Annotated in this window: 51 protein-coding genes, 1 tRNA gene and 1 pseudogene (2 of these 53 only partly in view); 30 read left to right on the plus strand and 23 right to left on the minus strand. The window is 71.0% G+C overall.

From position 1 onward, the window contains the following. From ACZ6YG_RS05925 to ACZ6YG_RS05935, 3 genes are all read right to left on the minus strand, one after another. On the minus strand, window positions 1-2 hold a 2-nt sliver of the coding sequence (locus ACZ6YG_RS05925) for a glutamine synthetase family protein (RefSeq protein ID WP_466017332.1). It extends 1,360 nt beyond the left edge of the window; just 2 of its 1,362 coding nucleotides fall inside the window; the start codon is cut by the window's left edge — 2 of its three bases fall inside, at window positions 1-2; its stop codon lies beyond the left edge, outside the window. 61 nt (window positions 3-63) lie between these two features. Next, a complete protein-coding gene (locus tag ACZ6YG_RS05930; protein WP_187281247.1) occupies window positions 64-225 on the minus strand; it encodes a hypothetical protein in 162 nt (53 codons plus the stop codon). 215 nt (window positions 226-440) lie between these two features. Then, window positions 441-1,082 carry a TIGR03085 family metal-binding protein gene (locus ACZ6YG_RS05935; protein WP_219543440.1) on the minus strand — a complete coding sequence of 214 codons (642 nt, stop codon included), beginning with the start codon at window positions 1,080-1,082 and terminating at the stop codon, window positions 441-443. Window positions 1,083-1,197: 115 nt separating this feature from the next. Between ACZ6YG_RS05935 and ACZ6YG_RS05940 the strand changes: the two genes are divergently transcribed. Together ACZ6YG_RS05940 and ACZ6YG_RS05945 are read left to right on the plus strand one after the other, a co-directional pair. Continuing rightward, window positions 1,198-3,012 carry an ABC transporter ATP-binding protein gene (locus ACZ6YG_RS05940; RefSeq protein WP_364228031.1) on the plus strand — a complete coding sequence of 605 codons (1,815 nt, stop codon included), beginning with the start codon at window positions 1,198-1,200 and terminating at the stop codon, window positions 3,010-3,012. Beyond that, the gene (locus ACZ6YG_RS05945; protein WP_148032636.1) at window positions 3,009-4,796 is read left to right on the plus strand and encodes an ABC transporter ATP-binding protein; all 1,788 of its coding nucleotides are present in this window, start codon (window positions 3,009-3,011) and stop codon (window positions 4,794-4,796) included. The genes ACZ6YG_RS05940 and ACZ6YG_RS05945 overlap by 4 nt, the downstream gene beginning before the upstream one ends. 5 nt (window positions 4,797-4,801) lie before the next feature. On the opposite strand, the gene ACZ6YG_RS05950 is transcribed toward ACZ6YG_RS05945, so the two are convergent. Both ACZ6YG_RS05950 and ACZ6YG_RS05955 read right to left on the minus strand, forming a co-directional pair. Next, complete coding sequence (locus ACZ6YG_RS05950) at window positions 4,802-5,185, minus strand: ATP-binding protein (RefSeq protein WP_148032635.1); 384 nt, start codon at window positions 5,183-5,185, stop codon at window positions 4,802-4,804. Next, a complete protein-coding gene (locus ACZ6YG_RS05955) occupies window positions 5,178-6,005 on the minus strand; it encodes an MEDS domain-containing protein (RefSeq protein ID WP_148032634.1) in 828 nt (275 codons plus the stop codon). The genes ACZ6YG_RS05950 and ACZ6YG_RS05955 overlap by 8 nt, the downstream gene beginning before the upstream one ends. Before the next feature lie 140 nt (window positions 6,006-6,145). On the opposite strand from ACZ6YG_RS05955, the gene ACZ6YG_RS05960 reads away from it, so the two are divergent. From ACZ6YG_RS05960 to ACZ6YG_RS06025, 14 genes are all read left to right on the plus strand, one after another. Continuing rightward, complete coding sequence (locus tag ACZ6YG_RS05960; protein WP_148032633.1) at window positions 6,146-6,487, plus strand: STAS domain-containing protein; 342 nt, start codon at window positions 6,146-6,148, stop codon at window positions 6,485-6,487. 86 nt (window positions 6,488-6,573) lie between these two features. Beyond that, window positions 6,574-6,945: a phosphoribosyl-AMP cyclohydrolase gene (hisI, locus tag ACZ6YG_RS05965; RefSeq protein WP_219543443.1), complete on the plus strand. Its 372-nt coding sequence runs from the start codon at window positions 6,574-6,576 to the stop codon at window positions 6,943-6,945. After that, complete coding sequence (locus ACZ6YG_RS05970; protein WP_466017333.1) at window positions 6,946-7,524, plus strand: Trp biosynthesis-associated membrane protein; 579 nt, start codon at window positions 6,946-6,948, stop codon at window positions 7,522-7,524. Window positions 7,525-7,751: 227 nt separating this feature from the next. Then, complete coding sequence (locus ACZ6YG_RS05975) at window positions 7,752-8,321, plus strand: CD225/dispanin family protein (RefSeq protein WP_148032630.1); 570 nt, start codon at window positions 7,752-7,754, stop codon at window positions 8,319-8,321. 6 nt (window positions 8,322-8,327) lie between these two features. Then, window positions 8,328-8,759: a DUF2752 domain-containing protein gene (locus ACZ6YG_RS05980; protein ID WP_466017334.1), complete on the plus strand. Its 432-nt coding sequence runs from the start codon at window positions 8,328-8,330 to the stop codon at window positions 8,757-8,759. Window positions 8,760-8,884: 125 nt separating this feature from the next. Beyond that, window positions 8,885-9,724 (plus strand): indole-3-glycerol phosphate synthase TrpC, encoded by an 840-nt coding sequence (trpC, locus tag ACZ6YG_RS05985; RefSeq protein ID WP_148032628.1) that lies wholly within the window; start codon window positions 8,885-8,887, stop codon window positions 9,722-9,724. A 20-nt stretch (window positions 9,725-9,744) separates the two neighbouring features. Beyond that, a complete protein-coding gene (gene trpB / locus ACZ6YG_RS05990; protein ID WP_148034733.1) occupies window positions 9,745-10,968 on the plus strand; it encodes a tryptophan synthase subunit beta in 1,224 nt (407 codons plus the stop codon). 15 nt (window positions 10,969-10,983) lie between these two features. Then, window positions 10,984-11,784, plus strand: a complete 801-nt coding sequence (gene trpA / locus ACZ6YG_RS05995; protein ID WP_148032627.1) for a tryptophan synthase subunit alpha — start codon at window positions 10,984-10,986, stop codon at window positions 11,782-11,784. 181 nt (window positions 11,785-11,965) lie between these two features. Continuing rightward, window positions 11,966-12,526: a DoxX family protein gene (locus ACZ6YG_RS06000; protein ID WP_466017335.1), complete on the plus strand. Its 561-nt coding sequence runs from the start codon at window positions 11,966-11,968 to the stop codon at window positions 12,524-12,526. Further along, the gene (locus tag ACZ6YG_RS06005; protein ID WP_148032626.1) at window positions 12,492-13,244 is read left to right on the plus strand and encodes a thioredoxin domain-containing protein; all 753 of its coding nucleotides are present in this window, start codon (window positions 12,492-12,494) and stop codon (window positions 13,242-13,244) included. Before ACZ6YG_RS06000 ends, ACZ6YG_RS06005 begins: the two co-directional genes overlap by 35 nt. Window positions 13,245-13,270: 26 nt before the next feature. Then, window positions 13,271-14,290: a prolipoprotein diacylglyceryl transferase gene (gene lgt / locus ACZ6YG_RS06010; RefSeq protein ID WP_466017336.1), complete on the plus strand. Its 1,020-nt coding sequence runs from the start codon at window positions 13,271-13,273 to the stop codon at window positions 14,288-14,290. Next, on the plus strand, window positions 14,287-14,991 hold the full coding sequence (locus ACZ6YG_RS06015) for a VIT1/CCC1 transporter family protein (RefSeq protein WP_148032624.1): 705 nt from the start codon (window positions 14,287-14,289) through the stop codon (window positions 14,989-14,991). The genes lgt and ACZ6YG_RS06015 overlap by 4 nt, the downstream gene beginning before the upstream one ends. Then, window positions 14,988-15,809 (plus strand): hypothetical protein, encoded by an 822-nt coding sequence (locus tag ACZ6YG_RS06020; RefSeq protein WP_466017337.1) that lies wholly within the window; start codon window positions 14,988-14,990, stop codon window positions 15,807-15,809. Before ACZ6YG_RS06015 ends, ACZ6YG_RS06020 begins: the two co-directional genes overlap by 4 nt. An 85-nt stretch (window positions 15,810-15,894) precedes the next feature. Then, on the plus strand, window positions 15,895-16,488 hold the full coding sequence (locus tag ACZ6YG_RS06025; protein ID WP_466017338.1) for a hypothetical protein: 594 nt from the start codon (window positions 15,895-15,897) through the stop codon (window positions 16,486-16,488). A 98-nt stretch (window positions 16,489-16,586) separates the two neighbouring features. Here the strand turns inward: ACZ6YG_RS06025 and ACZ6YG_RS06030 are convergent, their stop codons facing one another. Then, a complete protein-coding gene (locus ACZ6YG_RS06030) occupies window positions 16,587-18,215 on the minus strand; it encodes a bis-aminopropyl spermidine synthase family protein (RefSeq protein ID WP_466017339.1) in 1,629 nt (542 codons plus the stop codon). A gap of 195 nt (window positions 18,216-18,410) precedes the next feature. On the opposite strand from ACZ6YG_RS06030, the gene gltB reads away from it, so the two are divergent. From gltB to pyk, 4 genes are all read left to right on the plus strand, one after another. Continuing rightward, window positions 18,411-22,943 carry a glutamate synthase large subunit gene (gene gltB / locus ACZ6YG_RS06035; protein ID WP_466017340.1) on the plus strand — a complete coding sequence of 1,511 codons (4,533 nt, stop codon included), beginning with the start codon at window positions 18,411-18,413 and terminating at the stop codon, window positions 22,941-22,943. A gap of 74 nt (window positions 22,944-23,017) precedes the next feature. Beyond that, window positions 23,018-24,496, plus strand: a complete 1,479-nt coding sequence (locus ACZ6YG_RS06040; RefSeq protein WP_466017341.1) for a glutamate synthase subunit beta — start codon at window positions 23,018-23,020, stop codon at window positions 24,494-24,496. Window positions 24,497-24,640: 144 nt separating this feature from the next. After that, window positions 24,641-26,263, plus strand: a complete 1,623-nt coding sequence (locus ACZ6YG_RS06045) for a S8 family peptidase (protein ID WP_466017342.1) — start codon at window positions 24,641-24,643, stop codon at window positions 26,261-26,263. A gap of 119 nt (window positions 26,264-26,382) precedes the next feature. Then, window positions 26,383-27,813: a pyruvate kinase gene (gene pyk / locus ACZ6YG_RS06050; protein ID WP_148032618.1), complete on the plus strand. Its 1,431-nt coding sequence runs from the start codon at window positions 26,383-26,385 to the stop codon at window positions 27,811-27,813. Window positions 27,814-27,861: 48 nt separating this feature from the next. On the opposite strand, the gene dapD is transcribed toward pyk, so the two are convergent. The 3 genes from dapD to ACZ6YG_RS06065 all read right to left on the minus strand — a co-directional run bounded on the left by dapD (window position 27,862) and on the right by ACZ6YG_RS06065 (window position 29,570). Next, window positions 27,862-28,803, minus strand: a complete 942-nt coding sequence (gene dapD / locus ACZ6YG_RS06055) for a 2,3,4,5-tetrahydropyridine-2,6-dicarboxylate N-succinyltransferase (protein WP_466017343.1) — start codon at window positions 28,801-28,803, stop codon at window positions 27,862-27,864. 49 nt (window positions 28,804-28,852) lie between these two features. Then, window positions 28,853-29,272, minus strand: a complete 420-nt coding sequence (locus ACZ6YG_RS06060) for a pyridoxamine 5'-phosphate oxidase family protein (RefSeq protein ID WP_148032616.1) — start codon at window positions 29,270-29,272, stop codon at window positions 28,853-28,855. Window positions 29,273-29,487: 215 nt separating this feature from the next. Beyond that, a tRNA-Leu gene (locus ACZ6YG_RS06065) sits at window positions 29,488-29,570 on the minus strand. 106 nt (window positions 29,571-29,676) lie between these two features. Between ACZ6YG_RS06065 and ACZ6YG_RS06070 the strand changes: the two genes are divergently transcribed. After that, a complete protein-coding gene (locus ACZ6YG_RS06070) occupies window positions 29,677-30,261 on the plus strand; it encodes an ANTAR domain-containing response regulator (RefSeq protein WP_261808661.1) in 585 nt (194 codons plus the stop codon). A gap of 16 nt (window positions 30,262-30,277) precedes the next feature. Here ACZ6YG_RS06070 and ACZ6YG_RS06075 read toward each other — a convergent pair whose 3' ends face one another. Continuing rightward, complete coding sequence (locus tag ACZ6YG_RS06075) at window positions 30,278-30,889, minus strand: hypothetical protein (RefSeq protein ID WP_148032615.1); 612 nt, start codon at window positions 30,887-30,889, stop codon at window positions 30,278-30,280. Window positions 30,890-31,316: 427 nt separating this feature from the next. Here ACZ6YG_RS06075 and ACZ6YG_RS06080 point away from each other — a divergent pair, with 427 nt between their 5' ends. Further along, entirely contained in the window at window positions 31,317-32,612 is a 1,296-nt protein-coding gene (locus ACZ6YG_RS06080; protein ID WP_148032614.1) for an ABC transporter substrate-binding protein, read from the plus strand. Between the two features lie 66 nt (window positions 32,613-32,678). On the opposite strand, the gene ACZ6YG_RS06085 is transcribed toward ACZ6YG_RS06080, so the two are convergent. The 6 genes from ACZ6YG_RS06085 to ACZ6YG_RS06110 form a co-directional block, all read right to left on the minus strand. Further along, entirely contained in the window at window positions 32,679-33,074 is a 396-nt protein-coding gene (locus ACZ6YG_RS06085; protein ID WP_466017344.1) for a hypothetical protein, read from the minus strand. A gap of 62 nt (window positions 33,075-33,136) precedes the next feature. Continuing rightward, window positions 33,137-33,922 carry an ABC transporter ATP-binding protein gene (locus ACZ6YG_RS06090; protein ID WP_148032612.1) on the minus strand — a complete coding sequence of 262 codons (786 nt, stop codon included), beginning with the start codon at window positions 33,920-33,922 and terminating at the stop codon, window positions 33,137-33,139. Then, window positions 33,919-34,851 (minus strand): ABC transporter ATP-binding protein, encoded by a 933-nt coding sequence (locus ACZ6YG_RS06095; RefSeq protein WP_148032611.1) that lies wholly within the window; start codon window positions 34,849-34,851, stop codon window positions 33,919-33,921. Before ACZ6YG_RS06095 ends, ACZ6YG_RS06090 begins: the two co-directional genes overlap by 4 nt. Further along, the gene (locus ACZ6YG_RS06100; RefSeq protein WP_148032610.1) at window positions 34,841-35,827 is read right to left on the minus strand and encodes a branched-chain amino acid ABC transporter permease; all 987 of its coding nucleotides are present in this window, start codon (window positions 35,825-35,827) and stop codon (window positions 34,841-34,843) included. The genes ACZ6YG_RS06095 and ACZ6YG_RS06100 overlap by 11 nt, the downstream gene beginning before the upstream one ends. 10 nt (window positions 35,828-35,837) lie before the next feature. After that, window positions 35,838-36,989 carry a branched-chain amino acid ABC transporter permease gene (locus ACZ6YG_RS06105; RefSeq protein WP_261808660.1) on the minus strand — a complete coding sequence of 384 codons (1,152 nt, stop codon included), beginning with the start codon at window positions 36,987-36,989 and terminating at the stop codon, window positions 35,838-35,840. A gap of 536 nt (window positions 36,990-37,525) precedes the next feature. After that, window positions 37,526-37,939 (minus strand): PaaI family thioesterase, encoded by a 414-nt coding sequence (locus ACZ6YG_RS06110; RefSeq protein ID WP_372452401.1) that lies wholly within the window; start codon window positions 37,937-37,939, stop codon window positions 37,526-37,528. 62 nt (window positions 37,940-38,001) lie between these two features. On the opposite strand from ACZ6YG_RS06110, the gene polA reads away from it, so the two are divergent. The 5 genes from polA (at window position 38,002) to coaE (ending at window position 44,842) form a co-directional block, all read left to right on the plus strand. Then, entirely contained in the window at window positions 38,002-40,692 is a 2,691-nt protein-coding gene (gene polA, locus ACZ6YG_RS06115) for a DNA polymerase I (RefSeq protein ID WP_466017345.1), read from the plus strand. 110 nt (window positions 40,693-40,802) lie between these two features. Continuing rightward, window positions 40,803-41,900, plus strand: a complete 1,098-nt coding sequence (locus tag ACZ6YG_RS06120) for a polysaccharide deacetylase family protein (RefSeq protein WP_466017346.1) — start codon at window positions 40,803-40,805, stop codon at window positions 41,898-41,900. A 203-nt stretch (window positions 41,901-42,103) separates the two neighbouring features. Next, complete coding sequence (rpsA, locus tag ACZ6YG_RS06125; RefSeq protein ID WP_148032607.1) at window positions 42,104-43,582, plus strand: 30S ribosomal protein S1; 1,479 nt, start codon at window positions 42,104-42,106, stop codon at window positions 43,580-43,582. Window positions 43,583-43,772: 190 nt separating this feature from the next. Then, the gene (locus ACZ6YG_RS06130) at window positions 43,773-44,219 is read left to right on the plus strand and encodes a GNAT family N-acetyltransferase (RefSeq protein WP_261808659.1); all 447 of its coding nucleotides are present in this window, start codon (window positions 43,773-43,775) and stop codon (window positions 44,217-44,219) included. Between the two features lie 20 nt (window positions 44,220-44,239). Then, window positions 44,240-44,842, plus strand: coding sequence for a dephospho-CoA kinase (coaE, locus tag ACZ6YG_RS06135; RefSeq protein WP_148032605.1), 603 nt, complete (start codon window positions 44,240-44,242; stop codon window positions 44,840-44,842). Here the strand turns inward: coaE and ACZ6YG_RS06140 are convergent. Further along, on the minus strand, window positions 44,839-50,424 hold the full coding sequence (locus ACZ6YG_RS06140; protein ID WP_466017347.1) for a WD40 domain-containing protein: 5,586 nt from the start codon (window positions 50,422-50,424) through the stop codon (window positions 44,839-44,841). The two genes, coaE and ACZ6YG_RS06140, sit on opposite strands and share 4 nt — an antisense overlap. Before the next feature lie 58 nt (window positions 50,425-50,482). Between ACZ6YG_RS06140 and ACZ6YG_RS06145 the strand changes: the two genes are divergently transcribed. Both ACZ6YG_RS06145 and ACZ6YG_RS06150 read left to right on the plus strand, forming a co-directional pair. Beyond that, window positions 50,483-51,655, plus strand: coding sequence for an ArsB/NhaD family transporter (locus tag ACZ6YG_RS06145; RefSeq protein ID WP_261808658.1), 1,173 nt, complete (start codon window positions 50,483-50,485; stop codon window positions 51,653-51,655). A 39-nt stretch (window positions 51,656-51,694) separates the two neighbouring features. Continuing rightward, complete coding sequence (locus tag ACZ6YG_RS06150; RefSeq protein ID WP_466017348.1) at window positions 51,695-52,138, plus strand: MmpS family transport accessory protein; 444 nt, start codon at window positions 51,695-51,697, stop codon at window positions 52,136-52,138. Here ACZ6YG_RS06150 and ACZ6YG_RS06155 read toward each other — a convergent pair. The 5 genes from ACZ6YG_RS06155 to ACZ6YG_RS06175 form a co-directional block, all read right to left on the minus strand. Next, a complete protein-coding gene (locus ACZ6YG_RS06155) occupies window positions 52,131-52,277 on the minus strand; it encodes a hypothetical protein (protein WP_187281245.1) in 147 nt (48 codons plus the stop codon). The two genes, ACZ6YG_RS06150 and ACZ6YG_RS06155, sit on opposite strands and share 8 nt — an antisense overlap. After that, entirely contained in the window at window positions 52,274-52,411 is a 138-nt protein-coding gene (locus ACZ6YG_RS06160; RefSeq protein ID WP_187281244.1) for a hypothetical protein, read from the minus strand. Before ACZ6YG_RS06160 ends, ACZ6YG_RS06155 begins: the two co-directional genes overlap by 4 nt. Window positions 52,412-52,509: 98 nt before the next feature. Beyond that, window positions 52,510-53,310, minus strand: a complete 801-nt coding sequence (locus tag ACZ6YG_RS06165) for an inositol monophosphatase family protein (protein ID WP_466017349.1) — start codon at window positions 53,308-53,310, stop codon at window positions 52,510-52,512. A gap of 10 nt (window positions 53,311-53,320) precedes the next feature. Beyond that, window positions 53,321-53,938: a hypothetical protein gene (locus ACZ6YG_RS06170; protein ID WP_148032601.1), complete on the minus strand. Its 618-nt coding sequence runs from the start codon at window positions 53,936-53,938 to the stop codon at window positions 53,321-53,323. Then, window positions 53,935-54,996 carry a hypothetical protein gene (locus ACZ6YG_RS06175; protein WP_246639253.1) on the minus strand — a complete coding sequence of 354 codons (1,062 nt, stop codon included), beginning with the start codon at window positions 54,994-54,996 and terminating at the stop codon, window positions 53,935-53,937. The genes ACZ6YG_RS06170 and ACZ6YG_RS06175 overlap by 4 nt, the downstream gene beginning before the upstream one ends. A 251-nt stretch (window positions 54,997-55,247) precedes the next feature. On the opposite strand from ACZ6YG_RS06175, the pseudogene ACZ6YG_RS06180 reads away from it, so the two are divergent. After that, window positions 55,248-55,916, plus strand: a pseudogene (locus ACZ6YG_RS06180) (class I SAM-dependent methyltransferase); the annotation flags it as partial. Here ACZ6YG_RS06180 and ACZ6YG_RS06185 read toward each other — a convergent pair. After that, on the minus strand, window positions 55,913-56,410 hold the 3' portion of the coding sequence (locus ACZ6YG_RS06185; protein ID WP_466017350.1) for a sporulation protein. It continues 276 nt past the right edge of the window; the window shows 498 of its 774 coding nt (coding positions 277-774); its start codon lies off the right edge, out of view; it ends in the stop codon at window positions 55,913-55,915. The pseudogene ACZ6YG_RS06180 and the gene ACZ6YG_RS06185 sit on opposite strands and share 4 nt — an antisense overlap.

The raw sequence follows: 56,410 nt of genomic DNA on the forward strand, positions 1-56,410 counted from the left end.
ATCCTGCCTGCGTAACACGTCTGGGCGGCGCGGGGAAGCATCTCCCGCAGACAGGACCGACTATCAGGTCAAGACATTGGTAAAGAAGACAGCCAACTGGTTGGCTCCGTTGATGATTCCGTCAAATACTCCGTTGACCGCGGCGGCGGCTTCGGCCGGCCGGGTGAACAGGTAGAAGACCACGAACGCCACCAACACGTACGTGAGCACCTTCTTGACCTGCATGGGGGGCCTCCTGCAGTCCGTTCCCAGCCGTATATACCCGGATCTGGGCGATCACCTTGCATCTTCTGTGAAGATGTTCATGATCCTAACCGGGGGGCTTGTCTCTGGCCCATGGTACGGCCTGCCGGCGTGGCTGGAGCGGCTTCCGCGCAAGGGTTTTCCGGCGTCGCAGGTGAGGGTGTGGCGTGACCCTCGTCACCATGCCCCGCCCCTGGTCAGACGCCCAGCCGGGCGCTCCTCAGCCGCTCGATCGCGTCGGCGTCGCCGCTCAGCTCGGCCCGGGAATGCGCCTGGCGGCCGAAGCAGAACAGCAACAGTTCGCTCGCCGTTCCGCTCACCTCGACCTTGGGACCCTGCTGGGCGCCGCCCAGGACCACGGACCTGGCCCCGCCGCCGCCCCGGCGGTGGAGCACCACGCCGACGGGGGCGCGGCGCAGCATCATCTTCGCCATGGCCGACAGCCGCTTCCAGATCAGGTCCTCGAAGTCGGCGGGCAGCTCGCGCGGCTCCCAGCCCGGCTGGGCGCGCCGCACGTCCTCGTGGTGGACGAAGAACTCCATGGTGTTGACCGCCGTGTCGAGGAACGGCAGCAGCCCGTACACGCCGCCGGGCTTGCGCACCAGGGCGACCAGCGCGGGGAACGGGTGCTTGGCCTTCAGCCCGCGCTGCACCGAAGCCGTGTGGCCGGCCAGCGCGCGCACCGCGATGCCCGGCATCGCGTCGGGCCGGCGCTCGCGCAGCGCCAGGTGCGCGGCCAGGTCGTAGGTGTCCCAGCCCTCGCAGAGGGTCGGCTCTCCGGGGCCGAGCTGGTCGAGCAGGTCGCAGAGTGCGGCGCGTTCGCTACGGGCGTGAGTCACATCGTCAACCCTACCTGTGGGAATAACGGGGCGATCAGACGTGATAGTGACTTACGTAGAAACGTCGGGTGTGAAAGGAATTTTCCGAGTGGCGAACAAGGTCACCTCGGCCGTCATGCGTCAAGGGCTTCGCGTCCTTGGGGTGGCCATTCGCACCGAGAAGGTGGTGTTCACCTTCGCCGTGCTGGCGAGCGCCGTCTACGGCGGGATGACCGTCGCCTCGGCCTGGGCGCTCGGCTGGGCGACCCAGAACGTCGTGCTCGCCGCGTTCGACCGGGGGGAGGTCACCACCGGCGCGCTCTGGACCGGCGTGCTGCTCATCATGGGGACCGCCCTGCTCAAGGCCCTGGGCGTGGCCGGGCGGCGCATCCTGGCCGGGCTGATGCAGTATCGCATGCAGGCCCGCTCCCGCCGCGACGTCACCAAGCAGTATCTGCGCCTGCCGTTGTCCTGGCACCACCGCCACCCCACCGGCCAGCTGCTGTCGAACGCCAGCTCCGACGCCGAGGCCGCGTGGGCGCCGCTGGCGCCGCTGCCGATGGCCGTCGGCGTGGTCGTCATGCTGTTCACCGCGGCGATCGGCATCCTGTTCACCGACCTCATGCTCGCCCTGGTCGGCTTCTTCATCTTCCCGGCCATCGCGCTGCTGAACCTCGTCTACCAGCGCCGGCTCAGCCCTCTCGTGACCCGCGCCCAGCAGCTCCGGGCCGAGGTGAGCGAGATCGCCCACGAGAGCTTCGACGGCGCGCTCGTCGTCAAGACGCTCGGCAGGGAGGAGCTGGAGACCGACCGGTTCCGCCGTCGCGCCCACGAGCTGCGCGACGCCAACATCGCCGTCGGCAAGGTGCGCGGCCTGTTCGACCCCCTGCTGGAGGCGCTGCCGACGCTCGGCGTGCTCGCCGTCCTGGCCGTCGGCGCGCTGCGGTTGTCCACCGGCTCGATCGACTCCGGGCAGCTCGTCCAGGTCGCCTACCTGTTCACGCTGCTGTCGTTCCCGATCAGGGCGCTCGGCTGGGTGCTGGCCGAGCTGCCGCGCAGCGTCGTCGGCTGGGGCCGGGTGCAGGCCGTGCTGGACGCCGAGGGCTCCATGACCTACGGCGAGACCGCGTCCCGGCCCGACGGCCCCGCGTCCCTGGAGGTCAAGGACGTCTCCTACGCCTACGGCGACACCGAGGTGCTGCACGAGGTCAGCTTCGACGTGCCCGCCGGGCGCACCGTCGCCCTGGTCGGGCCCACCGGCTCCGGCAAGTCCACGCTGGTGCAGCTCCTTGTCAGGCTCGTGGACCCCGCCTCGGGCCAGGTCCGGCTCGACGGCGTGGACCTGCGCGACCTGCCCTACGGCGGCATCGCCGAGTCGGTGGCGCTGGTGCCGCAGCAGACGTTCCTCTTCGACGACACCGTACGCGGCAACATCGCGCTCGGCCTGCCCGTCGACGACGAGCGGGTGTGGCGGGCGCTGCGCCTGGCGCAGGCCGACGGCTTCGTCGCCGGGCTCGGCGACGGCCTCGGCACCCACGTCGGCGAGCGCGGCACCACCCTGTCCGGCGGCCAGCGCCAGCGCCTCGCGCTGGCCAGGGCGGTCGTCCGCGAGCCCCGCCTGCTCATACTCGACGACGCCACGTCCAGCGTCGACCCGCAGGTCGAAGCGAGGATCCTGTACGGGCTGCGAGACCGGTCGCAGGCGTCGACCGTCGTGGTCGTCGCCTACCGGATGGCCACGATCGCGCTCGCCGACGAGGTCGTCTTCCTCGACCGGGGCCGGGTCGCCGACCGCGGCACCCACGCGGAACTGCTGGACCGCTGCCCCGGCTACCGCGACCTGGTGACCGCCTACGAGCGCGAGGAGCTGGAACGGGCCACGCTCGACACGGACACAGACACGGACACCGACCGGCGGCCCGGTCTCGAAGAGGAAGAGATCAGCGCATGACCGTCGAAAGCGGGCGCATCGGCGCCGGTGCCGAGAGATCCGCCTGGGGCGTGGTCCGGCAAGGACTGTCGCTGACCCCCGAGTTCCGCAAGGGCCTGGGGGTCACGCTGGTGCTGGCCGTGATCGCGACCAGCGGCAAGATCATCGTTCCGCTGGCCGTGCAGCAGACCATCGACACCGGGATCGCCACCGGCCATCCGGATCTGCCGTACATCACCCGGATGGTCGCGGTGTGCGCGATGGCGGTGCTGCTGACCGCGGCGGCCGCGTACCTGATGAACGTCCGCCTCTACAAGGCGACCGAGTCGTCGCTGGCCACGCTGCGGGTGCGCGGCTTCCGGCACGTGCACGACCTGTCCGTGCTCACCCAGAACACCGAGCGGCGCGGTGCCCTGGTCTCGCGCGTCACCAACGACATCGACCAGATCAGCACGTTCATGCAGTGGGGCGGGCTGATGATCATCATGGCCTTCGGGCAGCTGATCATCGCCTCCGTGCTGATGTTCGTCTACTCCTGGCAGCTCACGCTGCTGGTGTGGGCCTGCTTCGTGCCGTTGATGATCGCGTTGCCGCGCTTCCAGCGCTGGCTGTCGGCCGCCTACACCCGGGTACGCGAGCGCACCGGCGACATGCTGGCCGCGGTCAGCGAGTCCGTCGTGGGCGCCGCCGTGATCCGCGCCTACGCCACCGAGCGGCGCACCGCCGAGCGCATCGACCAGGCCGTGGACGCCAACAAGGCCGCCCAGGTCAAGGCGCAGACCATCGTCGGGTTCGTGTTCCCGCTGACGGAGATCGTGGCGGCCCTGGCCATCGCCGGGATCGTGCTGCTCGGCGTGCGGCTCGGCCTGTCGGGTGACATCACCGCCGGCCAGCTGGTCGCCTTCCTGTTCCTCATCACCCTGTTCGTGGCGCCGATGCAGACCGCCACCGAAGTGCTCAACGAGGCGCAGAACGCCATCGCGGGCTGGCGGCGGGTGCTCGGCGTCATCGACACGCCCGCCGACGTGGCCGACCCCGGCGACGACGGCACCGCGCCGCCGCGCGGTCCCATCTCCGTCGCCTTCGAGGACGTCACCTTCGCCTATCCCGGCGGCCCGCCCGTGCTGCGCGAGGTCACCGTGGACATCCCGCCCCGCTCACGCCTCGCCGTCGTCGGTGAGACCGGTTCGGGCAAGACCACCTTCGCCAAGCTGCTCACCCGCCTCATGGACCCGGTCTCGGGCCGCGTCCTCGTCGACGGGCACGACCTGCGCGGCGTCCGCTTCTCCTCGCTGCGCGAGCGCATCGTCATGGTGCCGCAGGACGGCTTCCTGTTCGACGGCACGCTCCAGGAGAACATCCTGTACGGCAAGCCGTCGGCCACCCGTGAGGAGATCACGCTCGCCCTCACCGAGCTGGGCCTGGCCGACTGGCTGGAAGGCCTGCCCGCCGGCCTCGACACCCCGGTCGGCCAGCGCGGCGAGTCGCTGTCGGCGGGCGAGCGCCAGCTCGTCGCGCTGGCCCGCGCCTACCTGGCCGACCCCGACCTGCTGCTGCTCGACGAGGCGACCTCGGCCGTCGACCCGGCCACCGAGGTGCGGCTGGCCCGGGCCCTGGAAGGCGTCACCCGCGGACGCACCGCCGTCACCATCGCGCACCGCCTGTCCACCGCCGAGAACGCCGACGAGGTCCTCGTCTTCGACGGCGGCCGGCTCGTCCAGCGCGGCCCGCACGCGGAGCTGGTCGGCGAGCCGGGCGTGTACGCCGACCTGCACGCCTCCTGGATCTCCGCCGCCCGCTCCTGACCGGCTCACGACGCCGCGAAGGTCACCGTCGTCCCGCCGGGACCCGAGACGATCGTGAGCTGCTCGCACAGGAGCCGCGTGAGCCACAGGCCGCGCCCGCCCGCCTCGAACGCGGCGGGCGGGGGCGAGGCGGTGGACCAGCCCGGCGGCAGGCCGGGGCCGTCGTCGGCGACCTCGCACCACAGCCGCCCGTGCTGCCACCACAGGCGCAGCCGCCCGCCGCCCCCGCCGTGCAGGACCGCGTTCGTGGTCACCTCGTTGACCGCCACCACGAAGTCCTCCAGCCGCCGGCCCGCCAGCCCCTCCTGGGCGGCGCGGGCCGTGACCATCTTGCGCAGCAGCGTGATCCGGCCGCGCGCGAAAGTCTGCGAGAGTATCTGCCTACACATCACCGGCCGGGCGCACGCCGAGGGCGTCGCCCGCCTTCAGCAGGCGCAACAGCCGCGCCAGCGGGCTGCCGCACGCCACCACCGTCCGCCCCGGCCTCCTGGCCAGGGCCATCGCCACCAGCAGCTGCGCCGAGCCCGCGTCGATGAAGTCCAGCTCCGTGGCGTCGATCACGACCTCGTCCCGCTCCGCCCGCAGCGGCGCCAGGATCGAGGCGAACGCCTGGCGGTTCGTCAGGTCGACGTCGCCCCGCAGCCGCAGCCCCGGCGGCGACGACGTGGCGGCGTACCGCAGCAGCGCCTGCTCCGGCGAGATCGGGTGCACGCCCGTCACCCTGTCGAGCGCCTCACACGGGAACAGCGCCCGGTCGTACTGGCAGACGGCCGCCAGCCCGCACCGCCCGAACAGCGCGTTCACCGCCGACTCGGACGCCACCTGCCCCGGCGGGTCGTGCACTCCCCACGAGGCGTCGACCAGCGCGTACAGCCCTCGGTAGCCCTGGGCGAGAGCCCGCTCCCCGGCGGCCTCCAGCCGGTCGAGCGCCCGGCAGGGATCCGGCCGGCCGCCGGTCAGACGCGTGCCGGCGATCTCGATCCGCCCGGCCGACTCCGCCTCGCGGAACCCCGGCACCAGCGGCGTCAGCCACGCCCGCGTGCGGTCGGGGGAGTCGGCGTGCGTGATGATCAGCACCTTGGTGCGGCGGCGCAGCCCGTTGAGCGTGAACAGCCGGGTCGCGGCCCGCCGCTCCCGGTCGCCGAGGAACGGCAGGCATACGTGGTCGCCCAGGTCGGGGTCGAGGGCGGAGCCGGTGACACGGACCACGATGCGCTCCCTATCGGCGTGGTCTCGAAGATACCGGTCGGAGCGATATCACGCAGTGCGTTCTCCGTAAAACAGTCAGTGACGGACCAAGGAAAGGTGTAGCTTCGACGCGGGCCGCCTTGTCACAGGGCGTGAGGAGCATGGCGTTGGAACTGCTGCAGATGACTCGCCGGAAACACGGCGAGCGGACCGTGGTCAGCCTGGCCGGCGAGGTCGACGCGGACAACGTGTCGGAGGTGCGCACGTGCCTCGCCGAGGCGGTGCGGGCGCACGGCCCGCGCCTGGTCGTCGACCTCAGCAGGCTGACCTTCATCGACACCACGGGCCTGGGCGTGCTGGTACGCCAGCTCGCCGCCCTGCGCGAACGCGACGGCACCATGGCGCTGGTCGCACCGGACGGCCAGGTCCTGCGCCGGCTCCGCCGCACCAACCTGGCCCCGCTCTTCCCCATCTACGACACCCTCTCCCAGGCCCTCGACTGACCTTCGCGCGCGTCCTGGAGATCACGGGGAGGGCGCACGGCACGGGGGAGTGCGGGAGCGCGCCGCGGGGCTGGTTGAATGGCGGCATGCCGCTTGATCCCGAGATCGCCGCGAGACTGAAGCGCGACGGCGACGGGCTGGTGCCCGCGATCGTCCAGCAGCACGACACCGGTGAGGTGCTCATGCTCGCCTGGATGGACGACGAGGCGCTGCATCGCACGCTCACCACCGGCAGGGCCACGTACTGGTCCCGCAGCCGCCAGGAATACTGGGTCAAGGGCGACACGTCCGGTCATGTCCAGTACGTGCGAGAAGTCGCGCTCGACTGCGACGGCGACACCTTGCTGGTCCGGGTCGACCAGGTCGGCGCGGCCTGCCACACCGGCGACCGCACCTGCTTCGACGCCGACCGGCTGCAGGCCGTCCAGGGCGCCGCCGCCGCGCCCGCGGAGCGGTAGATGGGCTCCGGGCAGGGCGCGGGCCGGCGGGAGCTGTGGCTGTGGGTGGCGCTCACCGCCGAGGGCTGCCTCCTGGTGCTGCTCGCCGCGGGCCGCCCCTGGGTGGACGGCGTACGGGCGAGCGGCGAGCTGACGGTCCCCACCGGCGGCGACCTGAGCCCGGTGCTGACCCCGCTCGCCCTGGCGGGGCTGGCCGGGGTCGTCGCCGTGCTGGCCACCAAGGGCGCCGGACGGCGCGTCGTCGGCGCCCTGCTGGCGCTGTGCGGCATCGGCGCGGCGGCCGCGGCGTGGGGCGCCACCGGCCGGGCCGGGATCGAGACCTGGCTGCGCGGGCACAACGTGCTCAGCGCGGCGGGCCCGCTGCAGTGGGACGTCGTGACAGCGTGGCCCGCCGCCGCCGGGCTGGGCGCGCTGCTGATGCTCGCCGGCGGGGTCCTCGCCGTCATCCGCGGCGGCAGGTGGGCCGGCATGTCCGACCGGTACGAGCGAGCGGCCGACCGCCCCCGGCCCCAGGCCGACGGTGACAGGGCCCTGTGGGACGCGCTCGACCGCGGGGACGACCCCACCGAATCGCGCTGAGTTCGTTCACGTACGGATGTCTCTCCGGGCCTGTCCGCCCAGGCCGCCGGCGGCATGATGGTGACGCTGCCCGGTCCCGCCGCGACCGCGTCGGCCGGTTACTGAAGTTTTGCAGGCGGATTACAAGTTGTCCGCAAGCTGAACGTTATTGCATGTCGCCCATGGTTTGTCGCTAGGCTGCCGCGCGCACCTCACCACGAACTAACGATATGAGGAGTTAAAGGGACATGAGTTACGGAAACCAGGGCGACGGCGGATATGGCGCCCAGCCGCCCGGTGGCGGTTACGGTCAGCAGCCCCCGAGCGGTGGCGGCTACGGTCAGCAGCCGCCCAGCGGCGGTGGTTACGGCCAGCAGCCGCCCAGCGGTGGCGGCTACGGCCAGCAGCCCCCGAGCGGCGGTGGCTACGGTCAGCAGCCCCCGAGCGGTGGCGGTTACGGCGGTTACGGCGAGCAGCCGCCGAGCGGCGGCGGCTACGGCGGCCCGCCTCCCGGCTACGGCCAGCAGCCCGGCGGATACGGCACCCCGCCGGACAACCACCTGGTCGCCGCCATCCTGACGACCCTGTTCTGCTGCCTGCCCCTGGGCATCGTCTCGATCGTCAAGTCGACGCAGGTCAACCAGAAGTGGCAGATCGGCGACATGCAGGGTGCCATGGCCGCGTCCGAGGAGGCCAAGACCTGGTGGAAGCGGTCGCTGATCGCGGGCATCGCGATGTACGCCCTCATCATCGTGGGCTACATCGTCTTCTTCATGATCATCGCCGCGAGCGTCACGACCACCTATGGCACGTACTAAATAACCATGACCGACGCGAACCTCGATCGGCGCGGCGCTGACCGGCTCAAGGCAGTGCTCGCGCCGCTCGGTGTGGCCGCGGCCGCCGGCGCCGTCTTCGCGGTCGTCGGCACGATCGACCCCAACCAGCCGGGCAACTACCCGACCTGCCCCTTCCTGTGGGCGACGGGCCTCTACTGCCCCGGGTGCGGCACGCTGCGCACCATCCACGCACTCGCCCATCTCGACCCGGTGACGGCGCTCGGCCTGAACCCGCTGGCCCTGGCGATGGTCCCCTTCCTGCTGTTCTGGTGGGGACGGTGGATGGTGAACGCGTGGCGCGGCAGACCGCGGCGCACCACGCTCGCCCACCCCGCTTACCTGTGGGCGTTCCTGGCAATAGTGATTCTTTATTGGGTCGTCCGCAATCTCCCATTCGGGGTGTTCCTGGCTCCCTAGTCAACCCCCCTGTGGCGAGCCGACCTCGCCGGGGCCGATACCATCGCAGAGTACGGGGCCGGGAGCGGACGCCTTGCGAACTACCGGTCTCCACCCCCACTGCCGACCGGAGGGACCCTAAGCGCGTGAGTGAGCGGACGGAAGGACCTAGTGTCCTCGACGACATCCTCGACGGGGTGCGTGCCGATCTCGCCGCACGCCAGCAGACCGTGTCACTCGGCGAGCTCAAGCAGCGCGCCGAGCGGGCGCCGGCCCCCCGCGACGCGCTCGCCGCGCTGGGCGGCGACCGGGTCTCGGTGATCGCCGAGGTGAAGCGTTCCAGCCCGTCCAAGGGTGCGCTGGCCGCGATCGCCGACCCGGCGGCGCTGGCGGCCGACTACGAGGCGGGCGGCGCCCACGTGATCAGCGTGCTGACCGAGCGGCACAAGTTCGGCGGCAGCCTCGACGACCTGGCCGCCGTGCGCGCCCGGGTCGACATCCCCATCCTGCGCAAGGACTTCATCCTCACCTCCTACCAGCTCTGGGAGGCCCGGGCCCACGGCGCCGACCTGGCGCTGCTCATGGTCGTCTGCCTGGAGCAGGAGGCGCTGGTGTCGCTGATCGAGCGCGCCGAGTCCATCGGGCTCACCCCGCTCGTCGAGGTCCACACCGAGGAGGAGCTCGACCGGGCCGTCTCGGCCGGCGCCCGCGTCATCGGGGTCAACGCCCGCAATCTCAAAACTCTCGAAGTCGACCGCGACGTCTTCAGCAAGTTGGGGCCGAAGATCCCCGATAATGTCATCAAGATCGCAGAGTCGGGTGTGCGGGGCCCGCACGACCTGCTCGCCTACGCCAGATGGGGCGCCGACGCGGTGCTGGTGGGAGAGAGCCTGGTCACCGGCAAGGACCCGCGCAAGGCCGTGGAGGCGCTGGTGACCGCAGGCGCCCACCCGGCGACACGCCCGGATCACGGAGCAGAGGGATAGCAGTGGCAAACGAAGGCACGATCCTTACCGCCGCCGATCTCGCCGGCAACGGCGTCCACGGCGACGATCCCGATGTGCACGGCAAGTTCGGCATCTTCGGCGGCCGGTTCGTGCCCGAGGCGCTCATCCCGGCGCTCGACGAGGTCGCCCGCACCTACGCCGAGGCGCGCGCCGACGCGCGGTTCCTGCGCGAGTTCGACCACCTGCTGCGCACGTACGCGGGCCGGCCCACCACGCTCACCGACGTGCGGCGCTTCAGCGAGCAGGCCGGCGGCGCGCGGGTCATACTCAAGCGCGAGGACCTCACCCACACCGGCGCCCACAAGATCAACAACGTTCTGGGCCAGGCCCTGCTCACCAAGCGCCTCGGCAAGAAGCGCGTCATCGCCGAGACCGGAGCGGGCCAGCACGGCGTGGCCACCGCCACCGCCGCCGCGCTCCTCGGCCTCGAGTGCGTGATCTACATGGGCGCGGTCGACTGCGAGCGCCAGGCGCTCAACGTCGCCAGGATGAAGCTGCTCGGCGCCACCGTGGTCCCGGTCCACAACGGCTCCAAGACGCTCAAGGACGCCATCAACGAGGCGTTCCGCGACTGGGTCACCAACGTCGACACCACCCACTACCTGTTCGGCACCGTCGCGGGCCCGCACCCGTTCCCGGAGATCGTGCGCGACTTCGCCCGCATCATCGGCGTCGAGGCCCGCCGCCAGATGCTGGAGCTGACAGGCGCGCTGCCGACCGCGGTGTGCGCCGCCGTCGGCGGCGGCAGCAACGCCATCGGCATCTTCCACGCCTTCGTCGGCGACGAGGGCGTCCAGCTCCACGGCTACGAGGCCGCGGGCCGGGGTCTCGACAGCGGCGAGCACGCCCTGACCCTCACCGCCGGCACGGTCGGCGTGCTCCACGGCTCGCGCACCTACGTGCTGCAGGACGAGGAGGGGCAGACGATCGAGTCCCACTCGATCTCGGCCGGCCTCGACTATCCGGGCGTGGGCCCCGAGCACGCCTGGCTCAAGGACAGCGGCCGGGCCACCTACCACGGCGTCACCGACGACGCGGCCATGGCGGCGTTCTCGCTGCTGGCCAGGACCGAGGGCATCATCCCGGCCATCGAGTCCTCCCACGCCCTCGCGGGCGCGCTGGAGCTCGGCCGGGAGCTGGGCCCCGAGGCGACCATCCTGGTCAACCTCTCGGGGCGCGGCGACAAGGACATGGGCACGGCCATGAAGTACTTCAACCTCTGACGACCAGGACCACCAATGACGACTCTTCAGACGGTGTTCGCCAAGGCCAAGGCGGACAACAGGGCCGCCCTCGTCGCCTACCTGCCCGCGGGCTTCCCGACCAAGGACGGCGCCGTCGCCGCCGCCGCGGCCCTGGTCGAGGCCGGCTGCGACGTCATCGAGATCGGCCTGCCCTACTCCGACCCGCTGATGGACGGTCCGACCATCCAGGACGCGGTGCACCGCGCCCTGGTCAACGGCACCCGCATCGCCGACGTCCTGCGCACCGTCGAGGGCGTGGCGGCCACCGGCGCGGCCACGCTCGTGATGACGTACTGGAACCCGATCGACCGCTACGGCGCCGACCGGTTCGCCCGCGACCTGGCCAACGCCGGCGGCGTCGGCACCATCACGCCCGACCTGACCCCCGAGGAGTCGGGGCCGTGGCGCGAGGCGTCCGCCGACGCAGGCATCGACACCGTGTTCCTGGTCGCGCCCAGCTCGACCGACGAGCGCATCGCGGCGGTCGCCGCCTGCTGCACCGGGTTCGTCTACGCCGCCTCGCTCATGGGCGTCACGGGCGCCAGGGAGTCGGTCAACGTCGCCGCCGAGGGCCTCGTGGAGCGCACCCGCGCCCACACCGACCTGCCCGTGTGCGTCGGCCTCGGCGTCGGCACCGGCGCGCAGGCGGCCGAGGTCGCCCGCTACGCCGACGGCGTCATCGTCGGCTCCGCCTTCATCCGCCGCCTCCTGGACGCGCCCGACGAGGCCGCGGGCCGCGCCTCGATCCAGAAGCTGGCCCGTGACATGGCCGAGGGAGTCCGCGCCCGCGGCTGACCCGGCCCGCGAGCCCCCCGGGAGCTCCCGGGGGGCTTCGCCTTGTCACGCGCCTTGTCACGCGCCTTGTCCCGTGCGACCTGCGGCAATCGGCGCTTAGCCGAGTCTTATCGGCAGCGTGATCAGATAGATCCAAGGTACTGTGCGCTTTCCCGGTACACAGCGGAAGAGGAGATGGCCCGTGAACGCGTCGGAGGCGTCACGCAACGCCAGATCAGCGATACCCTGGGTGACGACCGCCGCCCGGCTGGTCCTCGGCGGGGTGCTGATCGTGGCCGGTGGGCTCAAGATAGGCAACCCGTCCGAGTCGGTCGTGGCGGTCAGAGCGTACGAGCTGCTGCCCGACGCGGTGGCCACGACGGTCGGCTACGGCCTGCCGATCGTGGAGGTCGTGGTCGGCGTGTTGCTGATCATCGGGCTCATGACCAGGGTGGCCGCCGTGGTCGCCGCGCTGCTCATGCTGGCCTTCGTCTTCGGCATAGCCTGGGCGTGGGCCCACGGGCTGCGCATCGACTGCGGCTGCTTCGGCGGCGGCGGTCAGCTCGGGGCCGGGCAGGAGCCGACGTACCTCATCGACATCCTGCGCGACTTCGGCTTCGTGCTGCTGGGCGTCTGGATCGTGCGATTCCCGCCCGGGCGCGTCGCGCTCGACCGGCCGCTGGGCCTGGCGGGGCTGGAGCATCCGATCGGAGAAGAGGAGAACGGCGATGGGCAAGGGCGACCGGGCGAAGTCGGCGCGTGAGAAGATCGAGCAGCAGCGCGCAGCCGACCGCGTGCGGGAGCGGCGCAAGAAGCTCGTCACCTACGTGACGGCCGGCGTGGTCGCGCTGGCCGCCGTCGGCGCCGGGTGGTGGTACGCGGCCAGCAGGTCGCAGTCCGAGCAGGCCGGCGAGGCGCTGGCGCCGATCACCGTGAACGCCGAGGGCGCCGTGGTGATGGCCAAGGAGGGCGTGACCCAGCCGGTGATCGACATCTACGAGGACTTCCAGTGTCCCGCCTGCCGCGAGCTGGAGCGGGTCAGCGGCGCCACGTTCAAGAACCTCGCCGCCGAGGGCCTGGCCAAGGTCGTCTACCACCCGATCACGATCTTCTCCCAGGAGCCGACCAAGTCCAACTCGGTGCGGGCCGGGGCCGCCTCCCGCTGCGTGCCCGACGGCCCGCAGTGGATGGCCTTCCACGACACGCTCTTCGAGCACCAGCCCAGCGAGGTCGGTGAGGGCTTCAAGCTCGACGAGATGGTCGAGTGGGGCAAGGACGCCGGCATCACCGACCCCGCCTTCGAGACCTGCGTCACGTCCCAGACCTACGCCAAGGCCCAGCTCGACTACAGCAAGAAGATCGGCGACGAGCAGAAGATCCAGGGCACCCCGACGGTGAAGCTCAACGGCACCGAGCTCGACAGCAGTGTCGCGTTCTCGCCTCAGGAGCTGCGCGAAACCGTCACCGAGGCCGCCAAGTAGCGCGGCGTCCGCTACCCTCACCTGACATGCTCCTAGCCTCGATTCCCAGCCCCTCTCAGGGGGTCTGGTATCTCGGAATCATCCCGATCAGGGCCTACGCGCTCTGCATCGTGCTCGGCGTGGTCGTCGCCGTCTGGCTGGGCGAGCGCCGCTGGCGCGCTCGCGGCGGCGAGAAGGGCACGATCATCGACATCGCCGTGCCGGCGGTGATCTTCGGCCTGATCGGCGGCCGCCTCTACCACGTCATCACCGACTGGCAGACCTACTTCGGCAGCCGCGCGATCAAGGAGCCCATCCAGGCCCTGTTCATCTGGGAGGGCGGGCTCGGCATCTGGGGCGCGGTCGCGCTGGGCGCCGTCGGCGTGTGGCTGGCGTGCCGCCGGCGCGGCCTGTCGCTGAGCGCCGTCGCCGACACGGTCGCGCCAGGCATCGCCTTCGCCCAGGCGATCGGCCGCTGGGGCAACTGGTTCAACCAGGAGCTGTACGGCTCGCCGACGACGCTGCCGTGGGGCCTGGAGATCGACATGCAGCACGGCGGCGAGCCCGGCGTGCTCTACCACCCGACGTTCCTGTACGAGTCGCTGTGGAACGTCGCGCTCGGCTTCGCCCTGATCTACGCGGGCAAGCGGTTCTCGCTGCGCCACGGGCGGCTGTTCGCCCTCTACGTCGCCGGTTACACGCTGGGCAGGTTCTGGATCGAGGGGCTGCGCATCGACCCCGTCGGCGGCGTCGACCACGCCGTCGAGTTCCTCGGCCTGCGCATCAACCAGTTCACCGCCATCGCGCTGTTCGTCGGCGCCCTCGTCTACTTCTGGGTCACCAGGAACAAGACCTCCGAGGAGGTCGTCGTCGCGCGGCCGGACGCAGCTGCCGACGCCACTGTGGACGCCACTGCCGACTCCGCTGCGGACGACGACGCCGATCCGGCGCACCGGCCCGATCAGGCCGACCCCGACGACGACCCCGCCACCGAGGAGGCCTCCGGCGCGGACCGAGCTCCCGGACAGGACTCCGAAGCCGTACCCGAGGAGAAGAACAGCCGATGAGCGAGCGCGCGGAGGCTCACCACCAGCACCGCGACGTCGCCGGCGGCTGGCTGCGGCCGTCCGTGTTCGGCGCCATGGACGGCCTGGTGTCCAACTTCGCGCTCATCGCCGGGGTCGCGGGCGGCACCGGCGATCCCGGGATCATCGCGCTCGCGGGCGTCGCCGGGCTGGCGGCGGGCGCGTTCTCCATGGCGGGCGGCGAGTACGTCTCGGTCGCCAGCCAGCGGGAGCTGGCCCTGCGGGAGATCAAGGTGGAGGCGCGCGAGCTCGCCCACCACCCCGACGAGGAGCTGGAGGAGCTGGCCCGGTCCTTCACCGACCGGGGCGTCGATCCCGCGCTCGCCGCCGAGGTGGCCAGGCAGCTCTCCCGCGACCCCGAGCAGGCTCTGGAGCTCCACACCCGCAACGAGCTGGGCATGACTCCCGGTGACCTGCCCAAGCCCAAGGTGGCGGCCGTCTCGTCGTTCCTGTCGTTCGGCCTGGGAGCCGCCCTGCCGCTGCTGCCCTACCTGTTCGGCGCCGTGGAGCTGTGGGTGTCGGCGGTGGTGTCGTGCCTGGCCCTGTTCGGCGCGGGCGCGATCGTGTCCGCCGTGACGGCCCGCAGCTGGTGGTACTCAGGGTTGCGGCAGCTCGTCGTCGGCAGCGTGGCCGCCGCGCTGACGTTCGCCCTCGGCCACGCGATCGAAGGCGCGACGCTGTGACCGGCCCGCAGCGCAGCCGCAGGCGCCGCCGGACCCGGACGCCCCGGTCCGACTGGCAGTTCCCGCTCCTCACCGACTGGGGGGTCCGGCCCGAGCGGCAGAAGCTCCTCGTCATCGTCACCTCGTCGATCGCCGTCCTCGCCGCCGCGGTCGCGCTCGTCGTCGTGGTGGCCTCACTCGGCTCCTACACGCCCGAGAGCCGGACCGGCGCCGCCATCGCGCAGACGAGCTCCGCGCTGCCGCAGACCTTCCACGGCTGGGCCTCGCCCAAGCTGTTCGAGCCGATCTCCGACCGCGCCGAGGACGCCAAGCCGCTCACCGCGAAGGAGGTCTTCGCCCAGAAGACGCTCACCGGGGAGAAGAAGCTCAGGCTCCGGCTGGTCGCCAGCAAGATCGAGGCCGACTGCTCGGCCGCCCTGTGGGGGGAGGCGCTGATCGAGCAGGTGTCCGCCGCCGAGTGCAGCCAGGCCGCCCGCGGCCTCTACACCAGCGCCGACGGCCGCTACGTCGGCCAGTACACCCTGCTCAACCTACGCGACGGGCAGGCGGCGGCCGAGCTGGTCGAGTCGCTCAAGACCCTCTACCGGGGAGGCTGGACGCTCCCCCTGGAGAGCGCCAAGGCCGCATTCCCCGGCAGCGGCTACACCGAGGCGGGCGGCTACGCCCTCGGCCACTACGTCGGGCTGGTGTGGATCGGCCGGGCCGACGGCGCCGAGCCCACGGCCAAGGACGACTACGTGTCGCTGGCCCTGACCCTGCGCGGCGCCGAGAAGCCCGTCTACCAGCGCGTCGTGGCGATCACCGGGCCGGGGTCCTGATGGTGTACGCTCCCACGCGCTCGTCCGGTTACCGAGGAGGCCGCTCGTCCGCAGCGGCAGGTTGTTGGCGTCACAGGGGGACTAGATGCCGGTCCGACTCGTCATCGCGCTGGTGTCGGCCGCGCTCGCCGTCGTCGCGGCGGGCGCGTGGCTGTGGCTGGGACGGGACGCGCCCCGGCCCGCCGCGCTGCGCACCCAGCCCACGTCCGCCCTGTACGCGCTCGTCGACACCCGCCAGGCCGACACCCGTCCGCTGACGGCGGCCGAGGTCTTCACCGGCGCCACGCAGACCCTCGGAGCGCTGCGGCGCGAGGCCGTCGAGGAGCTCGACGACTGCTCGGACGCGCTGTGGGGGGTCGAGGCCGACGGGTGCACGCAGGCGCTGCGTGCCACGTACCGGGGGGAGGGGATGGCGGGGCAGTTCGTCATCTTCAACCTCCCGGACGGGCGGGCCGCCGACGCGCTGGTGTCCGCCCTGCGCACGGACGGGTTCGTCCGGCAGGCGCTCCCGTTCGACCCGGCCCGCAGCCGCGCCGAGGTCCGCGCGCTGGGGCACTACGTGACGGTCAGCTGGGCGGGTGTCCTGGAGGGCGCCGCGGAGGGCGATCTGGTGCAGCCTCTGATCGCCCTCGACGGGCTGAGCGCCGTCGTCCAGTCGCGCGTCCTCGACGCCACGTGAGCGGGGTTTCTCTCGACCTGTGCGTGACCGGCCGTAGTGCGTGAAAAGCTTCAAACCTCTTTGGGAACCCCCTCGGGTGAGGCGCCGTCATGCGTGCCTTACGGCCCGCTGTTCCCGCCGTGGGGATTCGAAACGCCGCTGTTCCCGTCGTCGGGGAGGGAGCGGAGGGTGGCGTCGATGGCTGAGGGGAGGGTGGTCAGGCGGTGGAGTGGGGCGTCCAGGGGAGTGAGGTCGCCTGCCCAGGGGGCCGCCTCGCGGATCAGGGCGCGGGCCTCGTTCTTGGTGAGGGTGACGTCGTGGGTGGCGGCTACCGCGATGAGGGCCTCGCGCCAGGTGTTGGCCAGTTTGGCGTGGCCGCTGTCGAGGATGCGGCGGAGGATCTGGGCCTGCGGGGTCTCGGGGCGGGGGCGGCGGGTCGCGGTGAGCATGGCGCCGGACTCGGTGAAGCTGTAGACGGGGTCCAGCGCTGAGGGGATGTCGAAGGGGCCCGCCAGGTGGACCTCGACGTGCGGGGCGCGGGTGGCCAGCAGGAAGCGGGGGAGGGCGGCCTCCAGGCCCGGGGGGACGGCGATCGCGACCCTCTCCACCGAGGCCGCGTACGGTTTGCCCAGCCAGGTCGCCAGCTTGACCCGGGGCTGAGGGAGGGTGGCGGGCCAGTCGCCGACCAGCAGGTCGGCCTCGCCCGCGGACGAGAGGCGGGTGACGGACTCGGCCATGCTCGCGGGGGTCGGGCGGGGCTCCGCTTGGCCGGGAGCGGGCGCCGGGGCGGACTCGACCGATTGGGGGCCGTGGGTGTAGATGGCGGTGGTGAGCTGGGAGAGGCGGGAGCGCACGGCGGGGGCGGTCTTGGTGGTGGGGCGCAGGATGTAGAGGTCGGCGGCGGAGCCGATCGCCTCTGCCCCGAAATATCTGTTGAAATCTGGGTAAATCGCTTCAAACGCCACGTTCAACGCCGACAGGGCGTTCTGCACCTTCAGCGCCAGCGCCGGGGTCCGCTCGCTCGCCCCGTACGCCAGCAGGACGCGCCCGTTCTCCGTCAGCCCCTCCAGCGCGCGGGCCACGAACAGGCCGACGCCCTCCGGGGTGTACGGGGGGTCGGTGACGGCCAGGTCGTGGTCGCGGGCCGACGCGGGCAGGCCCAGCCGCAGGTCGGCCCAGCGGGTGTGGATCCCCAGCCGCTGCTCGTCGATGTAGGCCAGGATGCGGTCGTCGACGTCCACCACGGTCACGTCGGTCTCCGGGTGCACCAGCTTGACCGCGACCGAGGTCAGGTCATGGTCGCCGACACACAGCAGCCGCCCGCCCGGGAGCCAGAAACGGGCCCCGAGCAGCAGCGCCCGGCGCAGGACCGTCTCGGGCGTGGCCGGCACGTGGTCGAGCGCGTGGCGGGGCCGCGGCGCCTTGGCCACCAGCTCGCGCAGCCGCTCCAGCGCGGGCTCGTAGTGCGCGACCAGGTGCTGGACCGGGTCCTCCGGAGGCGGCGCGAGCGCCAGCAGGTCCTGGAAGTCCTGCCAGTGCGCCGGCGGCAGCCGGAACCGGTCTCCCTCCCGCTCCGTCCGCAGCTCGCGCAGCAGCTCTTCGATGGTGCGCCGGGACGTCGCGGTCTCCCTGACCAGGTCGGCCAGGGACCACCAGCGGCCGTCGCAGAGCAGGGTCAGCGCGTGCCTGAGCCGCCTGCTGTCCACCCCTGCCGCGCCGAGCAGGCGCTCCACCCCGTCACGCTCCATACGGCCACCCTATCGATCCGCCGGGCCAAGATCCGAGCCGCTGACCTCGGATAAGTGCGACATGTTTCGTAAAACGGACGCGATGGGCACCATTCCGGCAGCGTGCGGTAACCTCTACACACGATATGCAGCAGGGCCAACGTCGTCCCCGCCTGTAAGCAGTTCAAGACAGACGATGACGACGGGAGGGATGCAATGCCTGCTGCCCACCTCGGGTTCCCCGAGCCCCAGGGCCTCTACCACCCCGCCAACGAGCATGACGCCTGTGGTGTCGCCATGGTCGCCGACGTCGCAGGACGCCGGGGGCACGGGATCGTGGTCAAGGCGCTGACGGCGCTGTGCAATCTGGATCATCGGGGGGCCAAGGGTAGCGAGCCGGACACCGGCGACGGAGCCGGGATCCTCACCCAGATCCCCGACGCTTTCTACCGCGCGACCACCGGCTTCCCGCTGCCCCCCGCCGGGCAGTACGCCACCGGCATCGCGTTCCTGCCCATCGACGAGCAGGCGCGGGCCATCGCCACCGGCATGATCGAGGAGATCGCCGCCGAGGAGGGCCTCACCGTCCTCGGGTGGCGCGACGTGCCGGTCGACCGCGCGCTGCCCGGGCCGAGCGCCCGCGCGGTCATGCCGTACTTCAAGCAGCTCTTCGTGTCCTCGCCGGGCGGCGAGGCCGGGCTCGGGCTCGACAGGCTCGCGTTCTGCCTGCGCAAGCGGGCCGAGCACGAGGTGGACGTCTACTTCCCGTCCCTGTCGGCGCGTACGGTCGTCTACAAGGGCATGCTCACCCCCGAGCAGGTCGAGCCGTTCTTCCCCGACCTGTCCGACGAGCGTTACGAGAGCGCGATCGCGCTGGTCCACTCGCGCTTCTCCACCAACACGTTCCCGAGCTGGCCGCTCGCGCATCCGTACCGCTACATCGCGCACAACGGCGAGATCAACACCGTCAAGGGCAACCGCAACTGGATGCGCGCCCGCGAGGCCATGCTCCAGTCGGACCTGATCCCGGGCGACCTGGCACGGCTCTTCCCGATCTGCGACCCCGACGCGAGCGACACCGCCTCCTTCGACGAGGTGCTGGAGCTGCTCCACATCGGCGGCCGGAGCCTGCCGCACGCGGTGCTCATGATGATCCCTGAGGCGTGGGAGAACCACACCGAGATGGATCCCGCGCGCCGCGCCTTCTACGAGTTCCACTCCTCCCTGATGGAGGCGTGGGACGGCCCGGCGTCGATCACGTTCACCGACGGCACGCTCGCCGGCGCCGTGCTCGACCGCAACGGCCTGCGCCCCGGCCGCTTCTGGGTGACGGCCGACGGGCTCGTCGTGCTCGCCTCCGAGGCGGGGGTCCTCGACTTCGAGCCCGGGGACGTGGTCCGCAAGGGCCGCCTGCAGCCCGGCCGGATGTTCCTCATCGACACCGCCCGCGGCAAGATCATCGAGGACGACGAGATCAAGGCCGAGCTCGCCGCCGCGCTCCCGTACGAGGACTGGCTGCACGCGGGGCTGGTCAGGTTCGAGGAGCTGCCCGCGCGCGAGCGCTGGGTCGTGTCGGAGACGCGCGAGGTCGACAGCCCCAGCCACGAGGCGCTCGTCAAGCGGCAGCAGACCTTCGGCTACACCGAGGAGGAGCTGCGCGTCATCCTCACCCCGATGGCCCGCACCGGCATCGAGCCGATCGGCTCCATGGGCACCGACACCCCGGTCGCGGTGCTCAGCGAGAAGCCCAGGCTGCTGTTCGACTACTTCAGCCAGCTGTTCGCGCAGGTGACGAACCCGCCGCTGGACGCCATCCGCGAGGAGCTGGTGACCAGCCTGGCCAGCACGCTCGGCCCCGAGGGTAACCTGCTCGACCCCGGGCCGACGTCGTGCCGCCAGCTCGTGCTGCCGTACCCGGTGATCGACAACGACGAGCTCGCCAAGATCATCCACATCAACGACGAGCACGACCTGCCGGGCTTCCACCCGCACGTCGTCTCCGGCCTCTACGAGGTCGCGGGCGGCGGCGAGGCCCTGCTGCACCGCCTCGACGAGATCCGGGCCGAGGTCTCTCAGGCCATCGCCGACGGCGCCCGGATTATCGTGCTGTCCGACCGCGGCTCCGGCGAGGCGCTCGCGCCCATCCCGTCGCTGCTGCTCACCGGCGCGGTGCACCACCACCTGATCCAGGAGAAGACCCGCACCAAGATCGGCCTGGTGATCGAGACAGGCGAGGCCCGCGAGTGCCACCACATGGCGCTGCTCATCGGCTACGGCGCCGGCGCGGTCAACCCCTATCTCGCCATCGAGACCGTCGAGGACCTGGTCGACAGCGGAACGCTCAAGGTCGACAAGCGCAAGGCCGTACGCAACCTGATCAAGGCGTACGGCAAGGGCGTCATCAAGGTCATGTCCAAGATGGGCGTGTCGACCGTGGCCTCCTACACCGGCGCGCAGATCTTCGAGGCGCTCGGCCTGAGCCAGGAGGTCATCGACTCCTGCTTCACCGGCACCACCTCGCGGCTCGGCGGCGTCGGCTTCGACGTGCTGGCCAGGGAGGCCGCCGAGCGTCACGCGCACGCGTACCCGAGGGCGGCGAACGCGCACCGCCGGCTCCAGGTCGGCGGCGAGTACCAGTGGCGGCGCGAGGGCGAGCCCCACCTGTTCAACCCCGAGACCGTCTTCAAGCTGCAGCACGCCACCCGGACCCGCCGCTACGAGATCTTCAAGGAGTACACCGGCATGGTGGACTCCCAGGCGGAGCGGCTGATGACCCTGCGCGGCCTGTTCAAGCTGCGCGCGGGCACCCCGATCCCGATCGAGGAGGTCGAGCCCGTCTCGGAGATCGTCAAGCGGTTCTCCACGGGCGCGATGTCGTACGGCTCGATCTCGATGGAGGCGCACGAGACGCTCGCCATCGCGATGAACCGGCTGGGCAGCAAGTCCAACACCGGCGAGGGCGGCGAGGACCCCGAGCGGCTCTACGACCCGGCCCGCCGGTCGGCGATCAAGCAGGTGGCCTCCGGCCGGTTCGGCGTCACCTCCGAATACCTGGTGAACGCCGACGACCTGCAGATCAAGATGGCCCAGGGCGCCAAGCCCGGCGAGGGCGGCCAGCTGCCCGGCCACAAGGTCTACCCGTGGATCGCCAAGACGCGCCACTCCACGCCCGGCGTCGGCCTCATCTCGCCGCCGCCGCACCACGACATCTACTCGATCGAGGACCTCGCGCAGCTCATCCACGACCTGAAGAACGCCAACCCGGCGTCCAGGGTCCACGTGAAGCTGGTGGCCGAGGTCGGCGTCGGCACGGTCGCGGCCGGGGTGTCGAAGGCGCACGCCGACGTGGTGCTGATCTCCGGCCACGACGGCGGCACCGGCGCGTCCCCGCTGACCAGCCTCAAGCACGCGGGCGCGCCGTGGGAGCTGGGCCTGGCAGAGACGCAGCAGACGCTGCTGCTCAACAACCTGCGCGACCGCATCGTGGTGCAGGTCGACGGCCAGCTCAAGACCGGCCGCGACGTGGTCATCGCCGCCCTGCTGGGCGCCGAGGAGTACGGTTTCGCCACCGCGCCCCTCGTGGTCAGCGGCTGCGTGATGATGCGGGTCTGCCACCTCGACACCTGCCCGGTGGGCGTGGCCACGCAGAACCCCGAGCTGCGCAGGCGGTTCAGCGGCAAGCCCGAGTTCGTGGTCAACTTCTTCGAGTTCATCGCCGAGGAGATCCGCGAGTACCTCGCCGAGCTGGGCTTCCGCTCGCTCGACGAGGCCATCGGACACGTCGAGATGCTCGACACCACGGCGGCAGAGGACCACTGGAAGGCGAGCGGGCTCGACCTGTCGCCGATCCTGCACCGGCCCGACCTGCCCGCGAGCACCGCGCTGCGCCGGGTCACCGGCCAGGACCACGGCCTCGACCACGCGCTGGACAACACGCTCATCCAGCTCGCCGAGGGCGCGCTCCGCGACGGCACCCCGGTCACGCTCGACCTGCCGATCCGCAACGTGAACCGCACGGTCGGCACCATGCTGGGCTATGAGGTCACCAAGCGTCACGGCGGCGAGGGCCTGCCCGACAACACGATCGACATCTCCTTCACCGGCTCGGCGGGCAACTCGTTCGGCGCGTTCGTGCCCCGCGGCATCACGCTGCGGCTCACCGGCGACGCCAACGACTACCTCGGCAAGGGCCTGTCCGGCGGTCGCGTCACGCTGCGCCCGCACGAGGAGGCGCCGCTCGACGGTCACATCATTTCCGGAAATGTCGCCCTGTACGGTGCCACGTCCGGAGAAGTGTTCATCCGGGGCGTCGTCGGTGAGCGGTTCTGCGTGCGCAACTCCGGCGCGACCGCCGTCGTCGAAGGCGTCGGCGACCACGGCTGCGAGTACATGACCGGCGGCAGGGTGGTCGTGCTCGGCCCCACCGGGCGCAACTTCGCGGCCGGCATGTCCGGCGGCGTCGCCTACCTGCTCGACCTCAAGGCCGAGCGGGTCAACCGCGAGATGGTCGCCATCGAGGCGCTCACCGGCGAGGACGCCGAGTTCCTCAAGGAGACCGTCGAGAAGCACTTCGCCGAGACCGGTTCCCCGGCGGCCAAGCAACTGCTGGCCGACTGGGACTCCGCGCTCGCCCGGTTCGGCAAGATCATGCCGACCGACTACCGGCGGGTCCTGGAGGCCGCGGAGGCCGCCCGCATCGAAGGCAGGGACATCGACGAGGCCGTCATGGCGGCCGCGGTGCAGTCGTGACCCGCCGCAATGAGCATGGCCATGAAGGCGGACTGTGCTCGACCAACGACGTTCAGGGATAGGGAGGCGTACCGATGGCTGACCCCAAGGGGTTCCTCACGCACGAGCGGGAGCTGCCGGCGCGCCGCCCCGTCGACGTCCGCATCGGCGACTGGCAGGAGGTCTATCAGGACTTCCCGTCCGGCAAGCTGACCAAGCAGGCGGCCCGCTGCATGGACTGCGGCATCCCGTTCTGCCACAACGGCTGCCCGCTGGGCAACCTCATCCCGGAGTGGAATGACCTCGTCCACCGCACCGACTGGCGCGAGGCGATCGAGCGGCTGCACGCCACCAACAACTTCCCGGAGTTCACCGGCAGGCTCTGCCCGGCTCCGTGCGAGGCGGCGTGCGTGCTCGGCATCAACGCCGACCCGGTGGCGATCAAGCGGGTCGAGGTCGAGATCATCGACCGGGCGTTCGCCGAGGGCTGGGTCACCCCGCAGCCGCCGCAGCGCAAGACCGGCAAGCGGGTGGCCGTGGTCGGCTCCGGCCCGGCCGGGCTGGCCGCCGCCCAGCAGCTCACCCGCGCCGGTCATGACGTGGTGGTGTACGAGCGGGCCGACCGCGTCGGCGGGCTGCTGCGCTACGGCATCCCCGAGTTCAAGATGGAGAAGCGCCACATCGACCGCCGCCTGGCGCAGATGCGGGCCGAGGGCACCGAGTTCCGCACCGGCGTCAACGTCGGCCTCGACGTCACCGCCGCCGAGCTGCGCGAGCAGTACGACGCGGTGGTGCTGTCCGGCGGCGCGACCGCGTGGCGCGACCTGCCGGTGGCGGGCCGCGAGCTCAAGGGCGTCCATCAGGCGATGGAGTATCTGCCGCTGTCCAACAAGGTGCAGGAGGGCGACTTCGCGGTCTCCCCGATCTCCGCCGAGGGCAAGCACGTCGTGGTCATCGGCGGCGGCGACACCGGCGCCGACTGCATCGGCACCGCCATCCGGCAGGGCGCCGCGTCCGTCACCCAGCTGGAGATCATGCCGCGGCCGCCCGAGACCCGGGCCGCCGGGCAGCCGTGGCCGACCTTCCCGATCATGTTCAAGATGGAGAGCGCCCACGAGGAGCTCGCCGAGCAGGGCGGGCAGCGGGTGTACGCGGTCTCCACCACGGAGTTCGTCGGCGACGCCGACGGCAACGTGAAGGCGCTGCGCCTGGTGGAGGTCGAAGGCCCGCAGTCGGGCTTCAAGCCGATTCCCGGCACCGAGCGGGAGATCCCGGCCGAGCTGGTCACGCTCTCCATGGGCTTCGTCGGCCCGGAGCGGGGCCCGCTGCTGCGGGACCTGGCCGAGCTGGGCGGCGACGGCTTCTACGACGCCCGCGGCAACGTCGCGCGCGACAAGACCTACATGTCCAAGGTCGACGGCGTGTTCGTGGCCGGTGACATGGGCCGCGGCCAGTCGCTCATCGTCTGGGCCATCGCCGAGGGCCGCGCCGCCGCCAGCGGCGTCGACCGGTTCCTGACCGGTGACACGGCGCTGCCCTACCCGATCCTGCCGACGGCCCGTCCGCTGGTCTGACCTGCGCTGGCACGAAACGCCCGCCCGGCCCCTTCCCGGGCGGGCGTTTCGCGTCCCGGCTCGTCCCCGTATCCGGCGGGTTGCATCAGTTGCCGCAGGTCGGGAAGATGCACATTCTGGAGAAGTACGGATGATAGGGGAGAAATGAGGCGTGTTGCCCCGGTCCTCGCGGCGCTGTCGGCGACAGCCGCGCTGACCGCCTGCTCCCCGGTCACCCCCGCGGCCGCGGCCGCCGCCGACTACCTCGTCTTCTACGCCGACGGCCGCCGGGCCGACGCGCTCACCGCCGTGCGGAAGGCCGACGGCACCGTCACCCACACCGAGACCAAGCTCGGCTACCTGATCGCCCAGGGCTCCGGCGAGCGCTTCGCCGAGACCGTCGGCGCCGACCCCGCCGTCGTCGGCGTCTCCGGCGACAGGGCCATCGGCCGCACCTCCGCGACCGCCGCCAGGGCGTTCCCCGACGGGTCGGCCTTCGGCGAGAAGGGCTCCGCCGAGAAGAGCGACCCGCTCAGCGGCCTCCAGTGGGACATGCGGATGATCGGCGCCGACCGCGCCAACGAGAAGGCGCCCGGCACGAAGAAGGTCCTCGTCGGCGTCATCGACACCGGCATCGACGGCAACCACCCCGACATCGCGCCCAACTTCAACCGCGGGCTCAGCCGCAACTTCGTCACCGACCGGCCCAAGGACGAGAACGGCGAGAACCTCGACGGCCCCTGCGAGGCCGCGGACTGCAAGGACCCCGTCGACCAGGACGACGAAGGCCACGGGACGCACGTCGCCAGCACCATCGCCGCGCCGATCAACGGCATCGGCATCGCCGGAGTGGCCCCCGGGGTGCAACTCGTCAACATCCGGGCCGGCCAGGACTCCGGCTTCTTCTTCCTCAAGGCCAGCCTCGACGCCCTCACCTACGCCGGCGACATCGGCGTCGACGTGGTCAACATGAGCTACTACGTCGACCCGTGGCTGTTCAACTGCCGGGCGAACCCGTCCGACAGCAAGAAGGAGCAGCTCGAACAGCGCGCCATCATCACCGGCATGCAGCGCGCCCTCGACTACGCCAGGAAGAAGGGCGTCACCCTCGTCTCCGCGCTCGGCAACGGCGCCACCGACCTCGGCCGGCCGAAGGTCGACAACGACAGCCCCGGCTACCCGCGCGGCGATGAGAAGATCCGCCGGATCGACAACAGCTGCCTCAACGTCCCCGCCGAGTCGGAAGGCGTCATCTCGGTCGCCTCGGTCGGCCCGTCCGGCCGCAAGGCCATCTACAGCGACTACGGGACGGAACAGGCGGACGTCGCCGCGCCCGGCGGCGACGCGCTCGACGGCAAGGGCGCCTCCCCGACCCGCTCCATCCTCGCCGCCGCCCCCGAGAAGGCGCTGCGCGCCAAGGGCCGCATCGGCGCCGACGGCAAGCCCAAGGGCCAGGACGTCGTGCGCGACTGCGCCGGCGGCACCTGCGCCTACTACCAGTATCTCGACGGCACCTCCATGGCCGCCCCGCACGCCACCGGCGTGGCCGCCATCATCATCAGCCGCTTCGGCAAGCCGGGGCCGGGCGGCGTCACCCTCGCGCCGGACACCGTCGAGGAGTACCTGTACAAGACCGCGACGCCGACGGCGTGCCCGGTCCCGCGCGCGTACGTCTACGACGTGTACGGGGAGAAGACCACCCATGTGTGCGAGGGCGGCCCGGACAAGAACGGCTTCTACGGCCACGGCATCGTCAACGCCCTGGAGGCGGCCACCTTCGAACCATGACGGCGACACGTGCACGTGGCGCGCTCGCCGGTCGCCGTTGCCGTGCTGTTCTCCCGCGCGCGGTACGTTCTGCGTCGTCCTTGACTGCCAAGTGGTCTGTACCAATTAAGGTAGGACTCGTGACACGTCGCGCGAAAATCGTCTGCACTCTAGGCCCAGCCACGTCCTCACCCGAACGCCTGCGCGATCTCATCGCCGCGGGCATGGACGTCGCACGGTTCAACCTCAGCCATGGCGACCATGACATGCACAGAGAGGTCTTCGATCGCGTCAGGGAGGTGGCGGCCGACCTCGGCCGCGGTGTAGGCGTTCTCGCCGACCTGCAGGGCCCCAAGATCCGCGTCGGCCGCTTCGAGGAGGGGCCGGTCCGGCTCGGCTTCGGCGACGTCTTCTCCATCACCGCCGAAGACGTCCCCGGCGACCGCGAGCAGGTCTCCACCACCTACAAGGGTCTCGCCAAGGACGTGCGCCCCGGCGACACCATCCTCGTCGACGACGGCCGGCTCGTGCTCGAGGTCACCCGCGTCGACGGCGACCGGGTCGTCACCCGCGTCGTCATCGGCGGCATGATCTCCGACAACAAGGGTCTCAACCTGCCCGGCGTCAACGTCAGCGCCCCCGCGCTCACCGACAAGGACGAGACCGACCTGCGCTGGGCGCTGCGCACCGGGTTCGACATGATCGCCCTGTCGTTCGTCCGCCGCCCCTCCGACGCCGACGTCGTACGCAACATCATGGAGCAGGAGGCCGTCCGCCTCCCCCTCCTCGCCAAGATCGAGAAGCCGCAGGCGGTCGAGCGCCTCCCCGAGATCGTCGAGGCCTTCGACGGCATCATGGTCGCCCGCGGCGACCTCGGCGTCGAGCTGCCTCTGGAGCAGGTGCCGATCGTGCAGCGGCGCATCATCGAGCTGTGCCGCGAGAAGGCCCGCCCGGTCATCGTCGCCACGCAGATGCTCGACTCGATGATGAGCGCCCCCCGCCCCACCCGCGCCGAGGCCTCCGACGTCGCCTACGCCGTCATGGACGGCGCCGACGCGGTCATGCTGTCGGGCGAGACCTCCGTCGGCAACTACCCGATCGAGTCCGTCTCCACGATGGACCGCATCGCCTGCGCCGCCGAGGCCTCCTCGCTGCACGCCACCCACACCCTGGAGCGCATGCCGGAGACCACCGGCGGCGCCATAGCCCGTGCCGCCGCCGAGGTCGGCGCCATCGTGGGGGCCAAGGCCCTGGTGGCCTTCACCATGTCCGGCGAGACGGCCCGCCGGCTGGCCCGCTACCGCTCGCCGATCCCGCTGCTGGCCTTCACCTCCGCGCCCCACGTCCGCGGCCAGCTCTCGCTCACCTGGGGGGTGGAGACGTTCCAGGTGCCGTTCGTGCACCACACCGACGACATGGTGCGGCAGGTGGAGGCGTCGCTGCTGTCGCTGGGCCGGCTGGAGAAGGGCGACAAGGTGGTCATCGTCGCCGGCTCCCCGCCCGGCACCCCCGGCTCCACCAACGCGCTGCGCGTGCACACGATCGGCTCCGCCGTCTCGCACGCCAGCTGAGGGACCGTCCGTCGGCCGGCTGCCCCCGTGAGGGAAGCCGGCCGGACGCTAGTTGGCGTGCAGCGCCTCGTTCAGCTCGATGCCGGTGCCCTGGCGGGTCACCACCTCCACGGCGCCGGTCTCGGAGTTGCGGCGGAACAACAGCCCGTCGCGCCCCGACAGCTCCCTGGCCTTCACCACGCCGCCGTCCGGCAGGCGCACCTTCGTGCCCGCCGTCACGTACAGCCCGGCCTCGACGACGCAGTCGTCACCCAGGGAGATGCCGATGCCCGCGTTCGCGCCGATCAGGCAGCGCTCGCCGACCGAGACGACCTCCTTGCCGCCGCCCGAGAGCGTTCCCATGATGGACGCGCCGCCGCCCAGGTCGGAGCCCTCGCCGAGCACTACGCCCGCCGAGATCCGGCCCTCGACCATGGACGCGCCCAGCGTGCCGGCGTTGAAGTTGACGAACCCCTCGTGCATCACGGTCGTGCCGCTCGCCAGGTGGGCGCCCAGGCGCACCCGGTCGGCGTCGGCGATCCGCACCCCGGACGGCATCACGTAGTCGACCATGCGCGGGAACTTGTCGACCCCGTAGACCGCCACCGGCCCGCTGGCCCGCAGCCGCGCCCGCGTGATCTCGAAGCCGTCCACGGCGCACGGCCCGTGGCTGGTCCACACGACGTTCGCCAGCGTGCCGAACACCCCGTCGAGGCTCAGGCCGTGCGGCCGGACCAGCCGCGCCGACAGCAGGTGGAGCCGCAGGTAGGCGTCGTGGGCGTCGGCCGGCGGCTCGGAGAGCTTGGCGATGCCGGTGCGGACCGCCACCACCTCCACGCCGCGCGCCTGGTCGGGCCCCACCAGCCCGCCCAGCTCGCCGGCCTCCTCGGCGGAGAGCCGCTCGGTGCCCGTCACGGGCGGCTCGCCCAGCTGAGGCTCGGGGAACCAGGTGTCGAGTACGGTGCCGTCAGCGGCTATGGTCGCGAGGCCGATGCCGAAAGCGCCGGTCACGGCAGGATCGATAGCAGTCACATGCCTCAAAATACCGTGACGGTGCTCCTCAGATGGCGCCCAGGTCGGCCGACAGCCAGTGTTCGGGCCGCATCCGGAACGTCACCAGCGCGCCCAGGTCGGACCCCTCCACGTAGCCGGGAACCGCCTCGACCGGCAGGTAGCGCGAGGCGATCCTGGTGAGCTGCTCCAACGTCGTCGGCCCCGACCACACGACCGGCCCCTCGACGGACACGTACCGATAGGTCGGGCTGGTCCGCTGCACCAGCAGCGTGAAGCGGCCCGTCTTCCCGATCAGCGCCGCCTTCCGGGAGTCACGCCCGGTCAGGAACTCGACGTCGCCGCCCGGTTCGTAGTCGTACCAGACCGGCACGCTCAGCGGCCCCCGGTCCGCTCCCGCGTCGACCGCCACACCGGCCACATGCGGCTCCGCCAGGAACTTGGCCCGCTCCGCCACGTTCAACCCCACGGCATCCACCTCCGAAAAGCCACCGTGATCCGTTCATTACCGATCTTCGGTCACCCTATGCCTGCTTTGGAGGCGTACCTTAGAGGCGAAAGGTCACGTGGAGCAGGGGGAGGCGTCTCGACGGGGCGTTCGGGTGTACGACCTGGCCGCCGCAACCGGCCGATCGGAGAGCACGATCAAGGGTCACACGAGGGTGCGTGCGACGGTTTCCGGGGTGCCGGAAGCGGGATTCGAACCCGCACGCCCTTGCGGGCAGACGCTTTTGAGGCGTCAGTGTCTGCCATTCCACCATTCCGGCATATTTCCGGACGTGTCCGGAAACTTGTGGGGGTTCACCTCTTCAGGGAGACTGTCGAGGATGCCGCCGTGGATCTAATGTACCGGACATCGGTACTCTTCTGCTCGTGAGTACGCAGCGGCGAGTGGTGATCGCGGAAGACGAGGCGCTCATCCGCCTCGATCTCAAGGAGATGCTCCAGGAGGACGGCTACGTCGTCGTGGGGGAGGCCGGCGACGGGGAGCAGGCGATCCGGCTGGCCACCGATCTGCGGCCCGATCTCGTCATCCTGGACGTCAAGATGCCGGTGCTCGACGGCATCTCCGCGGCGGAGCGGATCGTGGCCGAGCGGATCGCGCCATGCCTGATCCTCACCGCGTTCTCCCAGCGTGACCTGGTGGAGCGGGCCAGGGAGGCGGGGGCGATGGCCTATCTGGTCAAGCCGTTCACCAAGGCCGACCTGGTGCCGGCGATCGAGATGGCGGTGAGCCGTCACGAGGAGATGGTGGCGCTGGCCGCCGAGGTGTCGAGCCTGACGGAGCGGCTGGAGACGCGCAAGCTGGTCGAGCGGGCCAAGGGCAGTCTGATGACGCAGCACGGCTGGAGCGAGCCGCAGGCGTTCCGCTGGATCCAGAAGGCGTCCATGGACCGCCGGCTGAGCATGCGCGAGGTCGCCCAGATCGTCATCGAGGACGCGGCCGACCGGGGCTGAGCGCCCCGGCGCGGGTTCACGACGTGGGCAGGCCGCACACGTCGAGCGCGTAGTGGATGAGACGGTCCTGGACGTCCTTCGGCGGGCTGACGATCACGACGCGCTGCTCGCCGCCGTCGACGCTGGCGCGTACGGGGAACAGGAACGCCTTCTTGGCCTCGGCGAAGGCGTGCGGGTCGCACCGCCCGGGGGTGAGCCGGATCTCGGCCGCGATGCTCGGGGCCGCGGCGTCCAGCTCGGCGATCGGGTCGCCCTCGGTGACCGGTGCGGCGATGTAGTGCGTGGTGCCGTCGATGCGGTGCACGGTGACGGCGCCTTCGCCGCGGCGGGTCAGCACGAGGGTGCCGTGCATGGCGTCGCCGACGCGCTTCCACTCGGGGCCGAAGGCGATGTCGGCCGCCAGCTTGATCAGATGCTCCGAACACTCGTCGCGCAGCAGCCGGGTCAGCAGCGGATCGGGGTGGGGGATCTCGAAGACCACCTTGCGCGGCTCCTGCTCCGCGCCGACGCGGACGTGGGCGACGACGGTGGCCGGCTGGACGCCGGGAAGACGGCCTGGCGTGCAGTTGGCTTTCCCGAACGGGATGGGTAAGTCGGTTCTCTCCGTCTTCTTGACCGTGATTTCCACGTTTTGTGGGGCCAATGTGGTGAATGATGGCGTCACCAGTTGAACGTCGGTGAAGTGCACCGGAGTCTCGGAGGTGTTCCGCACGGCCACCTGCATCCTGTGCGCGGGCTCGTCCGAGCGCCACTGCGCGAGCGAGACCGATACGCCCGGCGGCGGTGCGGCGTCGGGCGGTGGCACGCTGTCACCGCCGCAACCTGCGAGGAGGGCCATCAGGGGGAGGAGTGCCGTTATCCGCTTCACCGACGCAGATTAAGCACCTGCCGATCACGCGCGTAAGTTGAGGACTGATTACGACTCCGCATCCAAGTGCCGACAGTTACCCCGCTGCCCTGGCATCACCATGCAGGCATTTTGTACGTTTCCGTCATTCGATCGGGAACGCTCGGCGTGCTGACGGATCCCGGCCTGGAATGAAGGAGATTACTTCATGGTCCGCATTGCTCCCGTGGGACGGGTGCTGGCTGTCGTGGCTGCCACCAGCCTCGCCCTGACAGCTTGCGGTGGTGGCAGCGACACCGCCTCGCAATCCACACCTTCGTCGGCTGCGCCATCCTCCGCGGCCCCCGCGGCAGAGGGCGACGGCACGCTTACCCTGGGCACGCTGCTGCCTCAGACGGGGTCGCTCGCGTTCCTCGGCCCGCCCGAGTTCGCGGGCGTCGACCTGGCCGTCAAGGAGATCAACGAGGCCGGCGGCGTGCTCGGCAAGGACGTCGTCAAGATCCACACCGACTCCGGCGACACGACCACCAACATCGCCTCCCAGTCGGTCGACAACCTGCTGGCGCAGAAGGCCGACGCCATCATCGGCGCCGCCTCCTCGTCGGTCTCGGAGACGGTGATCGACAAGATCACCGGCGCGGGCGTCATCCAGTTCTCCCCGGCCAACACCTCCGACACGTTCACCACCATCGCCGACAAGGGCCTCTACTTCCGCACCTCGCCGCCGGACAAGCTGCAGGGCCGCGTCCTCGGTGACCTGATCGTCGCCGACGGCAACGCCACGGTCGCCATCATGGCGATGCAGGACTCGTACGGCACCGGCCTGGCCGACCAGGTCGTCAAGACCGTCCAGGACGGTGGCGCCGAGGTGGTCGAGCGGGTCGACTACGACCCGAAGGCCGCCGACTTCGCCGCCGACATCGCCAAGATCAAGGCGAAGAACCCCGCGGGCATCGTGCTCATCGGCTTCGAGGAGACCGCCAAGGTCATCAACGAGCTGGTCAAGCAGGGTCTGCCGGCCGACAAGCACAAGTGGTACATGGTCGACGGCAACACCTCCAACACCAACTACGTCGACATGCCCAAGGGCACCCTGAAGGGTGTCAAGGGCACGATCCCCGGCGCCGCGTCTCCTGAGGACTTCCAGAAGAAGCTCCTCGAGGTGGACGGTGACCTTGAGGACTTCAGCTACGCGCCGGAGTCGTACGACGCCGCCAACCTGATCGCGCTGGCCGCGGAGGCCGCCAAGAGCGACTCGGGCACGGCCATCGCGGCCAAGCTGGCCGAGGTCAGCAAGGGCGGCGAGAAGTGCGACAGCTTCCCGACCTGCGTCGAGCTGCTCAAGGCCGGCAAGGACATCGACTACGACGGCGTGAGCGGTCCGGTCGAGTTCAACGACGCCGGTGACCCGGCCGTCGCCACCATCGGCATCTACGAGTACGGCGACGACAACAAGTACGGCACCAAGGCCGTCGAGTACCGCACGGGCAACATCGAGGGCTGATCGCTCCTCCGGTGAGCCACCGGGCCCCGGTCCCTCCCCCCTGAGGACCGGGGCCCTTTCACGTGCTCAGGAGCAGCCCTCCTCGATCCGCCCCGCGGCGGCCCGGTACTCCTTGAGCAGTGCCACCTGCCGCGCGCGCGGCAGGCTCGCCACGGACAGGTCCCGCGTGGTGGCCTCGACCGTACGGACGGCGCCGCCGAGCGAGGCGGGCAGGCGGGGGCCGAACTGGAGGGTGATGCCGCGCACCTCGGCCAGGCGGCCGAGCACGGCGTCCTCGAAGCGCTGCGCGTCCTCCTCGCCCGCGGGCTCCAGCAGGAGGCCGGCGTAGCCGATGGCGGAGACCACGCGCGCGCACGGATCGTCGCCGGGGTCGCCGCCGGTGCTGTAGGCGTCGGCGGCGGGGGCCTGCCCGCAGGCCGCCAGGACGGGGAGCATGAGCACGAACGCCACGAAACGGTTCACATGGCCATTGAAAACGGAGAAGGGGCCCCGGGTGGAGCCCCTTCTCCGTTTCGTGCCGTGATCTACGCCCTGGCGAGGGTCCCGAGGTACAGCTCGATGACCTTGGGGTCGTCGGCGAGCTGGCGTCCGGTGCCGGTGTAGGCGTTGCGCCCCTGGTCGAGCACGTAGCCGCGGTGGCAGATCTGCAGGCAGCGCCGGGCGTTCTGCTCCACCATGATGATGGTGACGCCGGCCTTGTTGATCTGCTGGGCCTGGAGGAACACCAGGTCCTGCAGCTTGGGCGACAGGCCCGCCGACGGCTCGTCCAGCAGCAGCACCGACGGCTCGGTCATGAGCGCCCTGGCCATGGCCACCATCTGCCGCTCACCGCCCGACAGGGAGCCGGCGCGCTGCTTGCGCCGCTCCTTGAGCGCCGGGAACAGCTCGCAGACGAACTCGAAGCGCTCCTTGAACTTGGCGGGCGCCTGGAAGGCCCCCATCTCGAGGTTCTCCTCGATGGTCAGGCTGGGGAAGACGTTGTTGGTCTGCGGGACGTAGCCGACGCCGCGCGAGACCAACTGGTGCGCCTTCATGTTGGTGATGTCCTCACCCTTCAGCGTGACCGTGCCGCTGCGGATGTCGACCAGCCCGAACATGGCCTTGAGCAGCGTCGACTTGCCGGCCCCGTTGGGGCCGATGATGCCGATCAGCTCGCCGTCGCCCACGTACAGGTCGGAGCCGTTGAGGATGTTGACACCCGGCAGGTAGCCGGCGATCAGCTCGTCGCAGCGGAGCACGGCGTTCTCGGCGCCGCTGAGATGGTCGCTGCGGTCGGTGACGGCGGCCTTGGACTCGGGGACGGCGTTCACTTGCTCTCCTCCTGGATCTCGGCCTCGAGCGCCTCCTCGGCCTCATGGAGCTGCTCCTCCAGCTCGCTCTCCGAGAGCGGCGCGTCATGGTGGGCGCCCAGGTAGGCGTCGATGACCCGCTGGTCGGACATGATGGTGTCCGGCGGGCCCTCGGCGATGACGGCGCCCTGTGCCATGACGATGACCCAGTCGCTGATGTCGCGCACCATGTCCATGTCGTGCTCGACGAACAGCACGCTCATGCCCTGCTCGCGCAGGTCCTTGACGTGGCCGAGCAGCGACTGGGTGAGCGCCGGGTTGACGCCCGCCATGGGCTCGTCGAGCATGACCAGCTCGGGCTCGACCATGAGGGCGCGGGCCATCTCCAGCAGCTTGCGCTGGCCGCCGGAGAGCGAGCCGGCGAAGTCCTCGCGCTTGGCGTCGAGCTTGAACCTGGCCAGCAGTTCGTCGGCGCGGGCGGTGATCTGGTCCTCCTGGCCGCGCCAGGACCCGGGGATCAGCGCGCGCCAGAAGTTCTCGCCCTTCTGGCCCTGCGCGCCGAGCCTCATGTTCTCCAGCACGGTGAGCCGCGACAGAGCCTTGGTGAGCTGGAAGGTGCGGACCATGCCGGCGCGCGCGACCTTGTGGGCCGGCACGCCGTTCATCTTGCGCCCGTTGAACGTCCACTCGCCCGAGTCGGCGGTGTCGAAGCCGGTGAGCTGGTTGAAGAACGTGGTCTTGCCCGCGCCGTTGGGGCCGATGAGGGCGGTGATGGAGCCGCGCTGGACCTCCACGTGCCCGACGTCGACGGCCGTCAGGCCGCCGAAGCGGCGCACGACGTTGTCGACCACGAGGATCGGGTCGGGCTTGGCCACGCCCGGCTCGTGGGGGAGGTCCTTGAACGCGGCCAGCGCGGCGGCCTTGCGGTCGGTGGCGGTCTCAGCGTGCATTGATGGCCAGCTCCCTCTTGTCGCCGAAGATGCCTTGCGGGCGGTAGACGAGCAGGAGGATCAGCCCCAGTCCGACCAGCAGGAAGCGGAACGGGCCGACCTGCGTGATGTCCATGAAGGTGATGACTCCGGACTGCACCGCGCCGCTGAGGAGACCGTTGACGAGCACCAGCAGGACCCAGAAGATCGACGCGCCGACCACCGGGCCGAACACACGGGCGGCGCCGCCGAGGATGACGATCGTGTAGGCGAAGAACGTGGTCTCGGTGCCGAAGATGTCGGGCTGCACGGACCCGGTGGCGAGTCCGTAGACGAAGCCGCCCAGGCAGCCGAGCACGCCGCCGAGGATCAGCGACTGCATCTTGTAGGAGAACACGTTCTTGCCGAGGCTGCGCACGGCGTCCTCGTCCTCGCGGATGGCCTTGAGCACACGTCCCCACGGGCTCTTCATCAGCAGGAAGACGATGAGGCAGGCGATGGCGATCAGGACCCAGCCGACGGTGAGCACCCACATCTCGCGCTCGTTGAAGCTCAGCGGCCAGAACCCGTAGGTCCCCTCCGCGTAGGGGTTGATCTCGTAGAAGCCCTGTGAGAAGCCGCGCCGGCCGTCGGAGCCGCCGAAGACGCTCTTGAACTCCACGGAACGGAAGATGAGTCTGACGATCTCCGCCGCGGCGATGGTCACGATGGCCAGATAGTCGGCGCGCAGCCGCAGCGTGGGGATGCCCAGGAGGAAGGCCAGCAGGACCGCGGCGACCAGGCCGACGCCGATGCCGATCCAGAAGGGCAGCCCGATCACGGTGACGGTGACGGCCAGGCCGTAGCCGGCGACGGCCAGGAACGCCGACTGGCCGAAGTTGAGCAGGCCGGTGTAGCCGAAGTGGATGTTGATGCCGATGGCGGCGAGCGCGTACCACACCGTCTCGACGCCGATGGCGGCCTTGAGGGTGGTGGAGAGGATGATGTCCCAGTTCATGATTCCCCCGTCAGCCGATCCGCTCTCGGCGGCCGAGGATGCCCTGCGGCCGGAAGAGGAGCACGAGGATGAGCACGGCCAGCGCGCCGACGTTCTTGAGCTCCGGTGGTATCCACAGCGTCGAGACCTGGATGAACAGGCCGACGATGATCGAGCCGATGAGCGCGCCGAAGGCGGTGCCGAGGCCGCCGAGCGTGACGCCGGCGAAGATGAGGAGCAGCAGCTCCTGGCCCATCGTGAACTTCAGGTTCTGCGACAGGCCGAGCATGACGCCCGCGAGCGCCGCGATGGCGCCGCCGCCGGTCCAGATGATGCGGATGATCCGGTCGACGTTGATGCCCGAGGAGGCGGCCAGCGCCGGGTTGTCGGCGACCGCGCGGGCGGCCTTGCCGGTACGGGTGCGCAGCAGGGCGAACCCGACGGCGATGAGCACGATCAGCTCGATGCCCATCGAGATGAGGTTCTTCGGCGTGGCCGAGATGGGGCCGAGCTGGAGGCCGGCCTGGGCGTTGTACTGGGCGTACGCCTGGGTCTCGCCGCCGAACAGGATGAGGAACAGGTATCTCATGAACAGCGCCACGCCGATCGAGACGATCATCGCGGCGATGATGCCGGTGCCGCGCCTGCGCAGCTGGCCCCAGAAGAACCGGTCCTGCGCGTACCCGATCCCGCCGGCCAGCATGACCGCGATGACCGCGGCCGGGATGATGTGCAGGCCGAAGGGAACGTTCACAAGATAGGCGAGCAAGGCCCCCAGGGTGACCAGCTCGCCGTGGGCGAAGTTGGTCAGGCCGGTGGTGCCGTAGATGAGCGACAGGCCGAGCGCCGCCAGGGCGATGATCAGCCCCAGGTTGAAGCCTTCGAAAGTCAGCTGCGCCGCGCGCTGCCAGAACGCGCTGCCGCCGCCCTCGTCGGGCGCCGCCGCGCCGTCCGCGGCCTTGGCCTGCAGGGCGAACAAGACGGTGGTCGGGTTGCCTTCGTACACGGTCGGGGCGCGTTGGTTGTTGCCCCCCCGGATCGCCATGTTCTGCGGGAGCGTGGCGGCGTCCAGTGTGACCTTGTACTGGCCGGGTTCCTCGATCGGCACTTCCCACGTGCCCTGGGCGTTGCTGGTGACCTCCTGAACGGGTTGCCCGCTTTCGGTGGTAACCACGATCTTCACGCCGTTCACTGGCTGGCCTTGGAATGTGAGTGTTCCCCTGAGGCTCTGTTCCGGTGCGGCCGCATGGGCCGGGACGGTGAGCAGCAGGATGAGTCCACCCAGGAAGGCCGTGAACGCGATCACGGCTCTGCGCAATGGTGCTCCCTCAATTAGGTCAAGGCGGGGTTGTGCCCCTCCATCTCGACACGCGGGCATCGCAGGCACAACTGGGATGCTGTGGCGGGAGCTTATTTCGCGTACGCCCGGTTCAGTATCCTTCGTCACCATTTAGTGACATGTGTGTGTCACTCATGTGAGCAAACGAAGGTGGCAGGTCAGGGGCTAAATCGAGGGTTGCACCTGGCAGGTGAGAGTCACAGATTGCTAACGATCCGAGGGGGGAATGAAAGAGCCCGAGGGGCGGCCTTTGGGGCCATGCAAGGCTTTCCCCGGCCTCACCTGTTATCTACTCGGCCTCCCCGCGGGCTCTAGTGCACACAACCGTAGCGACCTGTGGGGGGCATGCGCAAAGGGCGGACAAAAGTCACGCAAAGGACTCAGGCGTCACGCAGCATGCATGTGAGGCGCGAGGTGCACACCCGCCGCCCGGCTTCGTCCGAGATCTCGATCTCGTAGCTGGCGAGCGTACGCCCGGCGTGCAGGGGAGTGGCGACGGCCGTGACGAACCCCGACGTCGCCGAGCGGTGATGGGTGGCGTTGATCTCGACGCCGACCGCGATCCTGCCGGGCCCGGCGTGCAGCGCCGCGCCGGTCGAGCCCACCGTCTCGGCCAGCACCACCGATGCGCCGCCGTGCAGCAGCCCGTACGGCTGCGTGTTGCCCTCCACCGGCATGCGGGCGACCACCCGCTCCGGCGTGGCCTCCAGGAACTCGATGCCCATGCGCTCGGCGAGCACGCCGGTCTTGTCACGGACGAAGGCGAGGCCGACCGCGGGATCGATCTGCGTCAAGGGGACGCCTCCAGTCTTTCCAGCTCGGGTTTTCTGTCGTAGTCGCAGACTAGGCTGCCTGTGTGCCGAAGAGTGAAGTGACCCCCAGCCGCCCGTGCCTGCTGCTGCTCGACGGGCATTCCCTGGCTTACCGCGCCTTTTACGCGCTCAAGGACGCCAACCTCATGACCACCGACGGTCAGCACACCGAGGCGGTCTACGGGTTCACGTCGATGTTGACCAACATCCTGCGCGACGAGCAGCCGACGCACATCGCGGTGGCCTTCGACCGCTCGGAGCCGACCTTCCGGCACGAGGAGTACGCCGCCTACAAGGCCAACAGGGCGGAGACGCCCGAAGACTTCCGCGGCCAGATGCAGCTCATCTACGAGCTGCTCGACATCCTGCGCATCCCGCGGCTGTCCAAGCCCGGCTTCGAGGCCGACGACCTCATCGCCACCCTGGCCACCCGCGCCTCCGCGGAGGGCATGAGCGTGCTCATCGTCACCGGCGACCGCGACGCGCTGCAGCTCGTCGACGACGACGTCACCGTGCTCATGACCCGGCGCGGCATCAGCGACATGACCCGCTTCACCCCCGAGGCGGTGCAGGAGAAGTACGGCCTCACCCCGCGGCAGTACCCCGACTTCGCCGCGCTGCGCGGCGACCCCAGCGACAACCTGGCCAGCATCCCCGGCGTCGGCGAGAAGACCGCCGCCAAGTGGGTGCGCGAGTACGGCTCGCTCACCGCGCTCGTCGACCGCGTCGACGAGGTCAAGGGCAAGGTCGGCGACAAGCTGCGCGAGCACGTCGCCCAGGTGCTGATGAACCGCCGGCTCACCGAGCTGCTGCGCGACGTCGTGGTCGAGGCCGAGCCCGCCGAGCTCAAGCAGGGCGCGTGGGACCGCGAGGAGCTCAACAAGCTGTTCGACACCCTCCAGATCCGCGGCGAGCTGCGCGAGCGCGTCTTCAAGACGCTCGGCACCGGCGAGCAGGAGCCCGACCAGGGCTTCGAGGTCGAGACCGTGATCCTCGGCCCCGACCGGGTGCCGGGCTGGCTGTCGGCCATGCCCGAGGGCCGCGCCGGCCTGGCCTTCAAGGGCTCCTACGGCAGCGGCACCGGCCGCGTCGACGCCATCGCCGTCGCCTCGCCCGACGGCACCGCCGCCCACCTCGACCCGGCCAAGCTCACCGAGGCCGACGAGGCGGCGCTGCGCGCCTGGCTGGCCGACGAGTCCAGGCCCAAGGCCGTCCACGACGCCAAGGGCCCGATCCTGGCCCTGTGGGCGCAGGGCCTCGACCTGCGCGGTCTCACCTGCGACACCGCGCTGGCGGCCTACCTCGCGATGCCGGGCCAGCGCACGTTCGCCCTCGAAGACCTGGCCAGGCGCTATCTCCACCGCGACCTGCGCGCCGAGGAGGAGCCCAGCGGCCAGGCCGCGCTGTTCGGCGACGACGAGGACGCCCCCGCCAAGGACCTCGCGCTGCGCGCCCACGCGGTGCGCGAGCTGGCCGACGCGCTGGAGGCCTTCCTGACCGGCCGCGGCGGCACCCAGCTGCTCACCGACGTCGAGTTGCCGCTGCTGACCGTGCTGGCCGAGCTGGAGCGGGCGGGCGTGGCCGTCGACCGCGACTACTTCACCGGCCTGGAGGCCGAGTTCGGCGCCGCGGTCAAGCACGCCGTCGAGGAGGCCCACCGGGTCGTCGGCGAGCAGTTCAACCTGGGCTCGCCCAAGCAGCTGCAGGAGATCCTGTTCACCAAGCTGGGCCTGCCCAAGACGAAGAAGATCAAGACCGGCTACAGCACCGACGCCGACCAGCTCGCCTGGCTGGCCACCCAGACCGACCACGAGCTGCCGGTCATCATGCTGCGCCACCGCGACCAGACCAAGCTCCGCACCACGGTCGAGGGCCTGATCAAGGAGATCGCCGACGACGGCCGCATCCACACCACGTTCAACCAGATCATCGCCGCGACCGGCCGCCTGTCGTCCGAGAAGCCCAACCTGCAGAACATCCCGATCCGCACCGCCGAGGGCCGCCGCATCCGGCAGGGCTTCGTCGTCGGCGAGGGCTACGAGACGCTGCTGACCGCCGACTACAGCCAGATCGAGCTGCGGATCATGGCCCACCTGTCGGGCGACGAGTCGCTGATCGCCGCCTTCGAGTCGGGCCACGACTTCCACCGGGCGACCGCCGCGCGGGTGTTCGACCTGTCGCCCGAGCAGATCGACGGCGAGCTGCGGGCGCGCATCAAGGCGATGAACTACGGCCTGGCCTACGGGCTGTCCGACTTCGGGCTGTCGGGGCAGCTCAACATCCCGGTGGCCGAGGCCCGGGCGCTCAAGGAGGAATACTTCCAGGAGTTCGGCGGCGTGCGCGACTTCCTGCAGGAGATCGTCCGCCAGGCCCGCACCAACGGCTACACCGAGACCATGATGGGCCGCCGCCGCTATCTGCCCGACCTGACCAGCGACAACCGCCAGCGCCGCGAGATGGCCGAGCGGATGGCGCTCAACGCCCCCATCCAGGGCTCGGCGGCCGACATCATCAAGGTCGCCATGCTCCACGTGCGCCAGGCGCTGCGCGAGGAGGGGCTGTCCTCGCGGATGCTGCTCCAGGTCCACGACGAGCTGGTGTTCGAGGTGGCGCCCGGCGAGCTGGAGACGCTCAGGCAGCTCGTCACCGACCAGATGAACGCCGCCTACCACCTCCGGGTGCCGCTGGAGGTGTCGATCGGCGTGGGCCGCACCTGGGAGGACGCCGGCCACTGACTCCTGCCGGGTTTGCCCTCTTTTGACCGGGTAACCCGTAGGGCTCAGAGGTCCGCGGTGGTTCTGGACTACTCTGTGGGTTCGATTTCCCCGAGCGGTACGGGAGTTCTGTGTGGTCCACATCGTTCCAGGCGCGCATCATCGGCTTGGCGAACGTCGTGGTCGTGGTGACGGCGATCATCGGGCTCCTGCTGATCTCCGGCGAGCCCGCACCGCCACCCGCGGCGTTACCCCAGCGTGCCACGCCCGCGCCCACCGCGCCCACCACAGCGGTCACCGAGGCGACGCCGCCGCCGGGAATCGTCGCCACGCCCGAGCTCGCCCGCGAGGTCAAGGCCAACGAGCTCGGTAAGATCCCGGTGATCATGTACCACCGGATCGTCAGGAAGCGGCAGGCGTCCATCGACCGCACCCCCGCCCAGTTCAGGAAGGAGCTGGACAAGCTCGCCCGGCAGGGGTACGTGCCGATCAGCGCCAGGGAGTTCGCCGCCGGCGACATCCGGGTGCCGGCCGGGAAGTTCCCCGTCGTGCTCACCTTCGACGACGGGCACCCCAGCCACTTCGGGCTCGACGCCCACGGCAACGTCAAACCCGACACGGCCGTGGCGATCATCCTGGAGACGGCGGCCAGATATCCGGACTTCCGGCCCGTGGCCACGTTCTGGATCAACCACACGCCGTTCGGCCTGCGGACCGAGCAGGAGCAGGCCGCGGCCGTGCGCTGGCTGGCCGGCAACGGGTTCGAGGTGGCCAACCACACCTGGGGCCACCCCAACCTCCGGGCCGTGCCCACGCGAACCGTCCGCAAGCAGCTCGCCAAGCTGGAGCGCCTGCTCGTCCGCCTGGGCGCCGGTCCGGCCAAGACCATGGCGCTGCCGTACGGGTCCATGCCGCGCAAGAAGAAGGCCGCGCGCTCCGGCGCGTGGGAGGGCACCCGATACGCCTTCGACGGGGTCTTCCTGGCCGGGGCGGAGCCGTCGCTTTCGCCGTACGCGAAAAAATTCGATCGTGGCGCGATCCAGCGGATCCAGAGCAACGGCAAGAAGGGAGAATGCCGCAAGTGGTGCTCGCAGCACTGGCTGGAGTGGCTGGACAAGCATCCCCGTGAGCGGTACGTGTCCGACGGCGACCCCGGGCGGATCTCCGTCCCGGCCCGACTTAGGGGTAATATCGGGGCCAAGCGCGGTCTCCTGATCAACAGCTACTAGATGTGGCGAATGTCCTGGCCGGATTGACCCCGCCGCTCTGGTCTCATATGCTGATCGCTGCGCTGTGGGCTCGCGCGCGCCTCAGACGGAGCGGGCTCGCGCTCGGTCTCGTCGATGTCGTAATTCCTCGGCTTGATGCGGAAGAGGGCCTGCCGCGCGTCCGCCACATCGACATCCTGTCCGCGTTCGGAGCAATTCCACACATGACGTCCAGCACTGAGGCCACCTCGAGCACCCCGCAGGTAGCGGTCAACGACATCGGGTCCGAGGAAGCCTTCCTCGCCGCGATCGACGAGACCATCAAGTACTTCAACGACGGCGACATCGTCGAGGGCACCGTCGTCAAGGTCGATCGAGACGAGGTCCTTCTCGATATCGGCTACAAGACCGAGGGAGTCATCCCCTCGCGTGAGCTTTCGATCAAGCACGATGTCGATCCGGCTGACGTCGTGGAGGTCGGCGAACACGTCGAAGCCCTCGTTCTCCAGAAGGAGGACAAGGAGGGCCGCCTGATCCTGTCCAAGAAGCGTGCTCAGTACGAGCGCGCCTGGGGCACGATCGAGAAGATCAAGGACGAGGACGGCATCGTCACCGGCACCGTCATCGAGGTCGTCAAGGGTGGTCTCATCCTCGACATCGGCCTCCGCGGCTTCCTCCCGGCGTCCCTCGTCGAGATGCGCCGTGTCCGCGATCTGCAGCCGTACGTCGGCCGCGAACTCGAAGCCAAGATCATCGAGCTCGACAAGAACCGCAACAACGTGGTCCTGTCGCGCCGTGCCTGGCTGGAGCAGACGCAGTCCGAGGTTCGCCAGACGTTCCTCAACACCCTCCAGAAGGGCCAGGTCCGCAAGGGCGTCGTGTCCTCGATCGTCAACTTCGGCGCCTTCGTCGATCTCGGCGGCGTTGACGGTCTGGTCCACGTGTCCGAGCTGTCCTGGAAGCACATCGACCACCCGTCCGAGGTCGTCGAGGTCGGCCAGGAGGTCACGGTCGAGGTCCTGGACGTCGACATGGAGCGCGAGCGCGTCTCCCTGTCGCTCAAGGCGACCCAGGAAGACCCGTGGCAGCAGTTCGCCCGCACCCACCAGATCGGCCAGGTCGTGCCGGGCCGCGTCACCAAGCTGGTGCCGTTCGGCGCGTTCGTCCGGGTCGAGGAGGGCATCGAGGGCCTGGTCCACATCTCCGAGCTGGCCGAGCGCCACGTGGAGATCCCGGAGCAGGTCGTCCAGGTCGGCGACGAGATCTTCGTGAAGATCATCGACATCGACCTCGACCGTCGCCGCATCAGCCTGTCGCTGAAGCAGGCCAACGAGGGCGTCGGCGCCGAGGTCGAGTTCGACCCGACCCTCTACGGCATGGCGGCCACCTACGACGACCAGGGCAACTACATCTACCCCGAGGGCTTCGACCCGGAGACCGGGGAGTGGCTGGAGGGCTTCGACAAGCAGCGTGAGGAGTGGGAGCGGCAGTACGCCGAGGCCCAGACGCGCTACGAGGCCCACCGCAAGCAGATCGAGGAGGCTCGCAAGGCCGAGGCCGAGGCGGGCGAAGCGGCTCCCACGTCCTACGGCGAGCCGCAGGGTCAGCAGGGCGGCGGCCAGTCGGCCCCGGCCGGCGGCGCCCTCGCCTCCGACGAGGCGCTGGCGGCCCTCCGCGAGAAGCTCGCGGGCGGCCAGAGCTGATCTCCTGGTAGCACGTCACCGAGAAGGCCCCGCACGGCATCGTGCGGGGCCTTCTCGCGTGCGGACGCCGAGATCGCCCTGACGGCGGCGAGGAGGCTCCCCGGCCCCTTCCTCGGAGGACGTGCCGTCCGGGCGTCACGGGAGCTTTCAGGGGCGTGGGGAGGGCGGCGACGCGTGTAGGGTGCTCGGCGTGGAGATCCAGCGGGCCAGGGCGGAGGACGCCGGCGAGATCCTGACCCTCCAGCGCGCGGCCTACGTGAGCGAGGCCCAACTCTACGGTGACCCGTACATCCCGCCGCTGGTGGAGTCCGTCCAGCAGGTCCGCAAGGCCATCGAGACCGGCCTCGCGCTCAAGGCCGTCGAGGCCGGGCGGATCGTCGGCGCGGTGCGCGGCGCCCTGTCGGGCACCACCTGCCTGGTGGGCCGGCTCGTCGTGGCGCCCGACCGGCAGGGGGAAGGGCTGGGGACGGCCCTGCTGCGGGCGCTGCACGACGAGGTCCCGGAGGCGACGGCGTTCGACCTCTACACCGGCCACCTGTCGGAGGGCAACCTGCGCCTCTACCGCCGCCTGGGCTACCGCGAGACCCGCCGCGAGCGCATGGACGATCACCTCACCCTCGTCCACCTGAGGCGCTGACCCACCGGTAGGCTGCCGCTGTGCTGAAGATTGGGCTCACCGGCGGCATCGGTTCGGGCAAGAGCGAGGTGTCCAAGAGGCTGTCCGCCAGGGGCGCCGTGGTCATCGACGCCGACAAGATCGCCCGCGAGGTGGTCGAGCCGGGCACCCCCGGCCTGGCCCGGGTGGTGGCGACGTTCGGCGAGGAGGTGCTCCGCCCCGACGGCTCGCTCGACAGGGAGAAGCTCGGCTCGATCGTCTTCGCCGACCAGGAGAAGCTCGCCGCGCTCAACGCGATCGTGCATCCCCTGGTGGGGGAGCGGGTCGCCCGGCTGCAGAGCGAGGCGCCCGACGACGCGATCGTGGTCTACGACGTGCCGCTGCTGGCCGAGAACGGCCTGGCGGGCATGTACGACGTGGTCATCGTGGTCGACGCGGCCGACGAGGTGCGCATCGCCCGTCTGGCCGACCACCGCGGCATGGCCGAGCACGACGCGAAGGCCCGCATCGCCGCCCAGGCGAGCCGCGAGGACCGGCTGGCCGTGGCCGACGTCGTGATCCCCAACGAGGGATCGCTCGACGACCTGGACGCCCGGGCCGACGAGGTCTGGGCCGAGCTGCTGGAGCGCGCCGCCCGGGGTTAGAACGGCGAGTCCAGCGGCACCTGGCGCACCCCCGGCAGGTAGGCGTCCAGCTCTCCCAGCTCGAACCTCGACATGCCGACGACGTGCCAGAACTGCCCCGCCGTCTCTCCGTGCACCTTGTAGCGCCCGTCGGGGGCGAGCGCCGCCCAGCCCTCCGGCAGCCCGAGCAGCGTCACCAGCCGCTCCGCGCCCTGCCACAGGATGACCGCCCCGTCGTCGCCCGCCGTGGCCAGCAGGTCGGAGACCGGGCTGAAGGCCACCGACCAGACCCGCCGCGCGTGCCCTTCCAGCCGGTGCAGCAGCCGCCCCGACTCCGCGTCCCACACCCGCACGGTCAGGTCGTCGCCGCCGGTCGCCAGCCGCTCTCCGGACGCGTCGAAGGCGACGCTCCACAGCCGGCCCCGGCCGCCGTCGAGGGTGTGCCGCAGCAGCGGATGCCACGGCTGGCCCGGCCGTAGCTCCCACACCAGGGCCCGGCCGTCGTTGCCGGCGCTCGCCAGCAGGCGGCCCGACGACGAGAACGCCACCGCGTACACCCGGTCGGTGTGCCCGTCGAGGGTGGCCACCCGGCCGCCGGACTCCACGTGCCAGATCCGTACGCGACGGTCGTCGCACCCGGTGGCGACGTAGCGGCCGTCGGGGCTGAAGGCGATCGAGCGGACCCGGCCGCGGTGGTCGGCCAGGTTGGTGACCAGCCGGCCCGTGGAGCGCCACCAGACGCGCACGCTGTCGTCGTCGTTGGCAGTCGCCAGCATGGTGCCGTCGGGGCTGAACGCCTCGGCCCACACGTGGTCGGTCTCGGTGTTCAGCTCGCGCTCGTACTCGTGGGTCGTCACGTTCCAGAAGTGCACGCCGCCGTCGTTGCTGGAGGCGGCGAGCAGCGGGCCCGCGGGGGAGAACAGCGCGGAGATGAGCCGGTCGGAGGTGCCGGTGAACTCGGTCAGCTTCCGCCCGGTGCGCGGCTCCCAGATGCGGACCACGCCGTCGTTGCCGCTGGTGGCCAGCATCGTGCCGTCGGCGCTGAACCGTACGGAGGTGATGCGCCTGCCATGGCCGCGCAGCACCCGCTGGCACTTGCCGGACACCGGGTCCCACAGCCGCACGGTGCCGTCGTTGCTGCTGGTGGCGAGCTGCCCGCCGTCGGGCCGCCACGCGAACGGCCACACCGAGCTGCGGTGGCCGGTCAGCTCGGTGCGGTGCGGGCCGCCCACGGTCTGCAGCCGGACCACGCCGCCGGAATCGCCGGTGGCGAGCGTGTGCCCGTCGGGTGAGAACGCCACCTGGTAGACGGCCGCCGCGTGGGTGGTGTGCAGGCCGCGGAACTCGCCGGACGTCTCCCACAGCCGCACGTCGCCCGAGGTGTCGCCGGTGGCCACCAGCGAACCGTCGGGGGAGAACGTGACGCAGTAGATGCTGCCCCGGTGGCCGGTGAGCGCGTGCCGCCGCTCCCACGTGCGGGTGTCCCACAGCCGCAGCGTGCCCGCCTCGTCGCCGGTGGCCAGCAGCGCGCCGCCGGGGGCGTGCACGGCGCGGTAGACGCCGCCGCGGTGCCCGTCGAGCGTCGTGACGAGCTCTCCGGACGTGAGGTCCCACACCCGGACCACGCCGGCCGAGTCGCCCGTCACCAGCGCCGACCCGCCGAACGAGGCCGTGTAGACCGGGGCCTGGTGGCCGGCCAGCAGGTGGACGGGCTCGCCCGTCGCGGTGTCCCACACCCGGACCACGCCGTCGCCGCCGCCCACCGCCAGCAGTTCGCCCGTCGGGCTGAGCCGCACCGGCCAGGCGCCGTCGGAGTGACCGGTCAGCGTGCGCAGCCGCTCACCGGTCAGCGCGTCCCACAACACCACGGTGCCGTCGCTCGCGCCGCTCGCCAGCAGGCCGCCGGCGAACGAGACCGCGTACACCCGCCCGGAGTGTCCCTGCAGCGTGCGCACCGGCAGCCCGCCGACGCACAGCAGCACCCCGCCGTCGTCGTGGCCGATCGCGATCGTCGCGCCGTCGGGGCTGTAGGCGATCGGCTCGGGCAGCCGGCTGGTCTGGAAGTGATAGCCGTACGGGACCCCGATCTCGGCAGGCGCCAGCTGGGTCTCCACCGGCTGGCCGGGCACCACGGCGGCGCCCGGCAGGCGCGGGAGCGTGCCGCGCACGTCGATCAGCGCGGCCCGGTGCCAGCGGGCGCCGGACACGGCCGCGTCGCTCAGGTCGGTCCTGGCCAGCCGCGCCCCCGACAGGTCGGCGCCCGTCAGATCGGCGCCGGCGAGCACCGCGCCGTCCAGCCTGGCCCCGACCAGGCGGGCGTCGCGCAGCACCGCCCTGGACAGGTTGGTGCCGGCCAGCGTCGCTTCGGTCAGGTCGGCGCCGGTCAGATCGACCTCCCGCAGGTCTCTGGCCGACAGGTCCTCGCCCTTGAGGTTCGCGCCGCGCAGGTCGGCCCTGGCGGGGGTGCGCAGCCGGGCGGCGATCTTGACGGCGTTCGCCCTGGCCACGTCGTCGGCGGGCGGGTCGGCGACCCACGCGCGCAGCGCCCGCACGTCGGCCAGGTCGCACAGGAACTCCACGGTCAGCGCCGACAGCGGCCGCCGCGACAGCACCGCCGGCGCCTCCAGCGTCGCCGCGACGTGCCGGGCGATCAGCCACTCCATCACCGAGGCGTGGATGAACCCGAACATGCCCTCCTCGGTGCGGACCATCAGGCTGCCCGACCCCATCGCGTACGCGGTGTGCGCGGGGGTGAGCTGGCCGCCCGCCAGGTCGGCCAGCGTTTCGGCGATCTCGGTCAGCTCCTCGACGCCGAGCAGCGACTCGCCGGTCTCCCACAGCCGCAGCGCCAGCGCCGTCACCGCCTGCCACAGCTCGTCCTTGGTCAGCGCCGCCGCCGAGCCGGGCATCCTGGCCCGGTGCTCCTCGAAGGCCAGCCACGCCTCCAGGATCTGCTCGTACAGCAGCGCCGGGCTGATCGTGTGGCGGGCCTCGGCGACCGTGCGCAGCCGCTCGGCGTCGAGGTCGGCGATGAAGGTGAGCATGCGCGGGTTCCTGGCCAGCGCCAGCAGGTCCTCGATGCCCTCCATCAGCGACATGCGGGCGGCCGCCTCGTCCTCGCGGGCGAACCGGTTGTGCAGGTAGGAGCGGATCTGGTCGCGGGTGAAGTTCTCCAGCCCGAGCACCCGCCGCTGCGGCAGCACGCCCACCATCTCGCCGAGCGAGGTCAGCACCTGGCTGTGCGACTTGAAGTGTTGCGTGCGGCTGGCGACCACGATCTTCGCCTTGTCCTCCGCCGCGGCCAGCAGCGTCGCCAGGTGGTCGGCCGCCCGGTCGTAGGTGAGCCGGGTGACCAGCTCGTCGAACCCGTCGAACAGCAGCACGATCCGCCCCTGGCGCAGCAGGTAGCGGAACGCCTTCAGGTCGATGACCTCCTCGCCGTGGTTGGCCAGGTGGGCCGCCACCAGCCCGTCGACCGAGTGGGACTTGTCCAGGGCGCGCAGCTCGATGAGGATCGGCGTCAGGTGGGGCAGCTCGGCCGGGATGCGCCGGGCCAGCTCGCGCAGCGCGAACGTCTTGCCGTGGCCGAAGTCGCCGAGCAGCAGCAGGAACCGGCCGTGGTCGGCCGACAGCAGCCGCATCAGCTCGTCGGTCAGGCCCGGCCTGACCTGGCCGCCCGGCCGGTCGAGCTCGCGGTAGCGCTGCGGCACGTACAGATCGGGCGGGTAGCGGCGGTCGGTGGTCAGCCTGGCCGTCTGCTCGGCCACGTAACCGGACAGGTCGAGCAGGCCCTGGAACTCGGTGAAGCTGCGCAGCCGCACCCCGCGCCGCATCAGGTCCTCACGCAGCGCGCGTGGCGGGGGCGGCCCCTGGTAGACCAGCTCCGCCGCCAGCTCCGTGGCGTGCGCCTGCCGCACGAAGGCCGTCGCGTCCTCGGCCGTCAGGTCGCCGACGTGGGCGCCGATCATCGTCTGCCGGACGAACCCGTCCTCAGGATGGGTGACCACCAGGTGGTCGCGCAGCCGGCGGATCCTGGCCCGCTCGTGCCTGGCCTCGCACACCTCGGTGATCCGGTCGAGCAGCAGGTCGACCGGGCTCGGCTGGCGCCCGTCGGGCTGTCCGCGCCCGGCGGGCGGGGCGGGCAGCCGCGCGGGGGGCGTCTCGCCCGCGAACGTGGCGCGGGCGGCCCGCCAGGCCCTCGGGGACCGTTCCGGCTCGCCGCCGTCGGGCAGCCACATCCTGACGCCGCCGGAGGTGATCTCCACGACGTGGTGGCGGCCGGAGCGCGGCGCGGCGATTGCCAGCTCGCCCCCCTGCCCGCCGCTCTGGAAGAGCAGGTTGAGCCGGTGCGCCAGCAGCCGGTCGTACGCGGGCGCGTCGTGCAGCGCGTCGGGCGGATGGCCCAGCACGCCGAGCCGCAGCCACGCCCGCTCCTCGTAGGGGCGCAGCCGCTCGGCGAACCAGGCCGCCTGCGCCTCGCCCAGCATCGCGTACGCGTCGCGCTCGAGATGACTCATGGCCATGGTCGAGTTGAGCCCGGCCACCACCACCTTCAGATCGGGCACCTCGAACAGGGTCCACGGCTGCCCGCCGTCGAACACCCGGTCGTCCAGCCCCTGGTAGACCTCCTCGAACAGGCCGGCGAAGTGGCGCCACTTCGGCCAGTAGGGCGGCTGGGGGCGCACGTCGTCGGCCTCGCACGTCATGAAGTAGGCGCTGGCCGCGGCCTTCGTCACGTCGCGCGGCCCCGGCACGATGACCAGCCGGTGCGGCTCCAGCCCGATCAGCATCCGCAGGTCGGTGACGAACCGGGTGGCCTGCCCGAACTGGCCGAGGGTGCCCGACTCCGTCAGGTCGCCGCTGACCACCATCAGGTCGGGCCGCGGCATCCCCCGGTCGTACATGGAGGTCAGGTCGGCCCAGATGCGCGCCTGCATGTCTTCCGGCGTGAACGGCTCACCGGGGTCGGGCAGCGCCCGGCCGAAGCGCGGACCGCCGATGTGGAGCACGCTGACGGACTCGCGCGCCGGATGCGGGCCCGTGGCGGGCGGGAACTTCGGCGCCGACACCGGCGTGCGGCGCGCCCTGGACCGCTCGCCGGGCGGCGGCAGCGAGGGCACGGGGCCGGCGACCGTCCTCGTGCCGGTGGGGAACGCCGGCGCGGCCTCCGGCTTGGCCCGGCCCGCCAGCGCCTCGCGCACCCGTCCGAGCAGCAGCGCCCTGGCCTGCCCCGCGTCGGTGACGCCCAGCAGGTCGACCCAGGTGATCGTGGACAGCAGCCCTTCGAGCCGCACGTCCTCCAGCCGGATCGTGATCAGCTTGTTGGACGGGTTGTCGGGATCGGCGCGGAGCGCCGCCTGCCACTCCATCCGCCCGTAGCGCGAGCTCAGGTAGTTGCGCGAGAGCACGGCCACGACCAGCCCGGCCTCGCTGACCCCGCGGTCCATGAAGTCGATGAAGTTGGTGCCGGGCACGAAGTCCCATGCCTGGATCATCGTCCGGTAGCCGGCCGCCTCCAGCTCCCAGGCGATCCAGGTGGCCCACGCCGTGTCGGCGGGGGAGTAGCTGACGAAGATCTGGGTCGGCCTGCCGTCACGCGCCATCCGTCCAGTATCACGCGTGGGATCGGCCTTTCGCAGCCCGTGTGCGATCATCGTCCTCGTGTTGCGTCGTCTTGGCGTGCTCGACTGGATCAGGATCGGGCTGCTCGCGCTCGGCCTGCTCTTCGTGGCGACCGGCCTGCTCCCGCTGCCCGACGCCGCCGAGAGCCTGGCGGAGATCGGGCCGCTGCTGGTCTTCCTGGTCGGCATCATCGTGCTCGCCGAGCTGACCAAGGAGGCCCAGGTCTTCGACGCCATCGCGGCCAGGGTGGCGGTGCTCGGCCGCGGGAACTACGTCGCGCTCTTCCTGCTCTGCACTGCCTTCGCGTCATTTATCACGATATTTTTGAATCTCGATACGACTGCCGTCCTCCTCACCCCCGTCATGCTCGCCCTGGCGTCCCGGGCCCGCATCGCCGCCCTGCCGCTGGCCATGACGACCATCTGGTTCGCCAACACCGCGAGCCTGCTGCTGCCGGTGTCCAACCTGACCAACCTGCTCGCCATGGACGAGATCGGGCTGTCGCCGCTGGAGTTCGCCGCCCGCATGTGGGCGCCCCAGCTCGTCTCGATCGTGGTGACGATGGCGTTCCTGTGGGCGTTCTTCTGGCGCCGCGGCGAGCGGCGTGAGCTGCGCTACACCCCGCCCGTGCTGCAGCCGGTCGGCGACCGCGTGCTGTTCGGCGCCGCCTCGGCCGCGTGCCTGCTGTTCATCGTGGCCCTGCTGGCCCGGGTGGAGGTCGGCGTCGCCGCGGTCGCCGCGGCGCTGGTCGTGGTGGTCGCCTTCGCCGTGCGCGACCGCGCCCGGCTCACCTGGGGGCTGGTGCCCTGGCAACTGCTCGTCTTCGTGACCGGGCTGTTCCTGGTGGTGCCCACGCTGAGCCGCTACGGGCTGGCCGACCTGATGAACTGGCTGCTCGGCACGGACCGCGACCCGTACAGGACAGCCGCCGTCGGCGCCGGCCTGTCCAACGTCATCAACAACCTGCCCGCGTACAAGGCCGTGGAGGAGGTCATCCCGCCCGGCGACCGCGGCCAGCTGTTCGCCCTGCTCGTCGGCACCAACGTGGGGCCGGTGATCACGCCGTGGGCGTCGCTGGCCACGCTGCTCTGGTTCGAGTCGTGCCGCCGCCACGGCCTGCGGGTGCCGATGCGCCGCTTCCTGCTCACCGGGGCCGGTCTGGCCGTCGTCGGGCTGGTCACCACCACGTGGGCGCTGGTGACTTTCGGATAGTCCCGAACGAGCCGTCAAGGGTTCGCGACAATGGGCGCCATGCCCGAATCACGAAAGATGACCATCGCAGCGCTCGCCATGATCATGGCGCTGGCGGGTTGCGGCGGCGCCACCGACACCGCCGCCCCCTCGGAAGCGGCGCCCTCCACGGCGTCCGCCGACACCCTCCCGGCCACGGACGACGCCTCCGCCCTGGCGGTGCGCCAGGTCAAGCTGGAAGTGCTCGGCAAGGGCACCTCCGCCCAGCCGATCGTCTACCACCTCGACACGAACGGCACCGAGAACGACGCGGACCTGCCCTGGTCGAAGACCGCCGAGATCGAGCTGACCGCCGCCGAGCAGAAGGCCGGCCGGCTGATCACCCTCGTGTCAGGGTCCGTACGGGACGCGAACGGCCAGTTCCAGCCCGCCGCCTGCCGGATCACCGTGGACGGCGAGAAGGTCGCCTCCGGCAAGGGCACGTGCGAGCACCTGCTCAAGTAGTGCGCCGGAGCTTCACCGGCCGGGGAGGGCGGCGGCGCCTGCGGCGCTCGTCCTCCTCCGGAACCTGCTCCGACGGGCGCGGCCCCACCACGACCGCGAACCACGGATGGGCCCAGTCCTTCCCCCGCTCATTGGTCATGCCGTCACCAGCCGATTCCGGAAGGCGGCCGCACGGATCCGCTCGGGGGTGAAGGCGTCGGACGGTTGCGCAGCGGAGGCGAAGAGCACCCGCGCCGGCTCGCTTACGGTCACATCGGTCAGCATGGTCGCCATGGTGATCTCTCCTTTCCCTCCGGTGCCGCTTCCAAGCACCCTCTTCATCGACATCGACGGCAGACGGAAGTCATCGACCTTCCCACCTCGCCGGATGGTCAGCTGACAAGGGCCAGCAGGCCCGGCAGGGCCTTGGGGTGCGCGGCCACGAAACTACGATCTCCGGCGCCGCCGTCGATGCTCTCCTCGAACGGCCCGCCGTCGAGCGCCCGGATCTCGATGCCCGCCTCCTGGGCGATCAGCGCCCCGGCCGGCAGATCGATCGCCTCCGCGCGGTAGCCGACGATGCCGTCGATGTCGCCACGGGCGAGCATCACCCACTGCAGCAACGGGGCCCACAGCTGCAGCACTCGTCTGGCGCTCAGCTCCAGGGCCGACTTCAGCAGGCACGCTCTGGCGTCTTGCCTGCTCACAGCATACCCCTGGGTCCAAGCCAGGAGCGGCCCGTGCGGAGAGGGCCGGTAGGACGCCGACAGCCGCGACCCCGACGGGGCCAGCGCGCCGCGGCCCTGGATCGCCGACCACGTCCGCGCCGTCACCGGGTCGTGCACCACGCCGAGCACCGGCCGGCCGGCCCGGCACAGCGCCAGCCCGACCACGTAGGCGGGCAGGCCGATGGCCACGTTGTTGGTGCCGTCGAGCGGGTCGACCAGCCACGTCCACTCGCCGCCCGCGGCGCCCAGCAGGCCCGACTCCTCGGCGATCACCGAGTGTGACGGGAACGCCGTCAGGATCCGGCCGGCCAGGAGCTCCTCCGACGCCAGGTCGAGATCGGTGACCACGTCGCCGGCGTCGCCCTTCTGGCGCACTCCGACCGCGCCCCGGGTGCCCTCCAGGAGCAGCGCCCCCGCGGCCTCGGCGGCCTCGACGGCGACCGCGCGGGCGTGATCCAGATCCATCGGGAACCCCTCAGCTCAGGTGGGCGGCTATCAGTCGGACGGCCAGCGCCGTCTCCGCGGTGTCGAGCGCCTGCCTCGGCACGTGGTGGCCGCCCGTGCGGAGCGGGCCGAGCGACAGGTCGCGGCTGCCCGGACGGCTCCGGCCGAGCGCGATCGTGGCGGTCTCCCCGCCCTCGGGGACGACGCTGCTGTGGAAGCGTCCGGACGGCAGCGTGTAGGTGTCGCCGGGCCCGAACACCTCCACCAGGCCCGTCTCGTGACGGACGGTGCGCGGGGTGGGGGAGATGCGGTCGCCGCCCGGCCCGCTGACGACCTCGAACACCCGGTGCGTGGCGTCGTGACCCGCGTCGGTCACCACGGCGTGCACGTTGCGCACCTGGCCGTAGAGGACGTGGCTGACCAGATCCCAGCTGTGGCAGTGGATCTGCGAGGTGGTGCTGCGCGCGGGCGCCAGCGAGTCGGACCACAGATGGATACATACCCCCTCGCCGCCGTCGCGCTCCAGCGGCAGGCAGACGAATCCGAGCGGGTGGCGCACGCCGCGCAGACCGTCACCGGAGATCGCCGCCAGAGCCCAGGCCCTGGCTTCGCCGCGCGCGAGCCGCTGGAAGACGCCGCCGTAGCTCATGGGACCGCCGTCTCCCGCAGCGGCTCGCCATAGGGGTCGACCGCGCGCAGCGCCTTGCGGGCGATGTCGACGACGTCGCGGCCGTTGTAGGTCTTGGGCAACGGCACGCCGATCCGCTCGAACAGGTCCTGCACCTCCTCGATCGTGGGCTCGTCGCCGAGCTGCACGCTCCGGTACTTGTCCAGCGGGACCCGGCGCGCCTGCTCGAAGCTGAGCCGCAGCTCGGTGTCGCAGTTCTCGTAGTAGAAGGTGCCGGCCAGCGCCGTCATCGCGCGGTTCGGGTCCTCGACCGTCATGATCAGGCGGCTGCTGGACAGGTCCCAGCGGAACGTGGTCATCGTCGACGACAGGCCCACCCCGATGTCGAGCAGCCCGTAACGCTGCCGGTGCCAGAACGCCGCCAGGATGGTCGCGTACGACTCCTTCCTGACCCGGTCGGTGGTCCACCGCTCGCCGGTGCCGTCGGGCAGGTCGGACAGCGACCGCCGGTAATGCGCGTACGTCTCGCAGACCTCGACGTCGGCCGGGTCGATCACCTCGATGCGCACGGTCAGGTGGCGCTTGTCGCGGCGGGCGGCCGCCACGCACGCGGGCAGGGTGACGGCGCGCAGGTAGGTGCCGGTGCCGCCCTTGAAGCTCCACCGCGTGGTGTCCTCGCGCGCCTCGGCGTGCGCCTGCGCGATCTCCTGCGAGCTGCCCAGCACCCGGACGAGCTGCAGCGCGTCCAGCGCCTTGCGGGTACGGTCGACCAGCGACTCGATCTGCTCCAGCCGGTCGAGCCTGGTCGGCAGCCGGCCGAGCACGTCGGAGGTGATGGCCTCCATCGGCGCCTGGCGGGCCCGGTCGCGCAGCAGCGCGGTGGCCACCAGCGCCAGGATCACCAGCGTCGCGGCGCTGACGAGCTGCGTCTGCACGGTGGCGCCGTTGTCGCCGAAGATCTCGTCGGGCATGATACCGAGCACGCCCACCACGACGGCCAGCAGCAACGCGATGGCGACGTCGGCGTTCTGGACCGCCCACGGCGCGATCCGTTTCAACGCCCCCACGAACCGTGCCATCGCTGCCCCGTCCGACGAACAGTCAGTCCCGCCGTCATGGTAACGACGCTGCCAGGCCAGGGGCTAGCACAGGGAAAGCGCGTCCCCCGTACCGTTGAGGATCAACGGCCATGACCATCGACCCGGAGACCCTCTGTGTTCAACGGCGATCCTTCGGATCGCGGCTCAGTCGCTGAGATCCGGTGTCTTCCCTCGTCGTTCGGTCGCTTCGCTCCCTCTCTCCTCAGTCCTGACACCGGCGCTCCTTCGCACAGCCGGCTCCCGCCAGGGTTCTCGACGTGGGGGGCGGTACGGGCGTGCACGCGGAGTGGCTGGCCGCCGACGGCTACGACGTGGAGCTGATCGACCCGGTGCCGCTGCACGTGGCGCGGGCCGAGCGGCTGCCTGGGGTCACCGCGCGGCTGGGCGACGCCCGCGCGCTGCCCGCGCCGGACGGCGGGGCCGACGCGGTGGTGCTTCTCGGGCCGCTCTACCACCTGACCGAGCGCTACGACCGGGTGCGGGCGCTGGCCGAGGCGCGCCGGGCGGTGCGGCCCGGTGGGGTGGTGGTGGCGGCGTTCATCAGCCGTTTCTCCGGGTTGCACGACGGGTTCGCCCGCGGCTTCGCGCTGCGGCCGGAGCATCTGGCGGCCGAGTACCACGCCGCGGACACCGGGCTCATGGTGTCCCCTCGGGAGGGCGGGTTCCGGGGCTTCTTCCACGACCCCGACGAGATCATCGGGGAGTTCGCCGACGCCGGGCTCGCCGAGCCCGTCCGGTACGGGCTGGAGGGCGCGTTCTGGCTGTACGGCGACATCGACGTGTGGCTGGACGACGAAGGGCGGCGCGAGCTGCTGCTCGACGCCGCCCGTCGGCTCGAATCGGTGCCGTCACTGCTGGGCGTGAGCGGCCACCTGCTGGCGGTGGCCAGGAAGGGCTAGAACCAGCCGCGCCTGCGCGCCATTGACTCCAGGCCGCGCTGGAGGGCCTGGTCGACGCCCGCAGGGTGCTCGTCGTAGCGGACGGTGAAGCGGTTGTAGGTGTCCTGGCCGGCACGCAGGAAGCCGTCGCGCTGGTCGGCCTCCAGGATGACGTCCATCTGCCGCGGGCCGGCGATGAACGTCAGCTCCAGCTCGTTGAAGTGGCGCCGCCACGAGCCGCCCGCGTAGTACTCGATCTCCTGGAAGAACGGCATCGTCGACCCGTGCAGCGTGCCCCGCTCCAGGTCGGCCTTCTTGAACCGGAAGCCGAGCCGGTCCAGCGCGGCGAGCACGTGGTCCTGGGCCGGGAGCGGGTTGACGAACAGCGGGTCCAGGTCGCCCTTGTCGAGTGCGCCGGCGAGCGCGAGCTCGGTGTGCACGCCGAGCCGCATGCCGTGCAGCGGGTGGCCGCCGATCGCGCTGATCGGCGTCTCCCACGGCACCAGGAGCTCGAA

It is taken from the genome of Nonomuraea sp. NPDC054003 (assembly GCF_055585125.1).

Excerpts from the sequence above, each read along its gene's own strand:
- ACZ6YG_RS05930 (WP_187281247.1), bottom strand. The coding sequence starts at position 225 with ATGCAGGTCAAGAAGGTGCTCACGTACGTGTTGGTGGCGTTCGTGGTC.
- ACZ6YG_RS05940 (WP_364228031.1), top strand. The coding sequence starts at position 1,198 with ATGCGTCAAGGGCTTCGCGTCCTTGGGGTGGCCATTCGCACCGAGAAG.
- ACZ6YG_RS05945 (WP_148032636.1), top strand. The coding sequence starts at position 3,009 with ATGACCGTCGAAAGCGGGCGCATCGGCGCCGGTGCCGAGAGATCCGCC.
- ACZ6YG_RS05950 (WP_148032635.1), bottom strand. The coding sequence starts at position 5,185 with ATGTGTAGGCAGATACTCTCGCAGACTTTCGCGCGCGGCCGGATCACG.
- ACZ6YG_RS05960 (WP_148032633.1), top strand. The coding sequence starts at position 6,146 with ATGGCGTTGGAACTGCTGCAGATGACTCGCCGGAAACACGGCGAGCGG.
- hisI (WP_219543443.1), top strand. The coding sequence starts at position 6,574 with ATGCCGCTTGATCCCGAGATCGCCGCGAGACTGAAGCGCGACGGCGAC.
- ACZ6YG_RS05970 (WP_466017333.1), top strand. The coding sequence starts at position 6,946 with ATGGGCTCCGGGCAGGGCGCGGGCCGGCGGGAGCTGTGGCTGTGGGTG.
- ACZ6YG_RS05975 (WP_148032630.1), top strand. The coding sequence starts at position 7,752 with ATGAGTTACGGAAACCAGGGCGACGGCGGATATGGCGCCCAGCCGCCC.
- ACZ6YG_RS05980 (WP_466017334.1), top strand. The coding sequence starts at position 8,328 with ATGACCGACGCGAACCTCGATCGGCGCGGCGCTGACCGGCTCAAGGCA.
- trpA (WP_148032627.1), top strand. The coding sequence starts at position 10,984 with ATGACGACTCTTCAGACGGTGTTCGCCAAGGCCAAGGCGGACAACAGG.
- ACZ6YG_RS06005 (WP_148032626.1), top strand. The coding sequence starts at position 12,492 with ATGGGCAAGGGCGACCGGGCGAAGTCGGCGCGTGAGAAGATCGAGCAG.
- lgt (WP_466017336.1), top strand. The coding sequence starts at position 13,271 with ATGCTCCTAGCCTCGATTCCCAGCCCCTCTCAGGGGGTCTGGTATCTC.
- ACZ6YG_RS06015 (WP_148032624.1), top strand. The coding sequence starts at position 14,287 with ATGAGCGAGCGCGCGGAGGCTCACCACCAGCACCGCGACGTCGCCGGC.
- ACZ6YG_RS06025 (WP_466017338.1), top strand. The coding sequence starts at position 15,895 with ATGCCGGTCCGACTCGTCATCGCGCTGGTGTCGGCCGCGCTCGCCGTC.
- ACZ6YG_RS06030 (WP_466017339.1), bottom strand. The coding sequence starts at position 18,215 with ATGGAGCGTGACGGGGTGGAGCGCCTGCTCGGCGCGGCAGGGGTGGAC.
- gltB (WP_466017340.1), top strand. The coding sequence starts at position 18,411 with ATGCCTGCTGCCCACCTCGGGTTCCCCGAGCCCCAGGGCCTCTACCAC.
- ACZ6YG_RS06040 (WP_466017341.1), top strand. The coding sequence starts at position 23,018 with ATGGCTGACCCCAAGGGGTTCCTCACGCACGAGCGGGAGCTGCCGGCG.
- ACZ6YG_RS06045 (WP_466017342.1), top strand. The coding sequence starts at position 24,641 with ATGAGGCGTGTTGCCCCGGTCCTCGCGGCGCTGTCGGCGACAGCCGCG.
- ACZ6YG_RS06080 (WP_148032614.1), top strand. The coding sequence starts at position 31,317 with ATGGTCCGCATTGCTCCCGTGGGACGGGTGCTGGCTGTCGTGGCTGCC.
- ACZ6YG_RS06095 (WP_148032611.1), bottom strand. The coding sequence starts at position 34,851 with ATGCACGCTGAGACCGCCACCGACCGCAAGGCCGCCGCGCTGGCCGCG.
- ACZ6YG_RS06100 (WP_148032610.1), bottom strand. The coding sequence starts at position 35,827 with ATGAACTGGGACATCATCCTCTCCACCACCCTCAAGGCCGCCATCGGC.
- rpsA (WP_148032607.1), top strand. The coding sequence starts at position 42,104 with ATGACGTCCAGCACTGAGGCCACCTCGAGCACCCCGCAGGTAGCGGTC.
- ACZ6YG_RS06140 (WP_466017347.1), bottom strand. The coding sequence starts at position 50,424 with ATGGCGCGTGACGGCAGGCCGACCCAGATCTTCGTCAGCTACTCCCCC.
- ACZ6YG_RS06150 (WP_466017348.1), top strand. The coding sequence starts at position 51,695 with ATGCCCGAATCACGAAAGATGACCATCGCAGCGCTCGCCATGATCATG.
- ACZ6YG_RS06155 (WP_187281245.1), bottom strand. The coding sequence starts at position 52,277 with ATGACCAATGAGCGGGGGAAGGACTGGGCCCATCCGTGGTTCGCGGTC.
- ACZ6YG_RS06160 (WP_187281244.1), bottom strand. The coding sequence starts at position 52,411 with ATGGCGACCATGCTGACCGATGTGACCGTAAGCGAGCCGGCGCGGGTG.
- ACZ6YG_RS06165 (WP_466017349.1), bottom strand. The coding sequence starts at position 53,310 with ATGGATCTGGATCACGCCCGCGCGGTCGCCGTCGAGGCCGCCGAGGCC.
- ACZ6YG_RS06170 (WP_148032601.1), bottom strand. The coding sequence starts at position 53,938 with ATGAGCTACGGCGGCGTCTTCCAGCGGCTCGCGCGCGGCGAAGCCAGG.
- ACZ6YG_RS06175 (WP_246639253.1), bottom strand. The coding sequence starts at position 54,996 with ATGGCACGGTTCGTGGGGGCGTTGAAACGGATCGCGCCGTGGGCGGTC.